The organism is Pseudomonas sp. C5pp (assembly GCF_000814065.1).
GTDB classification, from domain to species: domain Bacteria; phylum Pseudomonadota; class Gammaproteobacteria; order Pseudomonadales; family Pseudomonadaceae; genus Aquipseudomonas; species Aquipseudomonas asiatica.
In genome coordinates this window covers 1-57,671 of record NZ_JWLN01000031.1, presented here as the reverse complement: position 1 = coordinate 57,671, position 57,671 = coordinate 1, and the positions used below count along the sequence as shown (strand labels likewise).

Below are 57,671 nucleotides of genomic sequence, written 5' to 3'. Positions count from 1 at the left end.
CAACAAATCACAGAATTCGCCGAGCCATTGCTGCAACAGCGTCTTGCCGAGCACGGCTTTCACGCGCAGCTGCGCAATAGCCAGCTATTGCGGGTCAAGCGTAGCTGGCACTGGGCCGCCCTGCGCTATCTATCAAGCCATCGACGCGACAACCTGCTGCAGGCCGCGCTGCAGAACTTCGCCAGCGACGAGGTGTTCACTGCTGAAAGTGCCATTGCCCTGGGCGATAACATTCACGTCACGCCGATTCAGATACAAGGCGCCGTCCCTGTTGGCATGCAAGTACCCGTTGCACACTTTCCATTGCAGTCGGAGCACTACCAGGTGGAACGGCTGCCACTCGAACCGGCCGCTTTCGCCACCCTGTGCCGTGACCTGGACCTGGGCAAGGCTTACCAGGCCCACCTGGAACAGCACCTCGCCCAACCCGCCACACGGGGCTTGGCCATCAGGGTGCAGAAAGACCGCCTGCGCCTGGCAGCCGACCTTGCCTATATGCGGCACCTGCTTGATGGCAGCACCCTTGACCAGATCGAACGGCTGTTGCGGGGTGGCACCGTACAGTGCTGGCAACTGGCGCTGTTCGGCACGCCCCTGCACGAGGTCATGCTGATCGATGCCGGTGGTGCGGGGCTGGCGCTGTATCTGCCCGGCCATGACCCGGCCCTGCGCCAATGCAGCAACCTGGACGCGGTACACGACACGCTGGCGACCTTGCTGCTGGAGCCCGATGCCCGCCAAGCCTTCACGGCCTACATCAGGCAGGACCAGCGCACGCACTTTCTCGACCTGTTGCAGCAGAACCTAGACGCCACAGGCAATACTGCCTATGACCGCCCTTGGCAACGCGCAGCGCAAGCGGACCTGCGTCCCACACGCGTGGCTATCACAGCCGAGCCTTTCGGCCATTACCAGGACCTGCACCTGGCCCGCCTCAAGCACGAAGCCAGCCTGCTGGCGGTCCCCACCGCGATGGCCGATGCCAACGCGCGGGCCAGGCGCCTGGATGAGTGGGAAAACCTTGGCCTGGATGCACTGAATATTGCCGCGTTCTTCATTCCAGGTGCAGGCACCCTGATGCTGGCCGTCACGGCCTGCCAACTGCTCGGCGAGGCCTTCGAAGGCTACCAGGCCTGGCATGAAGGCGACCGTCACCTGGCGCTGCGCCACCTGGAGGCGGTCGGCCTGAACCTGGCCCTGATCGGCGGCTTCGTCGCGGCGGGCAAGGTTGTACCCAAGCTGTTCAACAGCCCGTTGATGGAAAGCCTGCAGCAGGTACGCGGCAGCGACGGGCGCTACCGGCTCTGGAATGAAGACCTCACCCCCTACCGCAGTGCCGTGACACTACCGCAAACCCTGCAGCCCAATGCACTTGGCCAGTACCTGTACCAGGGCCGGTATTTCATCCGCATGGACGGCCAGCTCTTCGAACAACGCTTTGACCACAACTTGCAGCAATGGCGGGCCATTCACCCCGACACGCCCGATGCCTGGCAGCCACCGCTGGCGCACAATGCCCAAGGTGCCTGGCGCGGCCAGCATGAACAGCCCGGCCAGTGGCCATTCGCGAAGCTGGCGCGCCGTCTTGGCGAGGCGTATGCCGCGTTCACACCAGAACAGCTGGCCAAGGCAGGGCGCCTCTGCGGCATCGACACCGCGCGCTTGCGCCGGGTGCACCTGGAAGGCCAACCAACGCCCCCGCTGTTGCTCGATAGCCTGCAACGCATGACGGCACAGGCCGAGGTAGAGGCGTTGGCCGACAAAGCCCCGCCAGGCCTGTTCGAGCGGCTCTACAATGGCAGCGCGCCCGCCACCCCGGCAACGCAGAAGCTGCTCGACGCCTATGCGCGACTGTCCCCTGCCTTGGCCAGACGCTTGCTGGCGCCGCTGAGCGAGGCCGAAACGTTCGCCTGGCAAGAGCACAGTCAGTTGCCCACACAGGTTCGCCAGTTGCTGGAGCAGGTGCACAGCGAGCTGCCGCTGGTACGTGCACTGGAAGGTGTGCTTCAGCCAGCCCGGGCCAGCAGCGACAGCGAACGCTTGCTGTTCAGCGCCCTGGATGCCATGCCCGACTGGCCCGCGGACCTGCGCCTGGAGCTGCACGGTGCAAGCCCCATAGGCCCTTTGCTGGAGCATGTCGGCCGCGAACAGGCCGGCACCCTGCGCCGCGTGATCAAATCGGTCGAAGGCTATGAGGTCGACCGGGGCGAGCGCCCTGCACCTGCACCGCTTGATCCAGACCTCTGCCGCGCCATCGAGCAGGCACTGCCGCGCCCGCATCGCGATACGCTGGGCATCACGACGGCCGATGGCAGCTCGCTACGCCAGCGCGTACTGGGTTGGGTCGACCAGCACAGGGAGGCACTCGCCCAACGGCTCTGGGGGCACCGCGCGCTGCTGCGCAAGCCCATGGGCAACTTGCGCGGCGGTCGGCCGCTTGACCCCGAACCGCCTCAGCCGCGCCTGGCAAGCTCCCTGGCCGGGGCTTATCGCCGCTTGTTCCCTGACGCCACCGACTGGGAATTCGAAAACTGGCTAGGCAACGACGAGGACAACCTGTACGTCGATGACATTCGCTCACCCACACAGCGCCTGCATGACCTGCAGCAGCGTCTGGAAACTTTGCGCCGCGACCTGCATGAATGGGCCCGGCCCGATCCGCAGCGCCCTCACCAGCGGCACCTGGCCATCCGCCCCATCCTCAACGCCTGGCGACGGCTGTCGACAATAGCGCTTGAAGGGGGTGGTCGCCTGCACAGCCTGGACCTTTCCGGCCTGGACCTGGACAACCAGGCCTTGGCCAGCCTGGCCTTGCCGGACGACTTCACCCATGTGCAGCACCTGTCGCTCAGCTCCAACCGTTCGCTCAGCCAGTTGCCGGCCGAATTCCACGAACGCTTCCCCAACCTCAATCGCCTGCTGCTGACCGACTGTCGGTTCGACACCGTGCCCCACCTGGGCAGCCCTGAGCAGCTCGCCTGGCTGGACCTGGAAGGCAACCGCATCACCTGGAGTACCCAGGCCCAGCAGGCCCTGGACCGCTACCCCGGGCTCAGCGTGCTGGACCTTTCGGGCAACCCGCTGCTAGAGGCCCCGGACCTGCGCGGGCTGGCCTACCTGAGGACGCTGTTCCTGAACGACTGTGCGCTAAGCGAATTGCCGCAAGGCCTGGACCAGATGATCGAGCCCATCATCCTGGACATTGGCGACAACCAGCTGCTGCGGCTGCCTGACGGTTTCAACGTACCACGGCCAGTCGCAAACGCCCTGCGCCTGGAAAGCGAATGGCTGGGTTCACCAGTGCTTGCGCAGATCGAGGCCTACAACGCGATGCACCAGGTGGACCTGCTGGTGTGCGAAGGCGACTACCTGGAATTCTTCGAACAGACCGGCCCGGCCGAAATGGCCCTGTGGCAGCGATTGCCGCTGCAGTATCGGCGCGACCTCAGGCCCTTGCTTGAACTTGAACCGTTCGTGTCCCGTCCACGGCAAGCCCGTGCAGAGTTCTGGCGGCGCCTGGCCCTGATCGACGCAGACCCGGCCCTGCGCCAGCAATGGTTGACGCACCCACCCTATGACCTGTTCAACCTCCCGCTTTGACAGGAGTACGGATGCCTGCCTGTCCAACAGGCAGGCGCGGGTGGTCATGTTAAGCCAGACTGGTGTTTTTCCGGCGAGCGGTGCATGCTCGCTGCTGAAGCGTTTCACCCAGCTCGAAACCCACCCAGCAATGTGAGGTGCAGTACCCATGGACCGTCTGCTCGATTCACTCTTCCCCAGCGCCGAGAACATCCCGGAAACCTGGCGCCTGGAAGCCCCCCTGGAACAACGCGACTACCTGGTGAACGGTGAGCTCAGGCGGTGGGACGGCCCACTGGCCACAGTGCGCAGCCCGGTCTGGCTCAAGGAAGGCGACGATGAGCACCAGGTGGTGTTGGGCAGCGCTCCACTGCTCGATGCCGACACCGCGCTCACCGCCCTCGATGCTGCCGTGCAGGCGTACGACAAAGGCCGTGGCGCCTGGCCGAACATGCGCGTGGCCGAGCGAATCCAGCATGTCGAAACCTTCCTGGCGCGCATGCGCGAGCAGCGCCAGGCCGTGGTCAAGCTGCTGATGTGGGAAATCGGCAAGAACCTCAAGGACTCGGAAAAGGAATTTGACCGCACCTGCGACTACATCGTCGATACCATCAACGCCCTCAAGGACCTCGACCGCCGTTCCAGCCGCTTCGAGCTGGAACAGGGCACGCTCGGCCAGATCCGCCGAGCACCGCTGGGCGTGGCCCTGTGCATGGGCCCATACAACTACCCGCTGAACGAGACCTTCACCACGCTGATCCCGGCGCTGATCATGGGCAACACCGTGGTGTTCAAGCCGGCCAAGTTCGGCGTGCTGCTGATTCGGCCGTTGCTCGAAGCCTTCCGCGACAGCTTCCCGCCGGGGGTGATCAACGTCATCTACGGCCGTGGCCGGGAAACGGTGAGCGCGCTGATGGCCAGCGGCAAGGTCGATGTGTTCGCCTTCATCGGCACGCACAAGGCCGCCAGCGACCTGAAGAAACTGCACCCGCGCCCGCACCGGTTGCGCGCCGCGCTGGGGCTGGATGCCAAGAACCCGGGCATCGTGCTGCCCCAGGTGGACCTCGACAACGCCGTCGAAGAGGCCGTCACCGGTGCGCTGTCGTTCAATGGCCAACGCTGCACGGCGCTGAAGATCCTGTTCGTGCACGAGGATGTGGTCGATGCGTTCCTCGACAAGTTCCAGCGCAAGCTGGCCGCGCTCAAGCCTGGCATGCCTTGGGAGCCTGGCGTAGCACTGACACCGCTGCCAGAGCACGGCAAGGTCGACTACCTCGACGGCCTGGTCGCTGATGCCACCGCCAAGGGCGCCCGCGTGCTCAACGAACGCGGCGGGCACAGCCGTGGCTCGTTCTTCTACCCCGCCGTGCTGTACCCGGTGAAGAGCGACATGCGCGTGTACCACGAGGAGCAGTTCGGCCCGCTGGTGCCGGTAGTGCCCTACCGCGACCTGCAGACGGTGATCGACTATGTGCTGGACTCCGACTACGGCCAGCAACTGAGCCTGTTCGGCAATGACCCGGCGACCATCGGCAGCCTGGTCGACATCTTTGCCAACCAGGTCGGGCGCATCAACATCAATGCGCAATGTCAGCGCGGCCCCGACACCTACCCGTTCAACGGCCGTAAGAACAGCGCCGAAGGCACCCTGTCGGTACACGACGCCCTGCGAGTGTTCTCTATCCGCACGCTGGTCGCGACGCGCTTCCAGGAGGCCAACAAGGAACTGATCAGCGAGATCATTCGCAACCGGCAGTCGACCTTCCTGACCACCGACTACATCTTCTGACCGCCACGCTTATAGAGAATCGATCTATCACCCCTGTCGATTTTCCATCTGCGCAAACGACTCTAAGCAAAAGGGCGCCAACCGGCGCCCACTTCCAAGGAGAGTCGAACATGACAGCCAAACCCATTCCCGAAGGCCAGCACAGCATTACGCCCTACCTGGCCATCAACGACGCCGCCAAGGCCATCGAGTTCTACAAGAAGGCCTTTGGCGCGGTGGAAATGTTCCGCCTCGATGCCCCTGGCGGCCGCGTTGGCCATGCCGAGTTGAAAATCGGCGATTCGTCGCTGATGCTGGGCGACCCCTGCGACATGGAAGGCGGCCTCACCGCCAGCCAGAAGCTCAGCGGCGCCAGCGTAGGCCTGCACCTGTATGTCGAGGACTGCGACAAGGTCTATGCCCAGGCCCTGACGGCCGGCGCCACCCAGCTGCGTGCGGTGACGGACCAGTTCTACGGCGACCGCAGCGGCACCCTGAAAGACCCATTCGGCAACATCTGGTTCGTTTCCACCCACAAGGAGGACCTGACCCCCGATGAAATTCGCGCCCGTGCTGCGAAGATGTTTACTGGCACTGCGCAGTAAGTTGAAAGCGGCGCCACTTTGCTTGAAGCTTGGGGCTCGTAGCTGGGAGCTGCTTCATGCGAATCATCGACAAAACCGCCGCACAGGTCCGTAGCCTGACCCCTGCAGAAGAGGAGCTGCTGGTCGGCTTTGCCACCGGCAGCCTCACCGGCCCGCGCCTGCTGCAGGCCAACCAGTTGCTGATGAAGGTGCGCAACGCCAACCAGTGGCTGGCCTGCGATTGCCGCAACGATGCCTTGCCGGTGCTGAATGTCACCCTCAACGGCAGCACCGGTACGCTGTTTCTCAAGAACAACCCGGGAACTGCCGAACACGCGCCTGGCTGCCCGTTCACCAAGGACGAGCGCGAAGCGACCGAGCGCGAGAACGACCCCGCGCCACCCGCTGCCTGGCTGCCGCCTGACACACCGTTGCGCCTGATTGGTGATTTCCGCAGCAGCACCACCAGCAGTGGTGGCGACGGCAGCGAACGGCGTGAACAACAGCGCCTGCTGTCACTGTTGCTGACCTGGATCGAGACCAGCGGCCTGAACCTGTATGCCACGCACCTGAAAAAGGACCTGACCGGGCAGTTTGCCGAGTTGCGCAGCGTTGCCAGCCGCTATCCGCTGCTGGAACGGGTGCCCGCAAGCAACTACCTGGAAACCCGCCTGGACATGAAGCACATGATGATGCTCAAGTCCCGCCTGCGTGAAGCCACGGTGTTCGGCAACCACCGCCGCCACGGCCTGCTGCTGGACTGCGTGGACCAGATCAAGGGACGCAAGCTGTTCAATAACCGAAGTGAAGACGGCTTCGACTTCCAGGGGCACCACCTCTACTGGGGCGGCAACCGCACCAGCGGGCCATTGCTGGCGCTGATGCTCTATTCACCGACCAGTGCCGGCAGCCATTACTACGAACTGATCCATGTGGCCAGCGTGCCGGTGCTATCGCGTGCTCATCTGTTCCCGGTTTACCGCGATGAAGAACGCGAGCCGCTCAAGGCTCTGGTGTCGCTGGTCGACTGGATGGCCGGCAAAGGCGTGAAAGTGCAGATGCGCCGGCCGGTGATCGGCGGCCAGGTGATGGACGAACTGGTAATGACCTCGGACCAGGACCGGGTGTTGTCGGTATCGTTGCTGGAGCAGCCCATCGGCCCCGAACCGGATACCGAGAACTTCAAGCGCTACGCCGATTTCAAGAGCCTGGAAACCTTCCGCAAATTCGTCGCCGGCTTCTTCATGCGTGAACGCTGAGCACCCTCTACCGGCACACACAAAACCTTGTAGGAGCGGCCTTGTGTCGCGATGGGCTGCGAAGCAGCCCCGGCCATTCATGCACTAGTGCTGAAACCCAGGGGCCGCTTCGCGGCCCTTTCGCGACACAAGGCCGCTCCTACAGGTACAGCGACAACCTCAAGCCATGCGCCGTCCCTGTGGGAGCGGGCGTGCCCGCGAAGAGGCCCGTACAGGCTGCATGAGGTTTGCGTATCAACCCAGGAACAGCTTGTACGCCGGATTGTCGGTCTCATCCCAGTAACGGTACCCCATCTCATCCAGCGCCAGCGGCAACCCCGCCAACTCATCCACCGGTACTTCCAGCGCCGCAAATACCCGTGCTTCTGCCGCGCCATGGTTGCGGTAATGGAACAAGCTGATATTCCAGCGCTTGCCAAGCCGCTCCAGAAAGCCCAGCAAAGCCCCCGGGCGCTCGGGGAATTCGAAGCGCAGCACCCGCTCGTCAGCCCCGGGCGCGGCATGACCGCCAACGGTATGGCGCACATGCAGCTTGGCCAGTTCGTTGTCGGTCAGGTCCAGCACGCTGTAGCCCTGCTCACGCAGGCTGGCCAGCAACTGCTCACGCGGGTCGTGTAGTGGGTGTGTCTGCACCCCAACGAACAGCCGCGCCTCCTTGCCAGGGTAATAGCGGTAGTTGAACTCGGTGATCTGCCGCTTGCCCAGGGCCTGGCAGAAGGCGCGGAAGCTGCCCGGCTGCTCCGGAATGGTGACAGCGATGATCGCCTCGCGCTGCTCGCCGAGTTCGGCACGCTCCGCCACATGGCGCAGGCGGTCGAAATTGACGTTGGCCCCGGAGTCGATGGCCACCAGGGTCTGCCCCTGCACGCCGTCGCGCGCCACATATTTCTTGATCCCCGCCACGGCCAGGGCGCCTGACGGCTCGGTGATCGAGCGGGTATCGTCGTAGATGTCCTTGATCGCCGCGCACAGCTCGTCGCTGCTCACAGTCACCACTTCATCAACGAAGTGCCGGCACAACTCGAAGCAATGGGCGCCGATCTGCGCTACCGCCACGCCATCTGCGAAGGTGCCGACCTGCGGCAGGATCACCCGCTCACCGGCCGCCATGGCAGCCTGCAGGCAGTTGGAGTCCTCCGGCTCGACGCCGATCACCTTCACCTCCGGGCGCAGGTACTTCACATAAGCGGCAATACCCGCAATCAGACCACCACCGCCCACTGGCACGAAGATGGCGTCCAGCGCACCCGGGCGCTGGCGCAGGATTTCCATGGCCACGGTGCCCTGCCCGGCGATCACATCCGGGTCGTCGAACGGTGGCACGAAGGTGGCGCCTTCGCTGTCGGCCAGTTTCAGCGCATGGGCCAAGGCATGGGGGAAGCTCTCGCCGTGCAGTACTACATGACCACCGCGCGAGCGTACACCCTCCACCTTCAGCGACGGCGTGGTGGTAGGCATGACGATGGTGGCCTTCATGCCCAGGTGCGATGCCGCCAGGGCCACGCCCTGGGCATGGTTGCCCGCAGAAGCGGTGATCACCCCGCGCTCGCGCTGCACGGTACTCAGCCGTGACAGGCGGGTATACGCACCGCGGATCTTGAACGAAAAGGTAGGCTGCAGGTCTTCCCGCTTCAGCAATACCTGGTTGCCCAGGCTGGCAGACAACGCAGGCGCAGCTTGCAAAGGCGTTTCGATGGCCAGGTCGTACACCGGGGCGGCAAGAATGCGCCGCACCTGCTCCGACAGCAGTTGCTGGGGGGTGACGGTAGAACGAGGGCTGACGAAGCTGGTCATCGATGACTCCTTGGCTGTGTTCACGTTGCCCAGGAGTCAGAGAGAAGAAACCCGCCTCCAGGGCGGGTTCGGTGCACGTACGCGCTAGCCCGCCAAACTGATAATGGCGGTAATAATAATGGCGTTGACGTGCTGGAAAGTTTTCATGGGGTAGGAACTTAGCCGGTAGCGCAGCACAAAGTCAACACTTGGCCTGCTGCGCCGAAAGCGGCACATCGAATACCTTGTCGAAGCCCCACTGGAAGACAAACGCATAAACGAAGAAAAACACGAACAACGCCAGGTTGGTCAGCAACGCCGCCCACAGGCTGACATCCAGCCAGTACGCCACCAGCGGCAGCAGGATCAGCACCAGCCCGCCCTCGAAGCCCAGCGCATGCAGCAGGCGCCGCAGGAACGTGCGCTCACGCCTGTGCTGGCGCGCTTCCCAGCGTTCGAACACCCAGTTGTAGGCCATGTTCCAGCTCATCGCGATGCCCGACATCAGCACCGACAGCACGGTCGACTGCGCCATGCCGGCACCGAACGCCAGCTCCAGCGCGGGCGCCACGCAGGCGACGGCGATGGCCTCGTAAAGGATGGCCTGGACGATCTTGCGTGCCTTGCCTTGCATGTTCAGCTCCCTGGGTAAACGACCTGTAAAACTACAAGAAGTGGCCCACAAGAAAAAGCCTGAAATTTGGACAACCCCGCGTTCGGCTGCTTGTATCTATCCAGTACAAACGGCAGCAAGTCGTACAACTTCGTCCAGGGAATCGAACGAGGATAAAGACGATGGCCCACCCCTTCCTGTCGGTGACCGGCAAATGAGCCTGGTATTCATCGACTTCCTCACCTACGTGCTGTTCGGCCTGAAGATCCTCGCGATCATCCTGGCCTCGCTGATGTTCCTGCTGGGTCTGGATGATCTGTTCATCGACCTGTGCTACTGGGGCCGCAAGCTGATCCGGCGCTTTCGCATCTACGACAAGTACGAGAAAGCCGACGAAAAACGCCTGTTCGAGGTACCGGAGAAACCGCTGGCCATCATGGTCCCGGCCTGGAACGAAGTGGGCGTGGTGGGCGAGATGGCGCGCCTGGCTGCCTCGACCATCGACTACGAGAACTACCAGATCTTCGTCGGCACCTACCCCAACGACCCGCAAACCCAGGCCGATGTCGACGCTGTGTGCCTGCACTACCCCAACGTGCACAAGGTGGTCTGCGCCCGCCCCGGCCCCACCAGCAAGGCCGACTGCCTGAACAACATCATCGACGCGCTGCTGCGCTTCCAGCAGGACGCCGGCATCGAGTTTGCCGGTTTCATCCTGCACGACGCCGAAGACGTGATCTCGCCCATGGAGCTGCGCCTGTTCAACTACCTGCTGCCGAACAAGGACATGATCCAGATCCCGGTCTACCCCTACGCACCGGAATGGAAAGGCTTCACCGCCGGCCACTATGTCGATGAGTTCGCCGAAAACCACGGCAAGGACGTGATCGTGCGCGAGGCCCTGACCGGCCAGGTGCCCAGCGCCGGGGTCGGCACCTGCTTCAGCCGCCGCGCCATCAGCGCGCTGCTCGAGGACGGCGACGGCATCGCCTTCGACGTACAGAGCCTCACCGAAGACTACGACATTGGCTTCCGCCTGAAGCAGAAGGGCATGAAGTGCATTTTCGCCCGCTACTCCATCACCGACCCGGCGCTGACCCTGAAGCAGGAATGGCGCCCGGGCATGAGCCGCGAATTTTCCCAGGTGATCTGCGTGCGCGAGCACTTCCCGCGCGACTGGCAGCATGCCATCCGGCAAAAGTCGCGGTGGATCGTCGGCATCGTGTTCCAGGGCACCAGCAACCTCGGCTGGAGTCGCAAGGGCGCGCTCAACTACTTCCTCTGGCGCGACCGCCGCGGCCTGTTCGCCTACCTGCTGAGTTTCCTGGTCAACCTGTTGCTGCTGGTGTTGCTGGCCATGTGGCTGGTCACGGTGATTGCGCCAGAGTCGTGGCGCTTCATGTCGATCCTCAGCGACAGCTGGCTGCTGACCACCTTGCTGTGGCTGAACGGGCTGATGCTGTTCAACCGCTTGTTCCAGCGCGCCTGGTTCGTCACCCGCTTCTATGGCATCGGCGAAGGGCTGCTGTCGGCACCGCGGATGATGTGGAGCAACTTCGTCAACTTCTTCGCCAACCTGCGTGCCCTGCGCCAGGTGATGGAAATGGGTGACTCGCGGCGCGTGGCCTGGGACAAGACCACCCACGAATTCCCCGCCATCGCTGCCCCCGCCCGCACGCCGCTGGGTCAGCGCCTGGTGGCCAAGGGCCTGATCAGCGACGAACAGCTGCAACAGGCGATCACCAGCCCGGTACGCCGGCGCCTGGGCCGCGAGCTGCTGCTGCGCGGCTGGCTGAACAGCGAACAGCTGGTCGCCACCCTGGCCGAGCAGATGGACCTGCCCTGGGCGCCGCTGAACCCGTTCAAGCTCGACCCGCAGCTGATCGCCAAACTGCCACGCAAGCTGGCTACGCACTACGGCGTGCTGCCCGTGGCCGAAGACGGCGACACGCTGGTACTGGCCAGCGAAAGCCCGGTCAGCCAGGTGTCGCTGGGGGTAATCAGCCGCCACCTGAAGCGCCCGGTCAGCGCCCGCCTGGCGCCCCAGGGCCGGGTGACCCTGGGCCTGCGCTACCACTACCCAAGCCCCTGGCAGAAGCCGGAAACCCGCGACATGCTGGCCATTCTCGAGCGCCACCAGGACGACGAAGTGCTGCTGGAACAGGTCAGCCATCACCAGGTAATGCTCGGCGCCCTGCTGCAGGTGCGCGGCATGGTCCCGGTCACTTTGTTCAACCAGGCGCTGATCGACTTCGACCCGGAACACCAGAGCCTCGGCGAGCACCTGATCGCCCGCGGCATCATCACCGAGCAGGTGCTGCAGCAGGCCCTGATCGAACAGGCCAGCGAACAGCAGGCCGCCTTTGACCTGACCCGGGAGGTGGCATGAAGCCGCGCTTTTCCCTCACCTTCACTGGCTTGTTGCTGTGTTCCGCCGCACTGCCCTGCGCCGCTTCGGCGCCGATGACCGACTTTCAGCGGTTCACCAGCTACCCGTTCATGGAGCGCAGCTACCGCGAAGCGAAGAAGGACAACTGGCCCGAGGTCGAACGCCTGACCCGCCACGTGCTAGGCCGGGTGCCGAACAACGACGAAGCCCGTGCGCTGCTGGTGGAGGCCCTGGCTCACCAGCGCCGCTACAAGGAGGCCGAAGCCCTCGCCGAACAGTTGGGCGACAGCCCTGAATACGCCAACGCCCTGCTTGAACTGCGCCTGACCTGGATCGAACAAGACCCGCCGCCGGCCAGCCAGGTGGAACAATGGCTGGCCAACAGCGACGGCACCCACCGGGTGCGCCTGTGGCAGGCCTATAGCCTGAGCCTGGCCAAATTTGGTGGTGCCGCCAAGGCGCTGGACTGGCTCAACCATCTGCCGCCTCAGGGGAACGGCCAAGTGCTGCGCCTGGCCCGGGCCAACTTCGCCGAGCAACTGCGCAACTGGAAGGAAACCATCGAACAGCTGCAGCCGCTGGCCGACCAAGGCCAGTTACCTGCGCAAGACTGGCAGCGCCTGGCCAATGCCTATATCCAGCAGGTGGATGAAAAAGGGCTGAACGCGCTGCTGCCCAGCGCCCCTTCCCCCGAAGCAGCCAACCAGGCCCGCCTGGCCATGGCCAACCGCGCCATCGCCGTCGGCCAGAACCAGCAGGCCCGGTATTGGCTGCAGGCACTGCCCGCCGAGCAGCTGAACCAGCCCGAGCAGCGCCAGCAACTGTGGGAGCTGGCCCGCGCAGGCGACGAGGCGCCGCTGGTGCAGCGCCTGAGCAACGAACTGCAACGCCCCTGCCTGGAAACCGTCGACTGGCTGTCGCGCCGCGACCCGCAGTTGGCGCGCGAGCAGTTCAAGGGCTGCACAGCAAGCACTGACCCCAAGGCCTACGCCGTGCTCAAGCAACGCCTGTACGGCGACCCGCCCCAGCCCCCGCAACCACGTACCGCCGCCGAATGGGAGCAACGCTATCGACAGAGCGGCGATATGGCCGCACTGGAGCAAGCCACCTTCCTGCTGATGCAGCAAGGCCATGACGAACACGCCCGGCAATTGCTGGAGCAGGCCTACGACCGCCACAAAGGCCGCCTTGCACCGTCGCTGCTGCAACGCCTTGGCAACCTGTATGCACGTAACGACGGGCCGCTGGACACCCGCCGCATGCTCGGCCTGGTCCCTCGGGTCGACGCCAGTACCCGGGCCCAGTTGCTCGGCCGCCTTGCCGAGGCAGGCCAGTGCGATGCCGTGCGCCAGGCAGTACCGGCCACCCCGAGCGAACCTGGCCAGTACCGCGCCCTGGGCCGCTGCGCCATGCCCGACCAGCCAGGCGAAGCGGTGGTCTACTACCAGGCCGCCGAGCGCCTGGGCGACAGCGGGAGCCGCCTGCCCCTGGCCTATGCCCTGGAAGCCGCTGGCGACTCCGAAGCGGCCCTGCCCATCTGGCGCACCCAGCCCGACAGCGCCTGGACCGACAACGCCCGCCTCACTGCCGCTCGCGGCGCGTTGAACGCCGACGACGCACAAGCGGCCCGGCGCTATTGGGACGCCGCCGCACACCATAGCGCCGACGATTGGGCCTTGGGTGCCGCCATCGCCCAGCGCCAAGGCGATTACCAGGCGGCGCTGGGCTTCCAGCGCCAGGCCCTGGCACACAACCCGCGGGCCGACCACTACTACGCGGCCTCCAGCACCGCGCAACTGGCTGGCGACAGTGCCCAGAGCAGCGCCTGGCTGGCAGAAGCCGTGCGCCTGGCTCCCGACCAGCCACGCTACCGGGCCGACTACGGTATGCGCCTGGCCGGCTCGACGGACAAGGCCCAGCGCCGCCAGTCGATTTCCTACCTGGAACGCGCCACCCACGACTTCCCCGAGGACTACCGCCTTGGCGAGACGCTGGCCTTGCGCTATGACGAAGCCGAAGACAGCGCTTCGGCGCGGCGCGAACTGCGCCGCATCCTCGCTGTGGAGCAGGACCTGGTCGACGGCGACGACGAATACGGCAGCCTGGAAGCGCGCAAGTACCGCCAGCGCCGCGCCCACGAAAGCCTGTCGCGGCGCGACACCATCACCCTGGCCAGCACCTGGTCGCCGGCCGGTACCTCGACCAACGACAAGTTCCTCGACAATGGCCAGCGCAGCGGCACTTCGCGCCGCGCGCAATCGCAGAACGTGCAACTGGCCATGTGGGACCATGCCCTGGGCGAGGAGCCCAGCCGCAACGGCAGCACCCTGTCGGTGTATGGCCGCGTGCTGTTCGGTGGGCAAAGCCGCACCGACTACGCGCAAAGCATGGGTACCGGTGTCGGCCTGCGCTACAAACCATTCGGCCAGGCCAACCTCAACCTGTATGCCGAGCTGTACCACCAGCGTCAGATCGACGAGGAACACTACCGCGGGCTGAGCCTGGGCCAACTGCTTAGCCCCGCCAAGGTCGGCGGCAACTGGGGCGACCTGCGCCACCACGCCGAATCGAGCAACGACCTGCTGTTGCGGGCCACCGCTTCTTTCCTCGACCAGGGCGACTGGCGCAACGACTGGCGGGTCGATGAAGACGACTGGAACGAACGCTTCCTCTACCTCGACGCCGCCTGGTGGACCCGTGCCGGCGACCACGCCTGGCTGTCGCGCTACCAGCAAGGCCACGCCTGGAAGCTGCCGGGCAGCTCACCGCAAACCATCATGCCCTATGGTTTTATCGAGTTTTCCAGCCAGGACCCGAGCAACGACTGGCGCCAGGACGCTCGGGCCGGTGTGGGCGTGCGCTGGCAGTGGTGGTTCGATGATGACCGCTACAACGCCTACCGCGGTTCGCTGAAAGTGCGTGCCGAGTACCAGCAATCGCTGGGCGGCAATCTATACGAGCGCGCCAATGGCGTGCTGGTCGGTGCGGAGATGACCTTCTGATGCGTACGTTCCTGGCCCTCTGCCTGCTTGCCCTGTGCCTGCCAGCCAGCGCCGACCAGCGCCTGTTCTACCAACCCCTGAACCGCGACGCCAATGTCACCCCCGCCCAGTGGCAGCAACTGTGGCATGCCACCGTGGCCCAGGGCGGCAAAACCCTGATCGTGCAGTGGAGCGCCTATGGCGACAGCGATTTCGGCGGTGCCCGCGGCTGGCTGGCCGACAGCCTGCGCAGCGCGCGTGCCCAGGGCCTGCAACTGGTGCTGGGGCTGTACATGGACCCGGCCTATTACCAGCGCATCGACGAGCTGGACGGTGAAGGCCTGAACAGTTACTGGAAGGCGCAGCTGGGGCGCTCGCTCAGCCAGTATCAGCAACTGCGCCAGGCGTGGCAGTTGCCGGTGGACGGCTGGTACCTGCCCATGGAGCTGGACGACCATCACTTTCGCGAGGCCGAGCGCCGGGATGCCCTGCACAGCCAGTTGCAGGCCTTCAACCGGCAACTGGACAAGCCTTTGCACATCAGCGCTTTCAGCGCTGGCAAACTCTCACCGCGGGTCAATGCCGCATGGCTGGATCAACTGGCCGGGTTGGGCTTGACTGTGTGGTGGCAGGATGGCACCGGGACCGGACGCTTGCCCGCGTTGGTGCGCCAGGGTTACGAGCAGGCCTTGCCGTGCCGGGTTGGCGTGGTGCGCGAGGCGTTCCGCCAGGTGAGCGCGCCAGGCCAGGCGTTTCGGGCTGAGCCTGCCCAGCCGAAGCTGGGCGGCGGGTGCCATGCCGAGGCGGTGTTCGACCTGCGTTACCGGCCATGGGCCCGGGGTGTTCTGCCCACCAATTGAGTCTCCAGGCCTGGCCTCTTCGCGGGTAAACCCGCTCCCACAGGGACAGCACAGATTTCCAACGCTGTGGAAGACCTGTGGGAGCGGGTTTACCCGCGAAGGGGCCAGGCCTGGTAATGCAGTACGCCCAGGAGCCCGCATGTTCAAGACCGTCGAAGCCCACGTTCGCAAACAGGTCGCCCCCGCCGCCCTGCGCGCCGAATTCCGCCAGCACGAATTCGAGGTCATGCGCCCGTTCTGCCTGCTGGTATTCTGCGTCAGCATCCTGATCTGGCTGGTCTTCGACCTGATCGTCAGCTTCCTCGGCGGCCAGGGTTTCACCTGGCTGTCCTATCTGTTCATCACCCTGCTCGGCAGCCTCACCGTGGTACTGCGGTTCACCCGTCGCAGCCATCACTTCGATGTACTCAACCTGCTGTTCATCGCCGCCATCACCCTGGGCATGCGCCTGGTGATCGAAGGCATCCCGGTGGCCCAGCGCCCGGTATGGCTGGTGCTCGGGGTGTCCACCGTGCTGTATGCCGTTTCGGTGCTACCGGTGCGGCGCTGGTCGTTCTTCTGCGCCATGGCCATCACCTGGGTGGTGCTCAACCCTTTCTACCACACCCGTATCGGGCCGGACGAACTCGAAGGCGCCATGCTGATCAGCTACGCGGTGTTCCTCAGCGGCCTGGTCATCTACAGCTACCTGCAGATGCGCAAGGCCAAGCTGCACAATTTCTACCTGTCCAAGGTGCTGCTGGACCAGGCCTATGTCGATGCCCTGACCGAAATCCCCAACCGCCGCTCGTTCATGACCCAGGCCGGCCACCAGCTACGCCTGGCCACGGCCGAGCAGTACCTGGCGATGATCGACATCGACAACTTCAAGCGGGTGAATGACCGTTTTGGCCATGACGTGGGCGATGAAGTACTCAAGCGCGTGGCCCTGCATATCAAGGCGAGCATGACCGGTTACGAGTTTGCCCGACTGGGTGGTGAGGAATTCGCGATCTTTTTCCAGGGGCTGGACCAGCAAGGCGCCGAGCAACGAGTGGCGGCGCTGTGCCAACGAGTACGTGAAGATGTTGGCGAACACCCGGTAACCATCAGCATTGGCCTGGCCCGGGTGGACCAGGGCGACAGCCTGACCACGGCGCTGGTGCGCGCCGACCAGGCGCTGTACGAGGCCAAGCACAGTGGCAAGGACCGGTTTGTGCTGTGGTCTGCCCGGCTGGCAGAAAGTGATTAGCAGGCCCGGCCCTTTCGCGGGTAAACCCGCTCCCACAGGTGCTCCACAGTTTGAATCTGTACGGCCCTTGTAGGAGCGGGTTCACCCGCGAAAGGGCCGGCACAGGCACCCCATCACCCGGCAGGCAAGCGAATCCGGAACTGCGCGCCACCCAGCGCCGACTGCGCCACGGTCAAGGTGCCACCCTGCCCCTCGATCGCCCGTCGGCTGATCGCCAAGCCCAGGCCAAACCCGCCGGTATTGCGGTCACGGCTACGGTCCAGGCGGTAGAACGGCTGGAAAATCCGCTCGCGCTCCTCCACCGGAATACCGATCCCGTCATCCTCCACCGTCACCAGGCAGGCGCCATCGTCTTCCAGGCGCAAGCGCAGCAACAGGCTCTCGTCGCAGTAACGCATGGCATTGCGCACCAGGTTCTGCACCGCCCGTGCCGTCAGCCGTGGGTCCAGCACAAAACGCGGCAAATCCCCCTCGGCCCGCACCTCCCACTGGATACCCCGGCCATCGAGCTCCTCGGCAAAGCCGCCGAGCACGCTGTCGACCAGCTCCAGCAACGAGACCTCGACACGCTCGCGGGCCTGATCGGCGTTGTACAGCCGGCTGTAGGACAACAGCTCCAGCACCAGCTCATCCAGCTCACGCACATGCCCCACCAGCTCCAGCAGGCGCTTGCGGCTGGCCGGCGGCACTTCGTCGAACAGCAGCACCAGGCCGAAGTCCAGCCGGGTCAACGGCGTGCGCAACTCGTGCGACACCGCATTGAGCAGCTCGCGCTGCTGGTTCACGTGGCGTTCCAGGTCACTGGCCATGGTGTCGAACACCCCGGCCAGTTCACCGATGTTGGAGTGCGGCGAGATGTGCGTACGCTCGGCCATCTGCCCCTGGCCCAGGCGCCGGGCGGTTTCCTTGAGGCGCTCCAGGTCGCGCCAGTGCGGCCATACCCACAGCAGCAGGCAACCGAGCATGGCTGCACCGATCAGTACGGTCACGCCCCACGACAGCACGTTGATATCCAGTGGGTCTGGCGGTGAGTGCAGGCGCACCAGCCATTCCTTGTCCAGCGGCGCCAGCACGGTTTCGTAGTAGCCCCATTCGGCGATGCGCACGGCGTACAGGCCGTGCTCCAGGCGCGCCTGCTCGTCCTCGCTCAGGTCGGCCTGGTCCATGCGCAGCAGTTGCAGTTCCAGCGGCGCGAAATCACTGGCCAGCTCTTGCTCCACCGCCGGCCACTGCTCGCGCGGGGCCTGGCGGAACTGGCGCACGATCAGCGCCTGCACACCCTTGGCCTGGTCCAGGTTGTAGGCCATGAAGCGGTCCTGGAACAGGCCGACGATGGTGTCGGGAATGAACAACAGTGCACCGGCATAGGCAACGATGATCACCAGGTACAGCCGCACCAGAATCTTCAGCATGGACGGTCAGCACTCCCACTCGACACGGCTGAACAGGTAGCCCTTGCCCCACACGGTCTTGATCTTGCGCGCTTCGCCGGCGTTATCGTCGAACTTGCGCCGCAGCTTGGAGATGGCCACGTCCACCGAGCGGTCGGTGCCGTTGAACTCGATACCCCGCAGTTGCTGCAGGATGCGGTCGCGGTTCAGCACTTCGCCGGCATTGCGCGCCAGTACCACCAGCAGGTTGTACTCGCCGCTGGACAGCTCCACCTCTTCGCCACGCCAGCTCACGGTGCGCTCGGCCAGGTCGATGCGCAGGCCACCGATCAGGATCAGGTCGTTGTCCAGGCGCGGCTCGTTGACGCTGCTGCGACGCAGCAGGGTACGCACGCGGGCCAGCAGTACACGCGGTTCGCAGGGTTTGGTCACGTAGTCGTCGGCGCCCATTTCCAGGCCCAGGACCTGGTCGTGGCTGTCGTCGCGGGCGGTCAGCATCAGGATCGGCAGGCCCTGCGACTCCTGGCGCAGCAGGCGGCACAGCTGCAGGCCGTCGATGCCCGGCAGCATCAGGTCGAGGATGACCAGGTCGGGCTTTTGCCGGCGGTACTCGTCAAGCACATGATCGCCACGGGCGATCACCTGGACATGGAAGTCGTTGCGTTGCAGGTAGCTGGCGATCAGTTCGGACAGGGCGCTGTCGTCTTCGACCAGGAAAATATTCGGCATAGGTGCTTGGAAGTCTGGGTTGTGGTAGGCCTTGCCGGCCTCTTCGCGGGTAAACCCGCTCCCACAGGGACTGCACAGGTTCCAGATGCTGTGCGGTCCCTGTGGGAGCGGGTTTACCCGCGAAGAGGCCGGTACAGGTACACGCAGAATATAGAACCCTACAGGTCGAGAGGATTGTTCTTCACACTTTTTCACACTCGTCCTACAGGTATTAACAGCCACGCAAGGAACGCCTGCCGTAGCATACCGGCGGTCATCATCGGAAGATCCGTATGTCTACTACCCTCCCCCCACGCTTGCGCCCGTTGGCGCTTCTGGCGTTCCTGAGCCTGTCCCTGGCCGGCTGCGACGACAGCGCCGAACAGGAAGAACAGGCCCCCACCCCGCAAGTGCGGGTGGAAACCCTGCAACTGCAGCCACTGGCCATCAGCAGTGAGCTCAGCGGCCGTATCCTCGCGCCGCGCACCGCCGAAGTGCGAGCACGTGTCGCGGGCGTTGTGCTCAAGCGGGTGTACCGCGAAGGCAGCGACGTCAAGCAGGGCGATGTGCTGTTCCTGATCGACCCGGCACCGTTCAAGGCCGACCACGACAGCGCCCGCGCCACCCTGGCCAAGGCCGAGGCCACCCTGTACCAGGCACGCCTGCAGGAGCAGCGCTACCGCGAGCTGGTCGACGACAAGGCCGTCAGCCGCCAGGAATACGACAACGCCAAGGCCAGCTACCTGCAGGCCGATGCCGCAGTGGCCGAGGCCAAGGCCGCCCTGGAACGCGCCCGCCTCAACCTCGGCTACGCCACCGTGACCGCGCCGATTTCCGGCCGTATCGGCCGCGCCCAGGTCACCGAAGGTGCGCTGGTCGGGCAGAACGAGACCACACCCCTGGCGACCATCCAGCAGCTGGACCCGATCCACGCCGATGTCACCCAGTCGACCCGCGAGCTCAACGCCCTGCGCCGCGCCATGCGTGCCGGCGAGCTGCAGCAGGTGGGCGACGGCCAAGCCCGGGCCACGCTGATCCAGGACGATGGCAGCACCTACCCGTTGCCGGGCAAACTGCTGTTCTCCGACATCAGCGTCGACCCCAGCACCAACCAGATCACCCTGCGCAGTGAGTTCCCCAACCCGGACCTCGACCTGCTGCCCGGCAGCTACGTGCGCGTGCGCCTGGAGCAGGCCGTGCAGCCCAAGGGCCTGAGCGTGCCGCAGCGCGCCATCCTGCGCGACAGCGCTGGCGTGCCCAAGGTGCTGGTGGTCGACCCGCAGGCCCGGGTCAGCGACCGCCAGGTAGTACTGGGCAGCGCCCAGGGCGACCGCTGGATCGTCAGCGAAGGCCTGGCCCCCGGCGAGCGGGTGGTGGTCGAGGGCCTGCAACACGTCAAGGCCGGTGACCAGGTGCAGGTCGACAAAGCATCAGGGGCATCGCCCATCGCACAGCACACTGGCCAGTGAGGGCCTGATTCATGCCGCAATTCTTCATCGACCGCCCGGTATTCGCCTGGGTGGTCGCCCTGTTCATCCTGCTGGCCGGTGCCCTGGCCATCCCACAACTGCCAGTGGCCCAGTACCCCAACGTGGCCCCGCCGCAGGTGGAAATCTACGCCGTGTATCCGGGCGCTTCGGCGGCGACCATGGACGAGAGCGTGGTCAGCCTGATCGAGCAGGAGCTCAACGGCGCCGACAACCTGCTGTACTTCGAGTCGCAAAGCAGCCTGGGCAGCGCCACCATCACCGCCACCTTCGCCCCGGGCACCAACCCGGACCTGGCCCAGGTCGACGTGCAGAACCGCCTGAAGGTGGTCGAGTCGCGCCTGCCGCGCCCGGTAACCCAGCAAGGCCTGCAGGTGGAAAAGGTCTCCACCGGCTTCCTGCTGCTGGCCACCCTCACCTCCGAAGATGGCAAGCTCGACGAAACCGCCCTGTCGGATATCCTTGCGCGCAACGTGATGGACGAAATCCGCCGCCTCAAGGGCGTCGGCAAGGCCCAGCTGTACGGTTCGGAACGCGCCATGCGCATCTGGATCGACCCGCGCAAGCTGATCGGCTTCAACCTCACGCCGAACGACGTGGCCGAGGCCATCGCCGCGCAGAACGCCCAGGTGGCCCCCGGCAGCATTGGTGACCTGCCCACCCGTGGCACTCAGGAAATCACCGCCAACGTGGTGGTCAAGGGCCAGCTGAGCACCCCCGAGGAGTTCGCCGGGATTGTCCTGCGTGCCAACCCGGACGGTTCCACGGTGACCATCGGCGATGTCGCCCGGGTCGAGATCGGTGCCCAGGAATACCAGTACGGCACGCGCCTGAACGGCAAGCCGGCCACCGCCTTCAGCGTGCAGCTGTCGCCGGGCGCCAACGCCATGGAAACCGCCACCCTGGTGCGGGCGAAGATGCAGGACCTGGCGCGCTACTTCCCCGAAGGCGTCAAGTACGACATCCCCTACGACACCTCGCCATTCGTCAAGGTGTCGATCGAGCAAGTCATCAACACCCTGTTCGAAGCCATGCTGCTGGTGTTCGCGGTGATGTTCCTGTTCCTGCAGAACCTGCGCTACACCCTGATCCCGACCCTGGTGGTGCCGGTGGCCCTGATGGGCACCTTCGCCGTGATGTTGGCCATGGGCTTCTCGGTCAACGTGCTGACCCTGTTCGGCATGGTGCTGGCCATCGGCATCCTGGTCGACGATGCCATCGTGGTGGTGGAAAACGTCGAGCGGATCATGGCCGAGGAAGGCCTGCCGCCCAAGGAGGCCACGCGCAAGGCCATGGGCCAGATCAGCGGCGCGATCGTCGGCATTACCCTGGTGCTGGTGGCGGTGTTCCTGCCCATGGCCTTCATGCAAGGCTCGGTGGGGGTGATCTACCAGCAGTTCTCGCTGTCGATGGCAGTGTCGATCCTGTTCTCGGCGTTTCTCGCCCTCAGCCTGACCCCGGCGCTGTGTGCCACCCTGCTCAAGCCGGTGGCCAAGGGCGAGCACCACGAACGCAAGGGCTTCTTCGGCTGGTTCAACCGGCGCTTCGAGGGCATGAGCAACGGTTACCAGCGCTGGGTGGTGCAGGCGCTCAAGCGCAGCGGCCGCTACCTGCTGGTATATGCGTTGCTGCTGGCAGTGCTGGGCTATGGCTTCAGCCAGCTGCCCACGGCGTTCCTGCCCACCGAAGACCAAGGCTACACCATCACCGACATCCAGCTGCCGCCAGGCGCCAGCCGCATGCGCACCGAACAGGTGGCGGCACAGATCGAGGCGCACAACGCCGAAGAGCCCGGCGTGGGTAACACCACCTTGATCCTGGGTTTCAGCTTCTCGGGCAGCGGGCAGAACGCGGCACTGGCCTTCACCACGCTCAAGGACTGGTCCGAGCGCGGTGCCGACGACAGCGCCCAGTCGATCGCCGACCGCGCGACCATGGCCTTTACCCAGCTCAAGGACGCCGTGGCCTATTCCGTGCTGCCACCGCCAATCGACGGCCTTGGCGAGTCGACCGGCTTCGAGTTCCGCCTACAGGACCGCGGCGGCATGGGCCACGCCGAGCTGATGGCCGCCCGCGACGAGCTGCTGGCAAATGCCGGCAAAAGCAAGGTGCTGACCAACGTGCGCGAAGCCTCGCTGGCGGAAAGCCCGCAGGTACAACTGGAAATCGACCGCCGCCAGGCCAACGCCCTGGGCGTATCGTTTGCCGATATCGGTTCGGTGCTGGACGTGGCCGTGGGTTCCAGCTACGTCAACGACTTCCCCAACCAGGGCCGCATGCAGCGGGTGGTGGTGCAGGCCGAAGGCGACCAGCGCAGCCAGGTCGAAGACCTGCTGAAGATCCACGTGCGCAACGACAGCGGCAAGATGGTGCCACTGGGCGCCTTCGTCCAGGCCAGGTGGGTCAGCGGCCCGGTGCAGCTGACCCGCTACAACGGCTACCCGGCGGTGTCGATTTCCGGCGAACCGGCAGCCGGCTACAGTTCGGGCGAAGCCATGGCCGAAATCGAGCGCCTGGTGGCCCAGCTGCCGGCCGGTGCCGGCCTGGAATGGACTGGCCTGTCGCTGCAGGAGCGGCTGTCCGGCAGCCAGGCACCGATGCTGATGGCGCTGTCGTTGCTGGTGGTGTTCCTGTGCCTGGCAGCGCTGTACGAAAGCTGGTCGATCCCCACCGCAGTACTGCTGGTAGTACCGCTGGGCGTGCTCGGTGCGGTGCTGGCGGTGACCCTGCGCGGCATGCCCAACGACGTGTTCTTCAAGGTCGGCCTGATCACGTTGATCGGCCTGTCGGCGAAGAACGCCATCCTGATCATCGAGTTCGCCAAGAGCCTGGTCGACCAGGGCGTCGATGCCGCTGACGCCGCCGTGCAGGCTGCGCGCCTGCGCCTGCGGCCGATCGTGATGACCTCGCTGGCGTTCATCCTCGGCGTGGTGCCGCTGGCCATTGCCAGCGGCGCCAGCTCGGCCAGCCAGAAGGCGATCGGTACCGGGGTGATCGGCGGCATGCTCAGCGCCACCCTGGCCGTGGTGTTCGTGCCGGTGTTCTTCGTGGTGGTGATGCGCCTTGCCGGGCGACGCCAGGCGGGTAATGCCGACACGCAGGCCGTGACCAGCGACAGCTGACTGGACAAGCCCCGCGTGAAATGGGAGGGTTCCCGGCATTGACTGCCCGGAACCCTTTTTCATGCCTGATGCCCTGCCCCCCTGCTCCATCCTCATTCTCGCCGGTGGCCGCGGCCAGCGCATGGGCGGCCGCGACAAGGGCCTGGTCGACTGGCAGGGCGAACCGCTGGTGGCGCATGTGCAGCGGGTGGTACGGCCGCTCAGCGATGACCTGGTGATTTCCTGCAACCGTAACCAGCAGGCCTACCAAGCGTATGCCGACCAGTTGGTGGGCGATGCCGAGGCGGACTACCCCGGGCCGTTGGCGGGGGTGATTGCCGGGCTCAAGGTGGCGCGGCATGAATGGGTAGTGCTGCTGGCCTGTGATGCGCCGCTGGTTGACCGGGGGTTGATCGAGGACCTGCTGCACCTGGCGGTGACCAGTGACAGCGCGGCCATGGTGCGCCAGGGTGGGTACTGGCAGCCGATGTTCAGCGTGCTGCCACGCCGGGTGTTGCCGGTGCTGGAGCAGGCCTGGGCGGCGGGCGAGCGGAGTTTGCAGAAGGCCTTGCTGCGTGAAGCGGTGCAGGGGCTGGAATGTGCCGACGATGATCGCAGGTTGAGCAACTTCAACAGCCCGGAGTTGCTGCAAGGCTGAGGTCATCTGCTGCCTGTACTGGCCTCTTCGCGGGTAAACCCGCTCCCACAGGTATTGTACAGGCCTCAAGGGCGTTGGAGACCTGTGGGGAGCATCTACTGCCTGCACTGGCCTCTTCGCGGGTAAACCCGCTCCCACAGATTCTCCACTGCCCTTGAGGCCTGTGCAGTACCTGTGGGAGCGGGTTTACCCGCGAAGAGGCCAGCACAGGCGACACCTCACCCGGCAGACAGCTCCTCGACACTGATCTCGCGCATGCGGAACTTCTGCACCTTGCCGGTCACCGTCATCGGGAACTCATCGACAAAGCGGAAGTACCGCGGCACCTTGAAGTGCGCGATCCGCGCCTTCGCCCACTCGTGCAGCTCCTCCGCGCTGGCCGTATGCCCCGGGTGCAGCCGCACCCAGGCCACGATCTCTTCACCGTACTTGCTGCACGGCACGCCAATCACCTGCACATCGGCCACCGCCGGGTGGGTGAAGAAGAACTCCTCCAGCTCGCGCGGGTAGATGTTCTCGCCGCCGCGAATGATCATGTCCTTGCTGCGCCCGACAATACGCACATAGCCCTGCTCGTCCATCACCGCCAGGTCGCCGGTGTGCATCCAGCCGTCCTCATCGATGCTTTCGGCCGTGGCCTTGGGGTTGTTCCAGTAGCCCAGCATCACGCTGTAACCCCGCGTGCACAGCTCGCCGATCTCACCACGCAGCAGCGTGTTGCCATCGGCATCGATCACCTTGTTCTCCAGCCGTGGCTGGGTGCGCCCGACGCTGGTCACGCGGCGCTCCAGGTCGTCGCTGGCGCCGGTCTGCAGCGACACCGGGCTGGTTTCGGTCATGCCGTAGGCAATCTGCACCTCGGCCATGTGCATCTCGCCGATAACCCGGCGCATCACTTCGATCGGGCAGGTGGCGCCGGCCATGATCCCGGTGCGCAGGCTGGACAGGTCGAACTCGTCACGCTGCGGGTGGTCCAGTTCGGCAATGAACATGGTCGGCACACCGTACAAGGCAGTGGCCTTTTCTTCCGCCACCGCACGCAGGGTGGCCAATGGGTCGAAGGCGTCGTTGGGGTAGATCAGGGTGCTGCCGTGGGTCATGCAGCCGAGGTTGGCCATGACCATGCCGAAGCAGTGGTACAGCGGCACCGGCACCACCAGCCGGTCATGCTCGGTCAGGCCCAGGCTTTCACCGACCATGTAGCCGTTGTTGAGGATGTTGCTGTGGCTGAGGGTGGCGCCTTTCGGGAAACCGGTGGTGCCCGAGGTGTACTGGATATTGATCGGGTCGTCGCAGCGCAGCTGTGCCTGGCGCTCGGCCAAGGCTTCGCGGCTGACAGCCGCGGCACGGCCCTGCAGTTGGTGCCAGGCGAGAAAGCCCGCCGGTGGCGCGGCGGCCAGGCTGACAACACCGCGCAGTTCGGGGAAGCGTTCGCAGATCAGGGCGCCCGGCTGGCTGCTGGCCAGGCCCGGAACCAGGCCCAGCAACATGGCGTGGTAGTCGGATGTCTTGAACGCGTCGGCGCAGATCACCCAGCGGCAGCCGGACTGGCCGAGGGCGTAGTCCAGTTCGCTGGAGCGGTAGGCCGGGTTGATGTTGACCAGGATCGCGCCCACCTTGGCGCTGGCGAACTGGGTGATGCACCACTCTGCGCAGTTGGGTGCCCAGATGCCGAGGCGGTCACCGGGCTGCACGCCCAGGGCCATCAGCGCACGGGCGTGCTGGTCGACGGCGTCGGCCAGCTGCTGCCAGGTGTAGCGCAGGGCCTGGTGGCGGACGACCAGGGCGTCACGGTCGGGGAAGCGGGCGACGGTGGTGTCGAAGGCGTCGCCGATGCACTGGGTAAGCAGGGGTTTGTCCTGGTTGCCCTGGGAGTAGCTTGGCTGGGGCATGGCGGTCTCTTGTTGTTCTTGTGTTGATTGAGCGGGCCTCTTCGCGGGTAAACCCGCTCCCACAGGGACCGCACCACATTCAGCCCCTGTGGAGATCCTTGTAGGAGCGGGTTTACCCGCGAAGAAAGCAACACCGGTTTAACGGATGAACACCTGCGGCGTGGTGGTGGACATGTCCCCACCCGGCAACTTGATGTTCTTCACTTTCTCCAGCGTATCCGGGTTGAACACCGCCAGGTCGTTGAAGGTGCCGCCCAGGTACAACTTGTCGCCTTTCTTGTCGAAGGCCACGCAGTAGTAAGTGTGGTCCAGATTCGCCGCCTTGATCAGCTTGCGCTGTTTGAGGTCGTACTTGGCCAGGCGGTTGAGCACGCCGTAGATCTGGTTCGGGTCTTTCGGCGAACGCAGCCCGGTGAAGTACAGCTCGGTCAGGTCGGCAAACTCCTGGGTGTGGGTCTTGCCGGTCTTCAGGTCGACGCTCAGGTAGCCATACAGCAGATCGGCGGTGGCCGGGTCCTGCTTGTCATCCTTGAACCTGGCAATGGTGTACAGCATCGAAAACTCGTGGCGCGGGCTCTGGTGCGGCCAGAAGTACAGCACGTCCGGGGCGCTGTAGCCTTTGCGGTTCCAGTTGCGCAGCGGCAAGGCCACCGTGTACTTGCCGGTCTTCACGTCCATCTTGTAGATGTCCGGCCCGGCGACGTACAGGCTGCCATCGTCCGCCGCACGCATCAGGTACACCTGGCGCGGCATCGGGAAGGTGCGCACCGGCTTGGCCTCCAGGCCATCGGCGGTGCTGAACACCTCCAGCCGCGGTGGCTTGACCACGTAGTGGTCGTTCAGGCGCTGGGTCGGGTTGACCGTGGCGTACACTTCCTTGCCGTCCGGGCTGATGGCGAACGAGTACATCGACCGGCCCACCTCACCCGGCACACTGGACAGGTTGGCGTGGAAGGTGTTCTTGCAGGTGTCCAGGTCGATGCCGTAGATGTCGCCGTAGTGGTTGTTGAGCACGTAGGCGGTGCGGTTGTCCGGCGCCATCATCGCGGTGCCGGGGCCGAACTTGTCGGGCATCACGCAGCTCTTGTACACCGTGTCACTGGCCACATCGACCACGTGCAGGTTGTTCGGGTAGTTGGTCACGATCATGTATTCGTGGCCAGCCTTCAGCGCCGGCCCGGTGTCGGCGGCCTGTACCAGCCCGGCACAGGCCGTGGCGGCGATGGTGAGCGCGAGTGACGCGCAGCGTCCAGCTTTCATGCGGTTTCCCCTTGTCATTCTTGTTGGGCCGGTCACTTGTCTTTCGGGAACACGGTGCCGAGGTTGCGCCAGTCTTCCGCCGAGTTGCTCGCCTGGGCGTTCCAGTCCTGGTAGGTGCTCATCATGTCCGGCACCTGGGCCGGCCACCAGCAAGGGTCGGAGCAGCCATACAGGTCGGCCTCCATCGGCTGGCACAGCGAGCTCACGCCACCAAAGGCGTCCACTTCCCAGCCCGGGTCGGTGGTGGCGGTGCAGCCCGCCACTGCGCTCATGGCCATGACTTCTTCGACGCGGTCTTCGGCGGCGGCCTGCTCGAGGATGCGCGCCTTGTTGTTCAGGGGCTTCAAGTGCTTCATGTCAGTGCGCCTTCCGCGGGGTGATGTAGCGATCGATGAAGGCCGGGTTGGCGGCCATGATGCGGCTGTAGACTTCGATGCCGAAGTCGACCCAGTCGCGCATCAGTTCGCAATAGTGGTAGGTCGGGTGCTGCGGGTCGCCATAGCGGGCATAGCTTTCGTGGTAGCAGCCGCCGGAGCACAGGTTGCGGATGCGGCAGCTGTCGCAGCCGGTGTTGCTGCGGTCCAGGCGCTGCGACAGGAAGTCGTTGAGCTGCGCCTGCTTCACGCCCTGGTGCACATTGCCGAAGGTCGGCAGGCTGGAGCCGGTGAAGCGGTGGCACAGGTTCAGCTCGCCCTCATGGTCCACGGCCAGCATCTTCAGCCCGGCGCCGCACGGCAGGGCCTTCTTGTGGCCTTCGTGGATGTCGGTGATCAGCTGGTGCAAGTTGGAGAAACCGATGTTGCGGTGCTCCAGCGCAGCCTCCAGGTAACGCCGGCCCAGCGCCTTCATGTTGGCGAACACCTGAACCAGCTCTTCGCCGGTGAGGTTGAAGTTGGCCATGTCGCCGGAGGTGACCGGGGCAAAGCCGACTTCAGCGAAGCCCAGTTCGTTGAACAGGTGGTTCCAGATGGTCTCGACGTCGGTGATGCCACGGGTCAGCGTGACCCGTGCGCCCACCGGGCGGCTGTGGTAGCGCGACAGCAGCATGTCGACCTTGCGCCGCACCACGTCATAGGTGCCCTGCCCGCCCACGGTGATGCGGTTGCGGTCGTGCACGGTCTTGGGGCCGTCGATGCTGATCGACAGGCCGAAGCGATGGGCATTGAGCCAGTCGACGATCTCTTCGTTGAGCAAGGTGGCATTGGTGGTCATGATGAACTCCACCTGCTTGCCCGCCTCGGCGAAGCGCCGCTCGCAGTAGGCGACCATGTGCTCGATCAGTGGCCGGTTGGACAGCGGCTCGCCACCAAAGAACACCACGCTGTAGCGCTGCTCGTCGGGCGACTCCTTGAGCAGCATCTCCACCGAAGCCTCGGCGGTGGCAGTACTCATCTTCTTGCCCGCGGACGGTTTGTCCAGGTCTTCCTTGTAGCAGTAGGTGCAGCTGAGGTTGCAGCCGGTGTTGACGTTGAGCACCACGGTGTTCAGCGCCGTGCGCTCGACCTGCTTGAGGGCGATTTCCGGGGTCAGCGGCGAGCCGTCGCTGACCAGTTCCAGCGCGATCAGCTCGCGCAGGGTGTCCTGGATATCGCTGCCGGCAAACTGCTGGCCAAGGCGCTGCATCAGCTCCTCGGCCGAGCAGCCTTGCTGGCGCAGGGTGTCGATGATGCCGCCGGTCACCGCGTCGGCGGTGAACAGCGAACTGCTGGGGATATGGAACAGCATGCGGTCGGCGTCGACCTGCACTTCATGCAGGTTGCGTTCGACCAGGTTCAGTAGCGCGCCCATGGCGACCTCCCGATAATCGATCCGTTGGAAAACCGTAAGCCCCCTGCCGTTACGGCAGCGGCGGGTTGTTCCAGCGCTGTACGGTGACGATCATGTGCCCCTCGCCAGTCTGGCCACCGTCGGCCAGGGTGGCGATGACCTTCAGGTTGCCGGCGTTGTTGGTCATCATCTTGCGCTCCGGGTTGGGGCCGGCACCGCCTGGCACGAACACGCCATCGGCCTGCATCTTCCCGGCGAACTTGACGTCTTCGTCCTCGACCGCACGCTCGTTGAACGGCTCGACCTTCCAGCTGGCCGGCAGGTAGCCGATGCGCAGCGGCTGGCCATTGGCGTCCTTGCCCCAGGCTTCGGCCTCGAAGCGGCCCTGCACCTTGGGCACCGAGGCACCGTTTTCGCCGATGCGGGCGATAGAGAACGCCGGCACCACTTTCACTTCCTCGACTTTGTCGTACACCGCCAGGTTGACGCCCTTGAGCGCCCCGATGGCGACTTCGCGCTGGCCTGGTTTGGCATCGGCCGCGGCGCGGGCCTTCACCCGTACCAGGGTCGGGGTCTGCTCCAGCACCTCGGTCACTTCCACGCCAGCGCCCAGGTCCGGTTTGCCGGCCAGGCCGCTGCCGACCAGGGTGATCTCGCTTTCGCCACCGGCCTTGATGAATGCCGGTTGCACCGCCAGCAGGCGCGCCTTGCCCTCCTTCACTGCGGTGAAGTCCAGGCCACGCTCGTCGTGCTCGGCCTCGAACATGCGGCCCTTCATTTCGCCATCCAGCGCGGCGAACACCTGGCGCAGGTTGGCGTCGCCGACCTTGACGTTGCCACGCCATTCATAGCCGTTGTAGAGGATCGCCGAACCGCTGCCATTGAACGGCGTGCCGTCGGCATAAGCGCCCTTGACCTCGACCTTGAAGGTGTCACCCTGGTCAGGCGTGACGCTCATCACCCCGCGCACATCGCCCTTGGCCAGCATGTGGCCGCTGAATGCCCACTGACCCGGCAGCGCATCGGCCTTGGGCCTGGCCTTCTGCCATTCGGCCCACGCCGCGCTTTCCAGCGGGTAGCGCTTGGCCAGGTCGGGCACCACTTGCTGCAGGGCGATCGGCAGCCAGTCGCGGTCACGCGCCTGGGCCTGGTATTCGAGGGACGGCCACTGGCCGAGATGGAAGTTGACGAGGTGCTCCCACTCCTTGGCCGGGCGCCGCTGCAAGGCGACACGGGCACCGGAGTGGCAACGGCCACAGGTTTCGCTGAGCTGGGTGTCGAACTGCTCGACGGTGTTCAGCCGGCGCTCCATGGCATACCGCACGCCATCGGTTTCGCTGGGCGCCAGGCCCTGCTTGTCGGCCAGGTACTTGACCAGGGTGCGGCGGTCGTCGTCGCTTATCTGCAGGCCGTGCATCACCTGCATGCGGGCGATGCTCATCAGCCAGCCTTCCGGCGTCTTACGCTGGTGGCTGATACGGCTGTAGGTGTCGTTGCCTTCGGGGATATGGCACCCCATGCACTTGTTCTGCAACAGGCTCGGGCCCTGCTCGGCCGCCATGGCCTGGGTGCTCAGCAGCGCGGCGGCGACCAGCGCCAGTTTGCCCGCATGCCGCCGGAGTCGAGTCGTCTTCAAGGTCAGACCTCCACGGTTGTTGTTCTTATCGTTTTCGCACGCTTTGGTACAGCAGGTGTGCATGTGACGGTTGCGATACAGGAACTGTGCCAGGTGCTGTAAAAGTGTTTTAAATCAAGCCATTGAGGACAATTACCGGATAATGGCAATGCAAGGACAGCTTCTTTGAGCGTCCCATTCCGCGACTGAGTGTTTCACCTTGAGACACTGGGCCTGCTGCGCAGGCCTTGTGTCGCGAAAGGGCCGCACAGCGGCCCCCGCTTTTACTGTTTCACCACCGTCTCACACCGTCTCAATGTGCAACAGCGCAGCCCTGCAATCCCAACCTTGCACCAGGACAAAACCCAACCCGTTCAACGGCTTGCGGCCATCTACCGACCTTGGCACGCCCATTGCGCCTATGCCTGTCACATCCAATGACAAGAGGCACCGTCCCATGCTTTCCGAACTGCCCATCCTGCCCGCCACCCGCGCCTTTCTCGAACGCAAGCTGAAGATGCGCATCGGCGCCGACTGGCAGGACGCCGCCAGCGGTCGAACCCTGTCGTTCCGCAACCCGGCCACTGGCGAGGTACTGGGTGAAGTGCCCGCCGCCGAGGCCGAAGATGTCGACCGCGCCGTGCGCGCCGCTCGCCAGGCCTTCGATGATTCGCCGTGGAGCCGCCTGCGCCCACGCGAACGGCAGAACCTGCTGTGGCGCCTGGCCGACCTGATGGAGCGCGACGCCCGCCAGCTGGCCGAACTGGAATGCCTGAACAACGGCAAGAGCGCCGCCGTTGCCCAGGTGATGGACGTGCAACTGGCCATCGACTTCCTGCGCTACATGGCCGGCTGGGCCACCAAGATCGAGGGTAGCACCGTCGAAGCCTCGATGCCGTTGATGCCCAACGACCAGTTCCATGGTTTCGTGCGGCGCGAGGCAGTGGGCGTGGTCGGCGCCATCGTCGCCTGGAACTTCCCGTTGCTGCTGGCCTGCTGGAAGCTCGGCCCGGCCCTGGCTACCGGTTGCACCGTCGTGCTCAAGCCCGCAGACGAAACACCGCTGAGCGTGCTCAAGCTGGCTGAACTGGTGGACGAAGCCGGCTACCCGGCGGGCGTGTTAAACGTGGTCACCGGCACCGGCCTGAACGCCGGCGCCGCACTCAGCCGCCACCCCGGCGTGGACAAGCTGACCTTCACCGGCTCCACCGAGGTCGGCAAGCTGATCGGCAAGGCAGCCATGGACAACATGACCCGCGTCACCCTGGAACTCGGCGGCAAGTCGCCGACCATCGTCATGCCCGACGCCAACCTGCAGGAAGCCGCCGCCGGCGCGGCCACGGCGATCTTCTTCAACCAGGGCCAGGTGTGCTGCGCCGGGTCCCGCCTGTACGTGCACCGCAAGCACTTCGACAACGTGGTGGCCGACATCGCCGGCATCGCCAACGGCATGAAGCTGGGCAGCGGCCTGGACCCTGCGGTGCAGATGGGCCCGCTGATCTCGGCCAAGCAGCAGGACCGCGTCACCGGCTACATCGAGCTTGGCCGCGAGCTGGGCGCGACCATCGCCTGTGGTGGCGAAGGCTTCGGGCCTGGCTACTTCGTCAAGCCGACAGTGATCGTCGATGTCGATCAGCACCACCGCCTGGTGCAGGAAGAGATCTTCGGGCCGGTGCTGGTGGCGATGCCGTTCGATGACATCGACGAAGTGATCGGCATGGCCAACGACAACCCCTATGGCCTGGGTGCGAGCATCTGGTCCAACGACCTGGCCGCCGTGCACCGGATGATCCCGCGCATCAAGTCGGGGTCGGTGTGGGTCAACTGCCACAGCGCCCTCGACCCTGCCTTGCCGTTTGGCGGCTACAAGATGTCCGGCGTCGGCCGTGAGATGGGGGCGGCTGCCATCGAGCACTACACCGAGCTGAAATCGGTGTTGATCAAGCTCTGATCATTTTCCTGTACCGGCCCTTTCGCGGGTAAACCCGCTCCTACAGGATCATCACAGGCCTGAACACTGTGGGGTCCTTGTGGGAGCGGGTTCACCCGCGAAGAGGCCGGCACAGGCAACCCGAAAACAACAACAAAAACATGGAGCACACCATGAGGCACAAACTCGCCTGCACATTGGCCCTGCTGTTCGCCGCCCCCATCACCCAGGCCTACGAGCTGTACAACCACGACGGCACCACCCTCAACGCCGACCTCGAAGCCCTGTTCGGCGCCTTCCACAGCGACGAAAGCTTCAACCTGGCCGGCAACCGCAAGCCCGGCAGCACCGCCTGGCAGGAAGGCTACGTCAAGTATGGCCTCAGCGGCAGCCAGGCCCTGGCCGACAGCGGTGCGCTCTACGGCGCCTTCAACCTGCTCAGTTCCGCCACCTGGGGCGACGGCGATGCCGCCGGCCTGACCCTGGGTGACGAGCGCCGCACCGCCATCGAAGACCTGTACCTGGGCTGGCGCTCGGCCAACCTGTTCCCGGCCCTGGGCGAAGACGGCGTGGACATTTCCGGCGGCCGCCAGGTGGTGACCCTGGGCGACGGCTTCCTGATCCAGGGCGACCCGGTGAACCTGGGCAAGGTCGACCTGGGCGCCAACTTCGACCGCGGCGGCGCCTACTACCTGGCCGCACGCAAGGCCTTCGACCGCACCGCCGTGCTGCGCCTTGGCGGCAAGCAAGGCTGGCGCAGCGACCTGATGTGGCTGAAGTCCGACAACCACTACCAGGCCGACACCTCGCTGGCGGTGGCCAACCTGGAGCACGTCGCCGAAGCCGGCACCGTCGGCCTGAGCTGGATCCGCGGCCTCGACGTGGACCAGCGCTACGCGCAGATCATGGGCCTGGAACACCGCGACGGCATGGACACCGCCAGCCTGCGCGGGCGTGGCAGCCTGGGGGTGAAAGACCTGGAGCTGGCCGCCGAGTACGTGACCCAGGACAAAACCGGCGGGCGGGAGAACGCCTGGTACCTGGAAGGCAACTGGACCTTCTCCGAACTGCCCTGGTCCCCCACCGCCACCTACCGCTACAGCCGCTTTTCCGAAGACTTCGACCCGCTGTTCTATGGCCTGAGCCGTGGCTATGGCACCTGGTTCCAGGGTGAGGTAGCGGCGAACTATGCCGGGCCGTTCAACAGCAACAGCCAGGTGCACCACGTGGCACTGAAGGGCAAGCCACGGGACAACCTGACCGTCGGCGCGCTGTACTTCGACTTCGATACGCTGGACACCGACCAGGGCAACCTGGGCGGGCGGGAGCTGGACCTGTATGTGGAATGGATGGTAAACGACCACCTGCTGATCAGCCCGCTGGTAGGGTTCTACAAGCCGGAGCGCAGCGCGGCCAATGGCGGGACGCAGCTGGGTGGGCGGGATACCGGGACCTATATGCAGCTGATCGTCGGGACTTTCTTCTGATTCGAAATCCTGGGGCTGCTGCGCAGCCCATCGCGACACAAGGCCGCTCCCACAGGTACAGCGCTGCCATCAAGGTTTGTGCAGACCTGTGGGAGCGGCCTTGTGTCGCGAAAGGGCTGCAAAGCGGCCCCGGCAATCTCAAGCCAAGCCCTGCTCCAACAACCACCGCCGCACCATCATCTGCTGCTCCCCTGGCAGGCCTGACAACACTGCCTCGAGAGGTCGGCCGCTACGCAGCCCCCGCACCACCGGCGCCAGCTCCACCCCCTGCAAATGCCACACCCCCAACGGCTGATCCGCCGTCACCACCACCTCGGCCTCATCCACCAGCCCGTCACGCAACACCGGCCGCCGCTCGACCCTCACCGCGCTCCAGTCCGCCGCCACGTGCAATGCCTGCATGTCCGGCCACCCCTGCCGCCGCGCCCAGAACGGCTGCCCCACCCGCCCCTGTTCTTGCCCATAGAAATCCCGCCCGATCCGGGCAAAACGCAAAAACAGCTGTTCGATCCGCTGCTGGTGAAACTGCCGCGCCAACCAGGCCCGCTCCGGCCTGCGCAGCAAGGTATTGATCACCACCGGCGCCTGCAGCGCCGAAGACAGCGACTGGAAGATCCCGTTACCCGATAGCGGGTCAACGGCCATCGCAGCATCGCCCACGCGTATCCAGTCCTGCCCGACGCACTCACCGGCCAGAATCGCGGTGCTGCTGCGCGCATGCACCTCTGCCGGCGCCAAGGCCCTGGCATCGAACAGCTCGGCCACCAGCACGCTGCCGGCTCGCCGCGCCGCACAGTAATCCGCCAAGCCGGCCTTGCCCGGCAGCCCTGCGGCGTCCAGGGTGACTTGCCAGTAGCAGCGGCCGTCTTCCAGGCGCGCCATCCACGCCCAGCCATCCGCCAGGCTCTCCACCGCCGACGCGGGCGCCCCGGGGGCGGCCTGCCAGACATTCAGCAAGCTGACTGTCTCCGGCCCGCGCAGGCGGTCGGCGGCCAACGGGGCCTGACGGCCTCGGGCTTCGACAAGGAAATCGGCCTGCAGTACCTGCCCGTCGTCCAGGCGAATACCATGAACGACTTCGCGAACCACCTCACGCACCCGCCCCTCGACCACGCTCACACCCGCACGCTGAAGGTCGTCGCGCAGCGCCCGGTCAAACCTTTGCCGATCCAGCAGAAACTCCTGGTTCAGGTGCAGTTGCTGGCCGTTCCAGTGCACTTGCCGAGTCGCCGGCATCGCCGCCTGGCGCAACGCCCCGCCAAGGCCGGCGTGGCGCAGACCGTCCAGCACCCGCTGCGAAACCCCTTCGACCGCCGCGAACCGGCGCCACTCGGACACCACCGTCACCGCATAACCCAGACGCCGCAGGCCAATGGCCGTGGCCGCACCCGCAGGGCCTGCCCCCAACACCACAATGCGCGGTTCAGCCATGGCCGGCACCTCGTCGCTCGGGGCCCGCAAACGCCGCGTGGTGGCGCAACCAGTCATGAACCTGCTGCTGGCCCATGCCCGGCTCGTCACGCAGCAACGCAGCGATCCTGCCACTCAGGGCCGCACAGCCCAGGCTCGCGCCTGCCCTGCCGCCCGCCCCCACATAACCGCCAAAGTCCGCCTGCCGGGTACCCAGCCAGGACCACTGGCCAGGCGCACAGCGGGCGTCGCCTGTGACCCGTATCACCCCGGGGTAGCTGGCCGGATACACTGGCCCGCCCTGGGCCGGGCTGGAGGCGCACAACAGCACACCCGCAGCCAAAGCCTCGGCGCAGGCCTGGTGCAGCACAGGCCGGTCCTGCTGCAGGCCAAGGCTGAGGTTGACCAGCGTAACCCCCGCCTCCACCAGCCACAGCAGCGCGGCCGCCACCTGCAAGGCACTGGTGCTGGCCTGGGCGCCGAAAACCTGGGCCAGCAGCACGGGCACCGGCCCGGCCTCCCGCTGCAAGCCGGCGAGCACCGCGCTACCGTGCCCAAGCTGGTCGGGCAGCATGTCACCTTCGCGCAACTGGCCGTCCTCCAGCCAGAAGCGGCGCGCGCCCAGCAAGGCGCTGGCCTGCTCCGGCGTGCAACCACTGTCGATCACGCCAACACGCACGTCAGTGCCCATGCCTGATCACCTCCTCGGGCAGCACCTGCAACTGGCCAGCGTGCAGTTGCAGGTGCAGGTCGGCATCGGCCAGGGTCGAAGCACGGTGGCTGATCAGGATGCGCGTGCGGCCGGCGAACAACTGGTCGATGGCCGCGATCACTTCGCGCTCGGTGGCTTCGTCCACCGCCGAGGTGGCCTCGTCCAGTACCAGGATCGCCGGCGCCTGCAGCACCGCGCGGGCGATGGCTATGCGCTGTTTCTGCCCGCCGGACAACTGCTGGCCACGCTCACCCAGCAGGCCGTCCAGGCCCAGCGGCAGGCTGTCGACCAGGCTGTCCAGCCGCGCCAGGCGCACCACCCGTTCCAGTTCCTCACGGCTGGCCTCGGGCACGCCGTAGGCCAGGTTTTGTGCAAGGGTGCCGCGGAACAGCACGATATCCTGGCTGACCACCGCAATACGCCGGCGCAGCGCGGCCAGGTCCAGCTCGCGCAGGTCGGTGCCGTCCAGCAGGATGCGCCCGGCGTCCGGGTCGTAGAAGCGCTGCAGCAGGTCGATCAGGGTCGACTTGCCCACCCCCGAGGCACCGCTGATGGCCACCTTCAGGCCACCCGGCACGCACACCTGCACGTCGTTCAGCACCGCGCCCTGGCGCCCTTCATGAGCAAAGCTCACCCCCTCGAGGCGCAATTCGCCCGGGCCGTCGGGCATCGGCTGCGGGTTGGCTGCCGGGCGCACGGCCACGGCCTCCTGCTTCAGTTCCATCACCCGCCCCAGGCTCACCGCCATGCGCTGCACCGCCACGTACAGGCCCAGCAGGCTCTGCACCGGCCCTACCGCCATGCCCATGTAGGTGGAAAAGGCGATCAGCGCACCTAGTTGCCAAGTACCCTGAATCACCCACCAGCCGCCGACCAGGAACGCGCAGGCGCGGCACCAGGAGGTCAGCGTGCCGGGGATGGCCTGGGTGAAGAATTCGGTCACCTGCACCTTGAGCAACTGGCGCATGTAGCCCTGCCCCAGCTGGTCCAGGCGCCCCGCCTCGCGGCCTTGCTGGCCGGCGGCCTGGATGAACTTCATCGCCGGCAGGGTTTCGACCAGGAACGACGACACATCCGCCGAGCGTTCGCGCAGGTTGCGTACTTCGCGCTCCACCTTGCGCCGCATCCAGCGCAGCCACAGCACTTCTATCGGTACCAGCAGCGCCAGCAGCAGCGACAGTTGCCACGACAGCATCAGCATCAACACCACCGCGCCCACCAGGCCGATCACCGCCGACACCGCCGAAAACAGCGAATCCACGGCAAAGCGCTGGATTTCCGCCACATCGCCATCCAGCCGCGAAAGGATGTCGCCGATGCGCCGCCGCCCGTAGAACGTCGGCGACAGCTGCTGCAGGTGGCGGTAAAGGTCATCGCGCAGCGCAAACAGGATGCGCCCCGACAAGCGCGTGTGCAGGTAGCGGTTGACCCCGGCCAGCACGGTACCCAGCAGGCCCGCGCCGATCATGATCGCGGCCATGTGCCAGAGGGTCTGGTAGTCCTTGGCCAGCAGCCCCTCGTCGATCAGCGTCTTGACCAGCCAGGGTTGCGCCAGCGCCAGCAACGAGGCGCCCAGCGACAAACCGAGCAACAGGCCGATGGCGCGTCGATGGGGGCGCACGAAACCATACAGCCAGGCCAACGCCTGGCGCATGAGTACAGGGTCGCTGGACTCCACCAGCCGGGCGAACAGGCCGCCCACGTCAGCCGCGCAACTGTTTGAGCTTGCGGTACAGCGTCGCCCGGCTGATACCCAGCGCCTCGGCCGCCGCGGACACGTTGCCCTGATGGCGCGCCAAGGCGCCACGGATCAGCTCCAGCTCGTTGTCCTTGAGGCTGCCGGAAGGCGCGGTGCCGCTGGCCAGTTCGTCCAGCAGGCAGTCGGTGAGGTGGTCCAGGGTCAGCACCTGCTCGCCGTCCTCGCGCATGGCCAGCGCGGTGCGCACGACCATTTCCAGCTGGCGGATGTTGCCCGGCCAGTCGAAGCCTTCGAGCAACGCGGTCAGGGCCGGGTCCAAGGTCACGCCCCGGGCATCGGACTTGTCCAGCAGCCCCTGGATGATCGCCGCCAGGTCATCGCGCTCGCGCAGTGCCGGCAGGCGCAGCGACACGCCGTTGACCCGGTAGTAAAGGTCTTCGCGGAAGTGCTGCTCCTGCACCAGGCGCTTGAGGTCGCGGTGCGTGGCACAGATCAATGCCACGTCGATCTCCTGCTCGTCGCCCGCCCCCAGCGGTGCCACGCGCCGTTCCTGCAGTACCCGCAACAAGCGCGCCTGCAGCGCTAGCGGCATGTCGCCGATTTCGTCGAGGAACAGCGTGCCGCCGTGGGCCTGCATCAGCCGGCCGACCATGCCGCCCCGGCGCGAGCCGGTGAACGCACCTTCACGGTAGCCGAACAGTTCGGACTCGATCAGCCCTTCGGGGATGGCCGCGCAGTTGACGGCCACGAACGGTTTGTCGGCACGCGGGCTGGCCTGGTGCAGGGCCCGGGCGACGACTTCCTTGCCGGTACCGGTCTCGCCCAGCAACAGCACCGGCAGGCCATTGCCCAGCCCCTGGCGGGCCATGCGCAGGTTGCGCGCCAGGCGCGGGTCGCCACCGGCCAGGGCGTCGAGGGCGGGTGACTGCTTGCCCGGCGCCGGCTTGCTCACCGGCGTGCTGCCGTTGACCCGGCCATGGCGCGGCAGCTGCAGGGCGCGGAAGTAGAACTCGCCCTTGGCCGTCTGCACATTGCTCACCCCGCCCTGCCACAGGCGGGCGATGAAGGCCGGTGACCGTTCACCCAGCAGGTCACTGCTGTGCCGGCCCAACAGCTCATGGCGCGGCACCTGCAACAGCTGGCAGGCACTGTCGTTGGCAGCCAGCACTTCACCGTCCAGGCTCAGCGCCAGCAAGCCATGCCAGGCGCTGTTGAGGTATTGCGGGCGGCTATGGAAGGCCAGCACCAATTGCTCCGGGTGGCACAGGCCGAACATGCGGCTTTCGATGTTGCCGGCCGCCAGCATCAGCGTCGACAGGCTGTCCTGTGGTTGCGCCATCACCCCTTCACGGGTGATGTCGAGCACGCCGATCACCTCGCCGCGCGGGTCGCGCAGAGGTACCGAAGTGCAGGAGAACGGGCTGAGGCGGTCGAGGTAATGTTCGCCGCAGTTGATCAGCGTCGGCCGGCCTTCCACCACTGCCGTGCCGATGGCGTTGGTGCCACGCAGTGATTCGCTCCAGCAACTACCCGGGTGTAGGTCGCGCAGGCCCTCGCGCTGCAGCACGTGCTTTTGCCCTTCGATGGCCAGCACGTTGGCCTGGGCGTCGCCGAGGATGACGATGCCGGCCTTGCCCTGACGCGCGACCAGGTAGTCCAGTTCCGGGGTAACGGCGTCGACCAGCAGGCGGTTGCGCTCCAGCAGCATGCGCAGGTCGTGGCCCTGCTCCAGGCCCAGGCCGACCTGCTCGCCCTGCAGGCAATCCAGGCCATGGCCAAGGCTACGCCGCCAGGAGGCATCGATCTCGTCGCGCAGCATGCCCAGTGGCAGCTCGCCTTCGCTGGCCAGCTTCAGGCGGGCCTGGCGGGATTCGTGCAGCGGGTCGTGGGCGTTTGTTATTAGTTGTCGCGCCATTTTCTACTCCGGCTGTGCCCCGCTAGGCGGCGGGGAACGGGCTTGGGAATTTTCCGCAGTGTGCGGGAGAAATCCCTGGCCGTCATCAGGCTGAGGCAGAAGGTGGCATATGGTGACGTTTACGTAAAGGGACATGCAGGAGCACCGCCTTGCTCAAGATCTGCAAGCTTGCGCAAGCTTTGTGGGAGCGGGTTCCTAGAGGTCGATCACGGCTGCCGCTTGATTTCAACAAAGCCCAGGTGCCCGCCAGACACCTGGCACCGGCCCATTCGCGGGTAAACCCGCTCCCACAGGGACGGCGTCGCACTTGAGATCACGCGGTACTTGTGGGAGCGGGCATGCCCGCGAACACCGGCAAAGCCGGTGCCATCCACCACGTCGTCTGCTTCGCGGGCGCGCCCGCTCCCACAGGTACTGCGCTGGCTTCGAGTTGACGCTGTAACTGTGGGAGCGGGTTCACCCGCGAAGAGGCCCTCGAGGTCAATCACGGCTGCCGCTTGAGTCCAACAAAGCCCAACCGCCAGTCAGACACCTGGCACCGTCTTCCGCCCAACCAGTTGCTGTCTCTCCACCCCATCCAGCAACGCCTCCACCACCGCCTTGGCCGAATCCAGCCCATGGTCATTGCTCAACAACAGATCACGACAGGTTCCCTTGGCCAGATCCAGTGCCTTGAGATTGGTCGCAAAAGCGCCTTTGAGCAGCGTGGACAGATGCACCAGCGCATCTTCGTAGTCCACCCCAGAACGCACGGCAAACAATGGCGGATGGCTGCATTCGCACGTGGAGAAACTGGAGGACGCCGTGGTGGCGCGTACGGGAGGATCGGTTAAGCCTTTTGTCATTGTGTCGCTCCTTGATTCACTGGAGCCGCCACAAATCGCTACCAAACGAGATGGTGACGGCTGTACGCAGGTTGGTAGACCGGGAATCAAGGAAACCGGCGCGCACGGAGGCGCCCTACGCACAGCCGCCATAAAACGAAACAGCCGGGCACAAAAAAGCGCCAACTGTATCGCATAGCGGGCGCTTGTGCGCCTTGATTGATCGCGGGCTACCAAACCCGGCTGCTGGACTTACAGCAGCGGGCAAAGACTACCGGTGTCGGGGAAGCGTTTCAAGCGAAGGGAATGTGCAGTAACACTTCCGGACGGCGTCGCACTTGAGATCACGCGATACCTGTGGGAGCGGGCATGCCCGCGAACACCGGCAAAGCCGGTGCCATCCACCGCGTCGTCTGCTTCGCGGGCGCGCCCGCTCCCACAGGGACGGCGCGGGCTTCGAGTTGGTGCTGAACCTGTGGGAGCGGGTTCACCCGCGAAGAGGCCTTCGTAGCCAATCACGGCTGCTGATTCTGGCTCAGGTACTTGTCCACCGTAGCCTGCCCTTCCCCCGCATCCCCCGCCACCTGCCACAGCCGCCGTTCGATCCTCTGCGCCAGCAAGTGCCCCACCGCCGCCTCGATCCCCGGCAGCCCGCACAGCTGCGCCGGTTCGTTGGTGGTGTACCCCACCTCGGCCTCGAGCAGCTTTTGAACTCGATGAACTTGAACACCCCGGCACTGCACCCGACCGAATAGATAGTCTTGCTGGTCACCACGTTGGCCGGCACCTGCCCGGTGCGCACGTCCACCGCGCGCAGATTCACGGTCACCTGGTCGACGCGGTACTGGGCTCGTGCGCCGCAGCGAGATATCGGTGGCGAGTTAGCCATGATCAAAGTCGTATCAACAGTTTCTGGGCGCCAAAACCAGTTCAGCGATAAAAATGCGCATTCGGACTTTTTTCATAATATGAATCCCTACGAACGAGCGGGCCTCTTACCTCTGCACGAACAACTATTTTATCAAATGCACCCGGGCGAATTACCATACTTTCATTCCCGGGATCTATATAATCAAAATCAATGCCCTTTCTTAATTCGTTTATATTTTTTGAATACACTCCAAAGACATGTCCGCGGCGACGATTTGAGGGGATTTCCGCATACCCTGAGGCGACATTATAATTTTGTGATATGTAAAATCCTGCCCCACACCTGTCGTGCCCCCCTATTTGACTCGTGACTCCTGCCTCCAAGCTACCGGCATAGATTTCATTACTGCCGTGATACCCTACGAGCATATGACCTTCTGGTATATTCTTACGGGATACTCTCCCAAGAGGCACGATCGTTCCGAGCACCTTTCGCCCCCTTTCCATAAACCCATGAACGCCTGTGGCATTTCTCGCATATATCCCGTACAACCTCCCAAAAAATCCTCGCACTGAGAAATGCCCACTTGAATCTTCCGAATTTATAGGGTCCCCTAGGCAATACGCATATGAATTTAAACCACCAAGCATAAACGGACTCATGCTATCAGGAGTATTGAAACGCATCAAAACCGGACTAAACTCTCGATAGCCATTACCCAACGGATAATTTCGCGTAATTTGATCTGGTCGCTCGCCATTGAAGCCAAGCGCCACAAGAATTTCCGAACAAAACCCATAAGGTGAATAGTTCAAGGCCTGCCGTACACGTTCGGTATTGACCACCGTTCGATGCTGATCCACTGCTAGCAATGTGTTAACGCATGCATCCCCTTTTCGCTGCTGCTGAGCTAATAATTGATCCGCATTCTGCATGAGGGAAGTATACAACAAGCCTTGCACTTCATTAACCATACGTTCTTTACAGTAGAACCTGTAAATCCTATGAGCCTTCCGCTCAACTGAGTGAACTTCGGAACCTGATGAAAGGCCGTCAAAACTGTTTGCCGAAATGAGCGCCATTATTGGATTCCGCTGAATTTGTGCGTTATTTGAATATCACAAACAAGACTAAATCCACCACTAGCAAAAATACCAGGTTGCATGCTGACGCCTCGATTGCCGACAGCACGCACAGCTGCGCCGGTTCGTTGGTGGTGTACCCCACCTCGGCCTCGAGCAGCTTCTTGAACTCGATGAACTTGAACACCCCCGCACTGCGCCCAACCGATCAGCATGCTTGCTGCACCCTGGGTGACGCTGGTGGAGAACGAGCTGGCCGGGGTCGGCTTGTATTGCCCGGTCTGGTCGCGGAAGCCGTACATCTCTTGGGCTGAGGCAAGTTGATCAGGATAGGAGATCGAGTCGCGCGGGAGAATTGGCTGAGCGGCATTTAGTAGTGTATGGATTGGGGTAAGGCTGGGTTATATTCCATAAAATTAGCGCAATCCTTGTGTGGCTTGCCGGCGATCACCAATGCAGCCACTGCCATCCATCGCGTCCGCTGCTTCGCGGGCTAGCCCCCCACAAGGATCGCACCAAACCTGAAACCAGCCCATAGTCATTGCTCATCATCAGATCGCTATATATCCCCTCAGCAAGCACCGATATAACGAGCCGCATTGCTCATACCTTAATTATTACAAGACACCAACTTCAGCACTTGAGCTCAAAAAACCTCAACCCAATCGCATGGATCAATCTAAAGTATAGACCGAGGCCCACGATACGAATTTCTACGAACAAGAGTACCTCCTATTTCCTTCCGCACAATTACTTTATCAAATGCCGACTCACGAATCACATAGCCCTCCCTGACAGAACGAGCACCATGACCGATATCAACCAATTGCTCACCCGCAAGCAACCCTTTAAAGCCTAATACGAAAACTCCAAATACATGCCCACCGCTACCGCGCGCATATGAACTAGCGACATCATAAGCCTGTGAAAAATAAAAACCCGCCCCATACTCGTTCGCACCATGGTATTGAAGCCTAACCCCCGCTTCCAATGATTCCGCATGCGCCAATTTGCCACCATGAAATCCGACAAAATCGAAACCATCTGGCACGCTGCTTGGATTTGGATAAGACTGTACTTGTGCTGCGGGTTTCTTCTGCACATGTGTCCGAACGACCTCGGATGACCCAAGAGAGAAATACTTCCCGCTTCCTTTACAGACTTGATTCAAACCTAATCCCGCAGAAATTCTTTTACCCATCCGCGAAAACAACTTTCTTATAGGTCCATGCCCGCTTGGATCTTGTAAATTTATCGGATCGCATAAACAGTAAGCATATGAATTCACTCCCCCGCGCCGGAACGGACTCATACTGTCAGGAGAAATACAACGCATCAAAACGGGGTCAAACCCGCGATAGCCATTGCCAAGTAGATAGCGGCACGTGATCGGATCTGGGTGTTCGCCGTTGAAACCCAGCGAAACCGTTTGGCGAGGGCGATAGCCATACGGCGTATAGGCGAAGGTCTGCAGCGACGTCTGCTGCCTGTTTACATCTAACCTGACTGAGCTATTACTTATCATTGACATGCTCCTTTTTTAATCAAAGAACAGTTACAATAAAATTTAAATATTCACAAAATACGTTGACACGACCTCGCGAACCCCCTGCATTTACCAGACCATTAAAAGGGTGCCTCATTCGACTTAGCAAGCACTACCGCCCTGCTGTCTTTACCAGATCGGACAGCAATCAAACTATAAGCGACCTCCCTGATCACAATTTCGCCATACTTCCGTTCCATAGGGAAACTATCACGCACCCTAAAGGAGTAATCCCGCCCTAACTTAAGGCGACTAAAGTTTTCAGTATAAACTCCATATACCTCAGGCTCATACCCTTTCTTCTTAAGGTCCTGAGCATATTCCAATGGCCTCTTCTTATCAGGAGCCAGATAGAAGCCCTTACCAAAACGCTGTGCATAACTCGACCCTTGAAAACGCGCATTTAATCCAGACTTCAGACTGGGACCATGTGCCTTGGTGCTTCCATGATATCCTATCAGATCCCAATTATTGGGGACCCCCTCGGTAGGCAAAGCAGTAGTCAGTGATCGCATGGAGCCATAGATTGGCTTTGACGAGTCGAAATAAACTTCCTTGCTTACACTAACGACAGCCTTAACTAACCTCCCCGCGCCATTCGCACGCGATAAAGCGCCGTGTATCCTTGAATGCCCATCTGGATCTCTGAAATTTATTGGGTCGCCAATGCAATAGCCATACGAATTAAGCCCCCCTGATCTGAACGGGCTCATGCTGTCTGGGGAATTGAAGCGCATCAAGACAGGATTGAACCCTCGATAGCCATTACCCATTAGATAATGCCTAGTTATTGGATCTGCTCTCTCCCCACTGAACGCGAGCAATTGTGAATATCCCGAGCGATACCCATAAGGTGTATAGCCTAGAGCCGGCCACAGCTGTCGCTGACATTCATTCAGACCATTGGTATTTTGGCGAAGCATTGGGATGCGCCATAAGATCTGTCGATAGCGCGAGCCTTTCATAATCCATCTAAAACTCACCACTGGCATAAATGCCAGTTTTCATGCTGTTAAATTCATGCTGACCCTTTTCCATTGCTATACCCAACGTAGGCGGAACAGAGGGTCCCTGTGGGAGTGGGCATGCCCGCGAAGAGGCCCTCGTAGCCAATCACGGCTGCTGATTCTGGCTCAGGTACTTGTCCACCGTAGCCTGCCCTTCCCCCGCATCCCCCGCCACCTGCCACAGCCGCCGTTCGATCCCCTGCGCCAGCAAGTGCCCCACCGCTGCCTCGATCGCCGACAGCACGCACAGCTGCGCCGGTTCGTTGGTGGTGTACCCCACCTCGGCCTCGAGCAGCTTCTTGAACTCGATGAACTTGAACACCCCCGCACTGCGCCCAACCGAATAGATGGTCTTGCTGGTCATCACGTTGGCCAGCACCTGCCCGGTGCGCACGTCCACCGCGCGCAGGTTCACGGTCACCTGGTCGACGCGGTACTCGCGAGAGATGTCTATGCCCAGGTAGCGGGCACCTTCGCCGCCGCTGCGCACGTTGGTGTCGTAGGCGATGATGCCGCCCTCCAGCATCAGGTTGGCGGCCTGCAGCGGTGGCAGCTCGCCCATGATGTTTTCCGGTACATCAGGCTTTTTCTGCGAAGCACGGATGATCTTGCGCTCAGTCAGCAGGTTCTGCAGGCCTTCACGCTCCAGCACCACGAACCAGCCGCTGGCGTTCAGGGCGTCCATCAGCATGCTTGCCGCGCCCTGGGTGACGCTGGTGGAGAACGAGCTGGCCGGGGTCGGCTTGTACTGCCCGGTCTGGTCGCGGAAGCCATATACCACCGCCATCAACCGGCCCTTGGGCCGTGGCATGTTGATCAGGTCGTAGTAGGTCGAGGCACGTGGGGTCAGGGTCGGGGTTTCCGAGTCCTGTTCGGCGGGCATCGGTTCGCGCAGGCCACAACCGTGCAGTCCCAGGGCGGTGAGGATCAGCAGCGTGCTCAGCAGACGTTTCATGGTGTTCTCTCCCCAACAAATAGCCTTGCCCCTTCAAGGGTTCAGGCCGCTGACCTCAATGATCGAAATTTCTCCTGTGGCACGATCGGTGACCTTGATGCTCAAGGCCCCGGAATCGTCGATGACGTCGATGAGAAACGCATCGGTCGCCATGCTGCCGGTGTTGCCGTTACTGATGTTGTCCAGCAACTGCGACAACATCCGCGACTCCAGCTGGTTGCTGAAGCGCTCCAGGGCCGTGGTGCCGGCAAAGGCCGAGGAGCGGTCCTTGAGGTCGGGGTCGTCGTAGTCGTTCTGCGCCTGCGCATTGTTCAGCAACCAGGTGCCATTGAGCGGGTTGCCGCCAAAGGCCGGGTTGACCGGGGTGTACACCAGCTCGGTGGCCTGGGCGGCACACGCGCTGGCCAACAGGCAGGCGGCGATGCAACGGGGTATGTGGTGCTTCATAGCTCGTCCCTCTCCAGATCGGTGGTGTCCTGCAGCAGGCGTTGCAACTTGCGTTGGATGATTTGCTGCTTGACCAGGTCGGCTGCTGCAACGGCCTCGTCCTTGAGCTCGGTGGTGTTCGGCGGCAGGAAGCGGCGGTACACCACCTCACGCTCGAACTCCACGGTGACCAGGCTGCCCCAGCGGGCATCCGGGCGTTCGCGCACTACCAGGTTGAAATCCAGCCGGCTGGTGGCGCGCAGGCGGTCGGCGAAGTAGTAGTAAAAGTCGTGGCCGATGTGCGAGATGGTGTTGTCGACGATGAAGCCTTGCATCTCGTCTTCGTCCCCGGCCCTGGCCGAGGTGGCCAGCACTACCACCAGCAGCAGGCCCAGGCACAACGCGGCCAGGCGGCTCATGGCGTGTCTCCCGGGCCGGCATGGGTCTGCACGCCACCGGCACTTTCGGTAAAGGCCTGTTCGGCGACGAACTGCCAGTCGCTGTAATGTTCCAGCCCGTCGAAACCGCTCCATTCGGCGCTGAAGCCACTGCGCTTGAACGGGGTGGCGTCCGAGCGGCTGTGCACGCCGGTGATGCGGCCATCGATCGAGCGCAGCAGGCCCCAATCGTCGCTGTTGGTGATGGGGTCGAGGTACAGCCGGCGAATGTGCCGCCTGGCCTGCGGGAAGCGGTTGTCCTGCAGCAGGTCGGCCAGTTCCTGCGGGTACTGGGCCAACCCCGGCGAGGCGCGGTAGTAGCTGCGCAGGGCCTGGGCATACTGGCTGCCTACCCACAACAGCTGGCGTTCGCGGTCACGCTGGGCAGCACTGGCCCAGAGCGTGCCGGTGGCGGCCAGGGCCACGCTGCTGACCGCAATCAGCAGCAACACGCCCAGGTAGGTGAAGCCGGCGTCGGCCTTACCATTCCGCGAACAGGCTGCCATCGCGCGCCCTCCCTGTGGCACCGCTCTTGATATCGGCCACGCCACCGGCCACGCCTTCAGGCGGTGGCACCAGCTGCCAGGCATCGCTGCGCTCGGTGATCGGGTCTATCGGGGTGTTACGCAGGTAGCGCTGCTCCACCAACTGCTCCAGCGAGTCCGGGTAGTGGCCGGTGTCGCCGTAGTAGTGGTCCAGCGCCTCGCGCAGCACCGCCAGGCTCTGGCGCAGGGTGGCTTCGCGGGAGCTTTCCAGGCTGTTGAAGTAGCGTGGCATGGCGATGGTCATCAGCGTGGCGATGATCGCCAGTACCACCAGCAGTTCGATCAGGGTGAAGCCTTTGCTGCGTTTCATGGCTGTCACCATTGCCCGTAGGGGATGTTGTTCAGGCCTTTGCCGCGGGCCTTGGAATACACGTCGAACACGTCTTCGCCTTCGCGCGGGTTGTCGGGGCTGCTGTTATAGGCGCGCAGCCCCCACCCGCCTTCGTCCTCAACCTTGGCCGCCACCAGCGGGTCGTGCGGGATGCGCCGCAGGAAGTAGAACTTGGCGCCCTTGGCACTGCGCACATCGCGCACCCCGTCGACCAGCACCTGCAGGTTCGGCGGGTAGCCACTGGCGTCCAGGCGCTTCTCGATGTAGCCGGCATCGAACGCGCGCTTGTAGGCGTCGATGGCGTCGCGAATCTGGTACAGCGCCTCGCGCAGCTGCTGTTCCTTGCCGCGGCGCACCACGGTTTCGGTCAGCGGCGCGGCCATGCTGGCAAGCAGCCCGAGCAGTGCCAGGGTCAGCACCACCTCGATCAGGCTGAAGCCCTGCATGCGGCGCTGCGCGATCATGGCCGCGGGCTCCCTTTGGGTGGGACGATCGCCATCTGGCTTTCCACCACCGGGGCATCGGTGGCCGGGGCATTGCCAGGCACATCCGCTGGCGGCAACGGCGCCATCTGCCGCACCTGCATGGCCGACTCGGTGCCGGTGGCGAACTCCATGTCCGACGGGCTCTGGTACGGCAGGTTGCGCACGATGCGCGGGGTGATCGCCAGCACCAGCTCCGACTTGCTCATGTCGTCCTTGTTGCTGCCGAACAGCCGGCCCAGGCCAGGGATGTCGCCAAGGCCAGGGATCTTGTTGCCGCTGGCGTTATGATCGTTGCGCACCAGGCCGGCCAGCACCTGGGTTTCGCCATCGTGCAGGCGCAGGGTGGTCTGGGCGTTGCGGGTGTCGACCTGGACCGGAATGGTGCCCTGGCGGGTGGCTTCCAGCGGGGTGGCGTTACTCACCTCCAGGGCTACCTTGATCGCCACTTCGTTGTTCAGGTGCACGGTGGGCTGCACCTCAAGCTTCAGGCCCACGTCCAGGTAGGTGACGCTTTCGGTGATCACCGGGCCCTGGGTGGACGGCACCGAAGTGGCGCTGATGATCGGCACCCGCTGGCCGATGTGGATGCGCGCCTGCTCACGGTTGCTGACGCGGATCACCGGGCTGGCCAGGGTGTTGATGTCCTTGTCCTGGGCGTTGATCTTGGCCTGCGGCGCCGGCGCGATGCTGATGCGGCTGGAGTCGATGCCCTTGAGCTGGTCGAGCACGCTTACCGGCTGGCCGTCGGAGCTCAGCACGCCGAAGGTGTTGGGCCATTGCAGGCCGAGGTCGAGGATGCGCGAAGTGGCCACTTCCATCACCTCCACTTCCAGCACCACCTCGGGGTTGGACTGGTCCTGCGACTGCAGCAGCTTTTCGGCCATGCGCACGGCATCGGGGGTGTCGCGCATGGTCAGGGTGTTGAGGCGTTCATCGACGAACACGTCGCGGGTCTTGAGCATGGTCTTGACCATGTTCAGCGCGGTGTTGGAGTCGATGCTGGTCAGGTAGAAAGTCCGCATGACCAGTTCCTGGTAGTCCTTGGTCTTCTGCGGCGAGTCGGGGTAGATCATCAGGGTGTTTTCGTTGACGATCTTCTGCCGCAGCTGGTTCTGCTCCAGCAGCAGCGCCACGGCGTCCTCGATGCGCAATTCGCGCACGAAGATGGTGGCCTTCATGTCCGGGCGCATGTCCTTGTCGAAGATGAAGTTGATGCCGGCAACCTGGGACAGCACCTCGAAGATGGTCTTCAGGTTGGCATCGCGAAACTCCAGGGTCACCGGCCGCTCCAGCTTGCTGCGCAGCTGCGGGAACGGTTGCGCGGTGCGCGCCTGCACGTTCTCGATGTCGCTGCGCAGGGCAATGCCCTTCTGGTTCTGCGGGTCCAGGCGTAGCACTTCGCGCATGTAGCGCTCGGCACCGAACAGGTCGCCCTGGCGCAGCGCCGCCTGGCCCAGCGCCACGCGCTCGTCGAGGGTGCGGATCAGCTCCAGCTGGCGGATGCCTTCCTGGGCGCGGCGGTTGTTCGGCTCCAGGGTCAGCACCCGGCCATAGCCCATGCGGGCGCTGGCGAAGTCGTGGCGGATGCGGTCGGCGTCGGCCTGGGTCAGCAGCGCCTCGACCGCGGCCTGGCGGCTGTGGGCCAGGGCGATGTTCAGCTCGGTGTCACGTGGGTCTTCGCGCAGGGCTTCTTCCAGGCTGGCGATGCCGGCTTCGTACTGGCCCTCCTTCATCAGCTGTTCGCTGTCCTTGCGTACCGCACTGGAGCCGCAGCCGGCAATGGCCACGCACAGCGCCACAAGCAGGAATGGAGCCGGTTTGCACAGCTTTGACGACTTCATGGTGCGCTCCCTACAGACAAAGTCTGCGACTGATGCAAAGGCAGGTAGACCAGGTGCAGCTCGCTGGCCGATACCCGCTCGAGGCGGTAGGTGTCTTCGATCACGTCGCCCTGGCGCACGACGTAGAGTTTTTCGCCGCTCTGCAGGAAGATCTGCAGGTCGTCGCGGTCGCCGATGCGGCCAATGAACTGGAATGGCAGGGCCGGGGCAGTCGGGGCTGCGGCTACGGCGGGTGCGGTGACCACGGGTTGTTCGGTGACGGTGGCCAGGGCCTGGGGTTTGGTCCATTGCTGGGTTGGGAAGAGATCTCTTGAGGCTTGTTCCGGCCCTTTCGCGGGTAAACCCGCTCCCACAGGGACCGTGGATACCGCCGATTTTGTGGGAGTGGGTTTGCCCGCGAAGGGGGCAACACTGTCTTCCTCGCCGAACCAATGGCCCGGGGCCCAGGCCAGCGCCGCACTCACGCCGAGGAAGCCAACCCAGATGACAGCACGTTGTGTGTTCATCATGACCTCGACAGGTAAAGGGTCATGCGCAGGCGGGCGTTGAGCTCGCTGTCGCCAATGCGTTTGCGTTGCAGCTCCAGGTCTTCCAGCACCAGGGTCGGCAACTGCTTGATCAGGCCCTTGAGAAAACCGCGAATCTGCGGGTAGCTGCCGCGTACCGGCAGCACGATCTGGTAGCGCGCCAGTTGCGTCTTGGGGTCGATGCCCAAGGCATATTCGCCACGCGCCAGGCTGATATGCTCGGCGCTGGCCAGGTGGTACAGGCGCTCGATCAGCTCACTGGCCCGGGGCTGCCCCGGCAGTTGCTGGCGCAGGCTGTCGAGGGCCTGCTGCTCGGGCTTGATGGCAATCTTCAGCTCGCCACGCCTGACCCGCTCGACCTGCACGCTGGCGTCCGCTTCGGTGGCGCGCAGTTCGCGCAGGTTCTGCCATTGCGGCAACACCCCGGCGCACAGCACGCCCACGGCCAGCAGGCCCACCGCAACCGCAGCCAGGCCGACCGGGCCGACGCGACGCAGGCGCTCCTGGAGGATCAGGCTGTTCAGCGATTCACGGGCGCGCATGGCCGGTCTCCCAGGTAGCGGTGAGAGTGAAGCGCACCGGGTGTTCGGGCTGCGCGGCCAGCACTTCGTGGTTGAGCAACGACACATCGCTGAGCTCGGCACTGGCCTCCAGGCGCTGGTGGTACTGCAGCATCGCTTCCAGGTTGCGCGCCTCGGCGGTGATGCGCAGCTGGCCTTTGCGCGCGTCGGGGGCCAGGCTGAGCAGCGCCACGTCGTCCTGGGGCTGCGCTTCGAGCATGGCGAACAGCTGCTGCCAAGGCCGTTGCAGTTGCTGCGAGACGCTTTGCATCTGCGCCAGGCGCTCGGCCTGTTCGCGGCTGGCGGCGCTGCTCAGCGGCGCGACAGTGGCCGGGCGACGGCCCAGTTGCTGCTCCAGGCTGTGCACGCTGGCCTCCCGTTCGACCTGCTCGGCCTGCAAGCTTTGTTGCAGCAGCACCAGGCCGGCAACGGTGGCGCTCGCCACGGCCAGCAGCGACCAGGCCAACGGGCTGCTGCGCCGGGGCTGGAATTCCAGGTCGAGGCGGCGCATGTCAGGCCACCGCCCGCCACATGGCGCACAGTGGGTCGGCATCGCTGGCTGGCTGGCACAGCTGCACCGCCGCCAGTTGCGGCACGTCACCCCGACCCGGGGCATGCAGGTAGACCCGTGGCAGGTGCTCGCCGTACAGCTCGCAGGTGCGCTCGATCAGTGCTTGCAGGGCCTGGTCACTGTCGGCACAACCTTGCGTCAGCACTTGCTGCCAGGCCCCGCCGGCAGCCAGCAGCAGCACGCTGCGGCGCGGTTCGGCCAGGACGAACAGGAAGTCGCCCTGCCCCAGCTGCGCCGAGCAGCGGTTGTAGGCGGCCATCAGGTACGGCTGTACCGAGCGCAGGCTCAGGTGGCTCTCCCGGCCCAGCGCCTGCAACCGCTGCAGCAGGGCTTCGGGCAACGCCGTGGCGATGCGCGCGGCACCGGCCGGCTCGGGCGACAGCACGATGCGCCAGTCGTCCAGCGGCTGCCCGTAGAGGTTTTCGAAACAGGCCCGGGCGTAAGCGTCCAGCTCGCGCGGGTGGCTGATGGCATCACTCCAGGGCACCAGGCAGAAGCGGCTGTACCGGGCCGACAGCAGTACCCGCAACTGGGCACCGCGCACGGCATGCTCGGCCAGCAGCGTGGCCAGGGCGTCGACGGCGGCCTCCCAGGCCGGTTGGGCGGCATCGCAGGTAAAGTCGCGGCTGCCCAGCCATTGGTGGTGATTGGCGTGCCAGCTACCCAGGCCCACACCTTCGGCACCGAGTACGGCACTGTATCTGTAAGCGCCACGATCAGATGAATGTGACACGGTTGATCTCCTCGAGTGTGGTACGGCCATCCCGGACCAGGTCCAGGGCCGAGGCCCGCAGCAGGCGCAGGCCACGCTGGCAGGCGAGGTTCTTGATTTGCGACAGAGGGCGACGCTCGACGATCATCTGCCGCAGGTCGTCGTCCAGGTGCAGCAGTTCGGCGATGGCGCTGCGGCCGCGGTAGCCACTGCCACGGCACTGGCCGCAGCCCTGGGCGCGGACGAACTTCCAGCCGGCCACGCCCTCGCGGGTCAGGCCCGCGCCGTACAGGGTGTCGTCGTCGACTTCGCACGGCGTGGCGCAGTGCGGGCAGGCCAGGCGGATCAGGCGCTGGGCCAGCACCGCATTGAGCGCGGAGACGAAGCTGTAGGGGTCGACCTGCATCTGGCTGAAACGGCCGATCACATCGAACACGTTGTTGGCGTGGATGGTGGTGAACACCAGGTGGCCGGTGAGCGCCGACTGCACGGCGATCTGCGCGGTGTCCGGATCGCGGATTTCACCGACCAGGATCTTGTCCGGGTCGTGGCGCAGGATTGAGCGCAGGCCGCGGGCGAACGTCAGGCCCTTCTTTTCGTTGACCGGGATCTGCAACACGCCAGGCAGCTGGTATTCGACCGGGTCCTCGATGGTGATGATCTTGTCCACGCCGTGGTTGATCTCGCTGATCATGGCGTACAGGGTGGTGGTCTTGCCGCTGCCGGTGGGGCCGGTGACCAGGATCATGCCGTAGGGTTCGGCGGCCAGGCGGCGCAGGGCGCGCAGGGTTTCCTCGGCAAAGCCCAGGGCCTGCAGCTGCACGCCGCTGACCCGGTCGGACAGGTCCTGCTTGTCGAGCACCCGCAGCACGGCGTCTTCGCCGAAGATGCTGGGCATGATCGATACCCGGAAGTCGATTTGCCGGTCGCCCACGGCAACCTTGAAACGGCCGTCCTGGGGCACGCGTTTTTCGCCGATGTCCAGCTCGGCCATCACCTTGATGCGCGAGATCACCTGGTCGGCAAAGGCGCTGCCGCTGGCCTTGCCGGCGCCGTTGAGCACGCCGTCGATGCGGTACTTGATGGTCAGGCCCTGGCCGGTCATGCCCAGGTGGATGTCGCTGGCGTGCAGCTTGAGGGCGTCGTACAGGGTGGAGTTGACCAGCTTGACCACGCGGCTCTGGTCTTCGCTGATGCTGGCCAGCGACAGGCGCTGCAGCGGGTCGCTTTCGCTGCTGGTTTCGGCGTCGTGGTCAAGGGCGTCCACGGCGTGGAAGCTTTCTTCGTGGCGGGCCAGGAAGGTGGCGAGGTCCGCGGCGTGGGCCAGGTACAGCGGTGCGCCTTGCAGCACATCGTCGATCCAGGCCAGGCGGGCGTGGTCGAAGGGGTCGGCGAACACGCCCAGCAGTTGGCCACCCTGCTCGATCAGCACGAATTCACGCTTCAGGCACATCGCCAGGCTGACCTTGTCGAAGCGTGGGGTGCTGGCCAGCAGGGTGTGGCTGTCCAGCACCGGGTAATGCAGGGTCAGGCCCAGGCGCTGGGTGAAGGTGTCGGGGGTGTCGCAGGCCAGCTGTTCCAGGCGGGTGAGCAGGCGTTCGTCGCTGGTTTGCAGGCGGGCCTGGGCCAGCAGGTCGCGGGGGTAGGCAGAATATGCTTTTACCTGTGCCGGCCCTTTCGCGGGTAAACCCGCTCCCACAGGATTGCCGATTTCTTCAGGATTGCAGTGCCCCTGTGGGAGCGGGTTTACCCGCGAAGAGGCCGGTGCAGGCGGTAGAGCGTCCTGGGTTACATCGAATGCTTCTGGCATGGCCTGCGACTCCGCTCAGGGGCGCGTCGCAGGCTGGCTCGGCCAGGGGTGCGGGCGCCGCTATTCCCCTGTGAGCAGTTGATCGTCGTCGGGCCCCGGGGGCTTGACGCCGTTGCGGCGGCGGTCGGCCAAGACCCAGCTTCCATCGTACAACTGCAGGGGGAACGATTCGTTCCTGTTCTGGCGTCGTTCGACAAACCCTTCAGCCGGGGTGTCCGTGGCCCTGCGCCGGCGCTCGATGCCCATCAGGTCGAAGACTGCACGGGCCAGTTCCACCAACGGGAACGGCTTGAACAGGACATGGCTCACACCCAGTTCGGCGGCCCGCTCACGCACCTCGACGGTGGGGTGGGCGGTAATCAGCACGAAGTGGCACTGCCTGTTCCTGCGTACGGTCTCCAGAACCTGAAAACCCTCCATGTCGGGCAAGCGGTAATCCAGCACGATCACTTGCGGTGCCAGGCTTGCAGCCTGCTCGATACCACTGGCACCGTCGTGGGCAACATGAACTTCCAGGCCTTGCGCCTGCAGGTACGCTTGCAGGTTCTGCGCAAGAGTCTGTTCGTCATCGACTACCAATACTCTGTTCACCAAGGTCGACTCCCAAGAACTGCCCGGTAACCCGGTCTGCGAAGTGCGCCCCTGTACAGGCTTGAGCAGGCTTCGTGCCAGGCGTGAAAAATCATGCTGCACCACTGTAGGTCATTGATTTGCCAAGGGTACCGATCAAAATCCATAACGCGGGGGGCAGGCGCAACGGCCCGGTTCCCCACATGCGGGGAAACTGATGGCACACTGCCAGATCGTTATTCCCCATGATTGGGGAAACGCCATCAGTCACCTCAGTCGGCAATCTCCACGATAGCGGACGCACGCAAACGTTGGCGCACGGACTGGCGCGCCTGCGCCTCCCGCTGCCCGATGAGCGTGGCCCTGGCTTGAACCAGTCCCTGTTCGCGTATGACCGAAGGTTCGTCATTTTGTTTCTGCACTCCTTGCAGGGTTTCCAGGCTGGCATCGTAGAATGCCTCCACTTCGGCCTGGCTGGGCGCGGCGACAGCGCTGAGCTGGGCATACACCTGCTGCGCGGCTAGCTCGCGCCGGGTGTACTCATTGTACTGTGCCCTATCGAAGCCCGCTTCCGCCAGCCGCCGTTCAAAGATTGCCGGGCTGCCAAGCGCGGCCTCGACCTCGCCCACATGCGCCGACACCTGCTCGTCGCTGATGGCTATGCCGCGGCGCTGGGCCTCCTGCCACAACAGCTCCTTGTCGATCAGTTCATTCAGTGCCTGGTCGCGCAGGCGCTGGTACAGGTTCGGGTTGCGGATGCTGGCCACCGCGCGGCCCTGGGCATCCAGATATTCGCTGAAATAGCGCTCCAGGCGCATCGTCTCGATCTCCACACCATTGACCCGCGCCGCCGGCATATCGGCCCAGCTTGCCTTGGCCAACACCTGCAACAGGCACAACAACAGAACGCGCATGGCAACCTCCGCTCAAGGGCTGTCCGGCAGTGGCCGGTACGGGGTGACCGCGGTGAAGCGCGGCCCGGGCAGGGCCAACGCCACCACATGGGCACCGGCCATGCCCTGGCGGCGACCGGGGCCGAAGCCCAGGGCCGGGGTCAGGCCGGTGGGCACATCATGCAGGCCTTCCAGCGCGGCAATCAGCTGCTCGCGGCTGGTGTCGCGGCCTGTCTGCTTCAACGCTTCACTCAGCAGGCGCAGCGCGCACAGGGTGTTGACCTGCAACGACGCCTGGCGAGGGTCGAGGCCCTGACGCTGCTGCAGGCCGGCCAGAATCGCCTGGCCCTGTTCGGTCCAGTCCCCAGGCACGTAGGGATAAGCCAGGAACACCCGTTGCGACCAAAACTCGGGCAAGCGCGCCACGGCGCCGGTCACCTGGCTGGAGGCGGCAAACAGGTACGGCTGGCGGCCGGCTGACTGCAGCGCCGAAGCCAGTTCGGCAAAGGCCTGGGCACGGCCGAGGAAGACAATGCCCTGCCCGTCCACGGCCTGGCCAGCAAAGGCCTGGGCCGCAGGTGGTGACCAGCCCTGCTGCTGAAGGCGTTCGCGCACCTGTTCGGCCAACGCCGCTTGTTCATTGTCGGCATACACCACACGCAGGTCGTTGGCAGCCAGCCCCAGCGCCGCGCGGGCGTGGCCGGCCAGGCTCAGCAATTGCGCGGGCAAGCCGGGCAACGGGTCGAAAATCTGTGGGCTGCCGCCGCTGCGTGGGGTACTGCCGATCAGCGGTACATTGTGGGGCGCCAGCAAGGTTGCCAGGCGCTGGTCGAGCATGGGTGTCAATGGCGCGATCAGGGCGAACACCTGCTCCTGCTCCAGCAACTGCTTCAGCGCCCGTTCGGCGCTGGCCGGGTCGGATCCCGGGTCGAGCACCACCAGCTCCAGGCGTCGCCCGTGGATGCCACCCTGCTGGTTGAGTTGCGTCAGGCCGTCTTCCAGCACCGCACGCACCACCTGCCCGGCCTCGGTCAGCGGGCCGGATGCCGGCAGCAAGGTCCCCAGGCGCAGCACGCCCTCCTCCACGCCGGGGTCGCGCTCCTGGGCCAGGCGCTTGAGGTAGGCCGTGAGGTTGCGCTGGTCGGCCAAGGTGAGTTCGAAGCGCGGCATGGCCGGGTCCAGGCGATTGCCTGCCGGGTCGACGCCGTGCTGAATCGCCCGGGCCAGGCTGCTGTCGGTGTAAGCCGGATAGCGGCGGCCGTTGACCTCGCGTTCGCCCTGGCCTTGCGCCAGACGCTGCCAGTCGAGGCTGGGCGGGCGTACGCCCCCTTCGGCACGGCCGCGGCCATCGTTGCCGTGGCAGCTGGCACAGGGCAGCACGCTGGCCGGGACCATCATGTCGCTGGCGCCGACACGGGCTTGCAGCTGTGCGTCGCTGCTGGAGACGCCCTGGCGGTAGAGGTGTTTGCCGGCTTGTTCATGTTCGGTCAGGTCCAGGGCGAGTGCACCGCTGCATATGGCAATACCTAATGCGAATGCCAGATAGCGCAGCACTGCCTCAATACAGACGCGAATCCCTGTAGGAGCGGCCTTGTGTCGCGATCGGCGG

At 64.5% G+C, this 57,671-nt stretch carries 45 protein-coding genes and 2 pseudogenes (1 of these 47 running past the window's edge); 13 read left to right on the top strand and 34 right to left on the bottom strand.

Going from position 1 to position 57,671, the window contains the following annotated elements; genetic code table 11:
- From RR51_RS22210 to RR51_RS22195, 4 genes are all read left to right on the top strand, one after another.
- A protein-coding gene (locus tag RR51_RS22210) for a dermonecrotic toxin domain-containing protein (protein ID WP_039614696.1) crosses the window boundary here: on the top strand, window positions 1-3,600 show its 3' portion. Its footprint begins 228 nt before the window's first position; the window shows 3,600 of its 3,828 coding nt (coding positions 229-3,828); its start codon lies off the left edge, out of view; it ends in the stop codon at window positions 3,598-3,600.
- Window positions 3,601-3,748: 148 nt separating this feature from the next.
- Window positions 3,749-5,368, top strand: a complete 1,620-nt coding sequence (locus RR51_RS22205) for an NADP-dependent glyceraldehyde-3-phosphate dehydrogenase (protein WP_039614695.1) — start codon at window positions 3,749-3,751, stop codon at window positions 5,366-5,368.
- Between the two features lie 110 nt (window positions 5,369-5,478).
- Window positions 5,479-5,952, top strand: coding sequence for a VOC family protein (locus tag RR51_RS22200; protein WP_039614694.1), 474 nt, complete (start codon window positions 5,479-5,481; stop codon window positions 5,950-5,952).
- 56 nt (window positions 5,953-6,008) lie between these two features.
- Window positions 6,009-7,190: a hypothetical protein gene (locus RR51_RS22195; protein ID WP_039614693.1), complete on the top strand. Its 1,182-nt coding sequence runs from the start codon at window positions 6,009-6,011 to the stop codon at window positions 7,188-7,190.
- 234 nt (window positions 7,191-7,424) lie between these two features.
- Here RR51_RS22195 and ilvA read toward each other — a convergent pair whose 3' ends face one another.
- Together ilvA and RR51_RS22185 are read right to left on the bottom strand one after the other, a co-directional pair.
- Complete coding sequence (gene ilvA / locus RR51_RS22190; protein ID WP_082044740.1) at window positions 7,425-8,984, bottom strand: threonine ammonia-lyase, biosynthetic; 1,560 nt, start codon at window positions 8,982-8,984, stop codon at window positions 7,425-7,427.
- Between the two features lie 181 nt (window positions 8,985-9,165).
- A complete protein-coding gene (locus RR51_RS22185) occupies window positions 9,166-9,597 on the bottom strand; it encodes a PACE efflux transporter (RefSeq protein ID WP_003259966.1) in 432 nt (143 codons plus the stop codon).
- 193 nt (window positions 9,598-9,790) lie between these two features.
- On the opposite strand from RR51_RS22185, the gene nfrB reads away from it, so the two are divergent.
- From nfrB to RR51_RS22165, 4 genes are all read left to right on the top strand, one after another.
- Complete coding sequence (gene nfrB / locus RR51_RS22180; protein WP_013972834.1) at window positions 9,791-11,965, top strand: cyclic di-3',5'-guanylate-activated glycosyltransferase NfrB; 2,175 nt, start codon at window positions 9,791-9,793, stop codon at window positions 11,963-11,965.
- Window positions 11,962-14,967 carry a phage receptor gene (locus RR51_RS22175; RefSeq protein WP_039614692.1) on the top strand — a complete coding sequence of 1,002 codons (3,006 nt, stop codon included), beginning with the start codon at window positions 11,962-11,964 and terminating at the stop codon, window positions 14,965-14,967. Before nfrB ends, RR51_RS22175 begins: the two co-directional genes overlap by 4 nt.
- Window positions 14,967-15,806, top strand: coding sequence for a DUF4434 family protein (locus tag RR51_RS22170; protein WP_039614691.1), 840 nt, complete (start codon window positions 14,967-14,969; stop codon window positions 15,804-15,806). Before RR51_RS22175 ends, RR51_RS22170 begins: the two co-directional genes overlap by 1 nt.
- A 139-nt stretch (window positions 15,807-15,945) precedes the next feature.
- The gene (locus RR51_RS22165) at window positions 15,946-17,037 is read left to right on the top strand and encodes a GGDEF domain-containing protein (protein WP_039614690.1); all 1,092 of its coding nucleotides are present in this window, start codon (window positions 15,946-15,948) and stop codon (window positions 17,035-17,037) included.
- Between the two features lie 113 nt (window positions 17,038-17,150).
- On the opposite strand, the gene RR51_RS22160 is transcribed toward RR51_RS22165, so the two are convergent.
- Together RR51_RS22160 and RR51_RS22155 are read right to left on the bottom strand one after the other, a co-directional pair.
- On the bottom strand, window positions 17,151-18,449 hold the full coding sequence (locus RR51_RS22160; RefSeq protein ID WP_039614689.1) for an ATP-binding protein: 1,299 nt from the start codon (window positions 18,447-18,449) through the stop codon (window positions 17,151-17,153).
- 6 nt (window positions 18,450-18,455) lie between these two features.
- Window positions 18,456-19,157, bottom strand: a complete 702-nt coding sequence (locus RR51_RS22155) for a response regulator transcription factor (protein WP_003259958.1) — start codon at window positions 19,155-19,157, stop codon at window positions 18,456-18,458.
- Window positions 19,158-19,429: 272 nt separating this feature from the next.
- Here RR51_RS22155 and RR51_RS22150 point away from each other — a divergent pair, with 272 nt between their 5' ends.
- From RR51_RS22150 to mobA, 3 genes are all read left to right on the top strand, one after another.
- A complete protein-coding gene (locus RR51_RS22150) occupies window positions 19,430-20,605 on the top strand; it encodes an efflux RND transporter periplasmic adaptor subunit (protein WP_039614688.1) in 1,176 nt (391 codons plus the stop codon).
- Window positions 20,606-20,616: 11 nt separating this feature from the next.
- Window positions 20,617-23,745: an efflux RND transporter permease subunit gene (locus RR51_RS22145; RefSeq protein ID WP_015270564.1), complete on the top strand. Its 3,129-nt coding sequence runs from the start codon at window positions 20,617-20,619 to the stop codon at window positions 23,743-23,745.
- 61 nt (window positions 23,746-23,806) lie between these two features.
- Entirely contained in the window at window positions 23,807-24,382 is a 576-nt protein-coding gene (gene mobA, locus RR51_RS22140) for a molybdenum cofactor guanylyltransferase MobA (RefSeq protein WP_039614687.1), read from the top strand.
- 218 nt (window positions 24,383-24,600) lie between these two features.
- Here the strand turns inward: mobA and RR51_RS22135 are convergent, their stop codons facing one another.
- The 5 genes from RR51_RS22135 to peaA all read right to left on the bottom strand — a co-directional run bounded on the left by RR51_RS22135 (window position 24,601) and on the right by peaA (window position 30,937).
- Window positions 24,601-26,274 carry a fatty acid CoA ligase family protein gene (locus tag RR51_RS22135; RefSeq protein ID WP_039614686.1) on the bottom strand — a complete coding sequence of 558 codons (1,674 nt, stop codon included), beginning with the start codon at window positions 26,272-26,274 and terminating at the stop codon, window positions 24,601-24,603.
- A gap of 138 nt (window positions 26,275-26,412) precedes the next feature.
- On the bottom strand, window positions 26,413-27,534 hold the full coding sequence (peaD, locus tag RR51_RS22130) for a quinohemoprotein amine dehydrogenase subunit beta (protein ID WP_015270567.1): 1,122 nt from the start codon (window positions 27,532-27,534) through the stop codon (window positions 26,413-26,415).
- Window positions 27,535-27,566: 32 nt separating this feature from the next.
- A complete protein-coding gene (qhpC, locus tag RR51_RS22125) occupies window positions 27,567-27,890 on the bottom strand; it encodes a quinohemoprotein amine dehydrogenase subunit gamma (RefSeq protein WP_004375838.1) in 324 nt (107 codons plus the stop codon).
- A gap of 1 nt (window position 27,891) precedes the next feature.
- Entirely contained in the window at window positions 27,892-29,322 is a 1,431-nt protein-coding gene (peaB, locus tag RR51_RS22120) for a quinohemoprotein amine dehydrogenase maturation protein (protein ID WP_039614685.1), read from the bottom strand.
- A gap of 49 nt (window positions 29,323-29,371) precedes the next feature.
- Window positions 29,372-30,937, bottom strand: a complete 1,566-nt coding sequence (peaA, locus tag RR51_RS22115; protein ID WP_031325501.1) for a quinohemoprotein amine dehydrogenase subunit alpha — start codon at window positions 30,935-30,937, stop codon at window positions 29,372-29,374.
- Window positions 30,938-31,373: 436 nt separating this feature from the next.
- On the opposite strand from peaA, the gene RR51_RS22110 reads away from it, so the two are divergent.
- Complete coding sequence (locus tag RR51_RS22110) at window positions 31,374-32,867, top strand: aldehyde dehydrogenase family protein (protein WP_039614684.1); 1,494 nt, start codon at window positions 31,374-31,376, stop codon at window positions 32,865-32,867.
- Between the two features lie 152 nt (window positions 32,868-33,019).
- Window positions 33,020-34,333, top strand: coding sequence for a hypothetical protein (locus tag RR51_RS22105; RefSeq protein WP_039614683.1), 1,314 nt, complete (start codon window positions 33,020-33,022; stop codon window positions 34,331-34,333).
- Window positions 34,334-34,471: 138 nt separating this feature from the next.
- On the opposite strand, the gene qhpG is transcribed toward RR51_RS22105, so the two are convergent.
- From qhpG to RR51_RS21990, 25 genes and pseudogenes are all read right to left on the bottom strand, one after another.
- On the bottom strand, window positions 34,472-35,764 hold the full coding sequence (gene qhpG, locus RR51_RS22100) for a flavin-dependent monooxygenase QhpG (protein WP_039614682.1): 1,293 nt from the start codon (window positions 35,762-35,764) through the stop codon (window positions 34,472-34,474).
- Window positions 35,757-36,434, bottom strand: a complete 678-nt coding sequence (qhpE, locus tag RR51_RS22095; protein ID WP_039614681.1) for a subtilisin-like serine protease QhpE — start codon at window positions 36,432-36,434, stop codon at window positions 35,757-35,759. Before qhpE ends, qhpG begins: the two co-directional genes overlap by 8 nt.
- Window positions 36,424-38,157: an ABC transporter ATP-binding protein gene (locus RR51_RS22090; RefSeq protein WP_039614680.1), complete on the bottom strand. Its 1,734-nt coding sequence runs from the start codon at window positions 38,155-38,157 to the stop codon at window positions 36,424-36,426. Before RR51_RS22090 ends, qhpE begins: the two co-directional genes overlap by 11 nt.
- Window position 38,158: 1 nt before the next feature.
- Window positions 38,159-40,069: a sigma-54-dependent Fis family transcriptional regulator gene (locus RR51_RS22085; RefSeq protein WP_039614679.1), complete on the bottom strand. Its 1,911-nt coding sequence runs from the start codon at window positions 40,067-40,069 to the stop codon at window positions 38,159-38,161.
- A gap of 524 nt (window positions 40,070-40,593) precedes the next feature.
- Window positions 40,594-40,830 (bottom strand): hypothetical protein, encoded by a 237-nt coding sequence (locus RR51_RS22080; protein ID WP_039614712.1) that lies wholly within the window; start codon window positions 40,828-40,830, stop codon window positions 40,594-40,596.
- A gap of 578 nt (window positions 40,831-41,408) precedes the next feature.
- A pseudogene (locus RR51_RS22075) lies at window positions 41,409-41,740 on the bottom strand (CsgG/HfaB family protein); the annotation flags it as partial.
- An 83-nt stretch (window positions 41,741-41,823) separates the two neighbouring features.
- Window positions 41,824-42,846: an RHS repeat-associated core domain-containing protein gene (locus tag RR51_RS29620; protein ID WP_082044739.1), complete on the bottom strand. Its 1,023-nt coding sequence runs from the start codon at window positions 42,844-42,846 to the stop codon at window positions 41,824-41,826.
- A gap of 70 nt (window positions 42,847-42,916) precedes the next feature.
- Window positions 42,917-43,148 (bottom strand): annotated as a pseudogene (locus RR51_RS29615) (CsgG/HfaB family protein); the annotation flags it as partial.
- A 377-nt stretch (window positions 43,149-43,525) separates the two neighbouring features.
- Window positions 43,526-44,371, bottom strand: coding sequence for an RHS repeat-associated core domain-containing protein (locus RR51_RS29610; RefSeq protein ID WP_236693292.1), 846 nt, complete (start codon window positions 44,369-44,371; stop codon window positions 43,526-43,528).
- A 101-nt stretch (window positions 44,372-44,472) separates the two neighbouring features.
- Window positions 44,473-45,315, bottom strand: a complete 843-nt coding sequence (locus RR51_RS32020) for an RHS repeat-associated core domain-containing protein (protein ID WP_442961534.1) — start codon at window positions 45,313-45,315, stop codon at window positions 44,473-44,475.
- A gap of 190 nt (window positions 45,316-45,505) precedes the next feature.
- Entirely contained in the window at window positions 45,506-46,354 is an 849-nt protein-coding gene (locus tag RR51_RS22060) for a CsgG/HfaB family protein (protein WP_015270587.1), read from the bottom strand.
- Between the two features lie 33 nt (window positions 46,355-46,387).
- Entirely contained in the window at window positions 46,388-46,801 is a 414-nt protein-coding gene (locus tag RR51_RS22055) for a curli assembly protein CsgF (RefSeq protein ID WP_013972854.1), read from the bottom strand.
- On the bottom strand, window positions 46,798-47,199 hold the full coding sequence (gene csgE, locus RR51_RS22050; protein WP_039614676.1) for a curli production assembly/transport protein CsgE: 402 nt from the start codon (window positions 47,197-47,199) through the stop codon (window positions 46,798-46,800). Before csgE ends, RR51_RS22055 begins: the two co-directional genes overlap by 4 nt.
- Complete coding sequence (locus tag RR51_RS22045) at window positions 47,196-47,723, bottom strand: type II secretion system protein (RefSeq protein WP_039614675.1); 528 nt, start codon at window positions 47,721-47,723, stop codon at window positions 47,196-47,198. The genes csgE and RR51_RS22045 overlap by 4 nt, the downstream gene beginning before the upstream one ends.
- Entirely contained in the window at window positions 47,698-48,072 is a 375-nt protein-coding gene (locus RR51_RS22040) for a type II secretion system protein (protein WP_024087221.1), read from the bottom strand. The genes RR51_RS22045 and RR51_RS22040 overlap by 26 nt, the downstream gene beginning before the upstream one ends.
- A 5-nt stretch (window positions 48,073-48,077) precedes the next feature.
- Window positions 48,078-48,557, bottom strand: coding sequence for a type II secretion system protein (locus RR51_RS22035; RefSeq protein WP_039614674.1), 480 nt, complete (start codon window positions 48,555-48,557; stop codon window positions 48,078-48,080).
- On the bottom strand, window positions 48,554-50,419 hold the full coding sequence (locus RR51_RS22030) for a secretin N-terminal domain-containing protein (protein ID WP_039614673.1): 1,866 nt from the start codon (window positions 50,417-50,419) through the stop codon (window positions 48,554-48,556). The genes RR51_RS22035 and RR51_RS22030 overlap by 4 nt, the downstream gene beginning before the upstream one ends.
- On the bottom strand, window positions 50,416-50,925 hold the full coding sequence (locus RR51_RS22025; protein ID WP_024087222.1) for a hypothetical protein: 510 nt from the start codon (window positions 50,923-50,925) through the stop codon (window positions 50,416-50,418). The genes RR51_RS22030 and RR51_RS22025 overlap by 4 nt, the downstream gene beginning before the upstream one ends.
- Window positions 50,925-51,488, bottom strand: a complete 564-nt coding sequence (pilO, locus tag RR51_RS22020) for a type 4a pilus biogenesis protein PilO (protein ID WP_039614672.1) — start codon at window positions 51,486-51,488, stop codon at window positions 50,925-50,927. The genes RR51_RS22025 and pilO overlap by 1 nt, the downstream gene beginning before the upstream one ends.
- Window positions 51,475-52,017 (bottom strand): PilN domain-containing protein, encoded by a 543-nt coding sequence (locus tag RR51_RS22015; protein WP_039614671.1) that lies wholly within the window; start codon window positions 52,015-52,017, stop codon window positions 51,475-51,477. The genes pilO and RR51_RS22015 overlap by 14 nt, the downstream gene beginning before the upstream one ends.
- Before the next feature lies 1 nt (window position 52,018).
- Window positions 52,019-52,810 carry a hypothetical protein gene (locus RR51_RS22010; protein ID WP_024087223.1) on the bottom strand — a complete coding sequence of 264 codons (792 nt, stop codon included), beginning with the start codon at window positions 52,808-52,810 and terminating at the stop codon, window positions 52,019-52,021.
- Window positions 52,794-54,599: a GspE/PulE family protein gene (locus RR51_RS22005; protein WP_236693291.1), complete on the bottom strand. Its 1,806-nt coding sequence runs from the start codon at window positions 54,597-54,599 to the stop codon at window positions 52,794-52,796. The genes RR51_RS22010 and RR51_RS22005 overlap by 17 nt, the downstream gene beginning before the upstream one ends.
- 60 nt (window positions 54,600-54,659) lie before the next feature.
- The gene (locus RR51_RS22000) at window positions 54,660-55,193 is read right to left on the bottom strand and encodes a response regulator (protein ID WP_039614711.1); all 534 of its coding nucleotides are present in this window, start codon (window positions 55,191-55,193) and stop codon (window positions 54,660-54,662) included.
- Between the two features lie 248 nt (window positions 55,194-55,441).
- On the bottom strand, window positions 55,442-56,083 hold the full coding sequence (locus RR51_RS21995) for a SurA N-terminal domain-containing protein (protein ID WP_013972866.1): 642 nt from the start codon (window positions 56,081-56,083) through the stop codon (window positions 55,442-55,444).
- 12 nt (window positions 56,084-56,095) lie between these two features.
- Window positions 56,096-57,616: an ABC transporter substrate-binding protein gene (locus RR51_RS21990; RefSeq protein WP_442961535.1), complete on the bottom strand. Its 1,521-nt coding sequence runs from the start codon at window positions 57,614-57,616 to the stop codon at window positions 56,096-56,098.
- Window positions 57,617-57,671: the final 55 nt, after the last annotated feature.

What these genes read in the sequence shown, in the direction of transcription:
- RR51_RS22110 (WP_039614684.1), top strand. Translation starts at nt 31,374, where the DNA reads ATGCTTTCCGAACTGCCCATCCTGCCCGCCACCCGCGCCTTTCTCGAA.
- RR51_RS22170 (WP_039614691.1), top strand. Translation starts at nt 14,967, where the DNA reads ATGCGTACGTTCCTGGCCCTCTGCCTGCTTGCCCTGTGCCTGCCAGCC.
- RR51_RS22015 (WP_039614671.1), bottom strand. Translation starts at nt 52,017, where the DNA reads ATGCGCCGCCTCGACCTGGAATTCCAGCCCCGGCGCAGCAGCCCGTTG.
- RR51_RS22155 (WP_003259958.1), bottom strand. Translation starts at nt 19,157, where the DNA reads ATGCCGAATATTTTCCTGGTCGAAGACGACAGCGCCCTGTCCGAACTG.
- peaD (WP_015270567.1), bottom strand. Translation starts at nt 27,534, where the DNA reads ATGAAAGCTGGACGCTGCGCGTCACTCGCGCTCACCATCGCCGCCACG.
- RR51_RS22175 (WP_039614692.1), top strand. Translation starts at nt 11,962, where the DNA reads ATGAAGCCGCGCTTTTCCCTCACCTTCACTGGCTTGTTGCTGTGTTCC.
- RR51_RS22195 (WP_039614693.1), top strand. Translation starts at nt 6,009, where the DNA reads ATGCGAATCATCGACAAAACCGCCGCACAGGTCCGTAGCCTGACCCCT.
- RR51_RS22150 (WP_039614688.1), top strand. Translation starts at nt 19,430, where the DNA reads ATGTCTACTACCCTCCCCCCACGCTTGCGCCCGTTGGCGCTTCTGGCG.
- RR51_RS22005 (WP_236693291.1), bottom strand. Translation starts at nt 54,599, where the DNA reads ATGCCAGAAGCATTCGATGTAACCCAGGACGCTCTACCGCCTGCACCG.
- RR51_RS29620 (WP_082044739.1), bottom strand. Translation starts at nt 42,846, where the DNA reads ATGGCGCTCATTTCGGCAAACAGTTTTGACGGCCTTTCATCAGGTTCC.
- RR51_RS22085 (WP_039614679.1), bottom strand. Translation starts at nt 40,069, where the DNA reads ATGGCGCGACAACTAATAACAAACGCCCACGACCCGCTGCACGAATCC.
- ilvA (WP_082044740.1), bottom strand. Translation starts at nt 8,984, where the DNA reads ATGACCAGCTTCGTCAGCCCTCGTTCTACCGTCACCCCCCAGCAACTG.
- csgE (WP_039614676.1), bottom strand. Translation starts at nt 47,199, where the DNA reads ATGAGCCGCCTGGCCGCGTTGTGCCTGGGCCTGCTGCTGGTGGTAGTG.
- RR51_RS22200 (WP_039614694.1), top strand. Translation starts at nt 5,479, where the DNA reads ATGACAGCCAAACCCATTCCCGAAGGCCAGCACAGCATTACGCCCTAC.
- qhpG (WP_039614682.1), bottom strand. Translation starts at nt 35,764, where the DNA reads ATGGCTGAACCGCGCATTGTGGTGTTGGGGGCAGGCCCTGCGGGTGCG.
- RR51_RS22045 (WP_039614675.1), bottom strand. Translation starts at nt 47,723, where the DNA reads ATGGCAGCCTGTTCGCGGAATGGTAAGGCCGACGCCGGCTTCACCTAC.
- peaB (WP_039614685.1), bottom strand. Translation starts at nt 29,322, where the DNA reads ATGGGCGCGCTACTGAACCTGGTCGAACGCAACCTGCATGAAGTGCAG.
- qhpC (WP_004375838.1), bottom strand. Translation starts at nt 27,890, where the DNA reads ATGAAGCACTTGAAGCCCCTGAACAACAAGGCGCGCATCCTCGAGCAG.
- RR51_RS22040 (WP_024087221.1), bottom strand. Translation starts at nt 48,072, where the DNA reads ATGAAACGCAGCAAAGGCTTCACCCTGATCGAACTGCTGGTGGTACTG.
- RR51_RS22165 (WP_039614690.1), top strand. Translation starts at nt 15,946, where the DNA reads ATGTTCAAGACCGTCGAAGCCCACGTTCGCAAACAGGTCGCCCCCGCC.
- RR51_RS21995 (WP_013972866.1), bottom strand. Translation starts at nt 56,083, where the DNA reads ATGCGCGTTCTGTTGTTGTGCCTGTTGCAGGTGTTGGCCAAGGCAAGC.
- mobA (WP_039614687.1), top strand. Translation starts at nt 23,807, where the DNA reads ATGCCTGATGCCCTGCCCCCCTGCTCCATCCTCATTCTCGCCGGTGGC.
- RR51_RS22060 (WP_015270587.1), bottom strand. Translation starts at nt 46,354, where the DNA reads ATGAAACGTCTGCTGAGCACGCTGCTGATCCTCACCGCCCTGGGACTG.
- RR51_RS22205 (WP_039614695.1), top strand. Translation starts at nt 3,749, where the DNA reads ATGGACCGTCTGCTCGATTCACTCTTCCCCAGCGCCGAGAACATCCCG.
- RR51_RS22145 (WP_015270564.1), top strand. Translation starts at nt 20,617, where the DNA reads ATGCCGCAATTCTTCATCGACCGCCCGGTATTCGCCTGGGTGGTCGCC.
- RR51_RS22160 (WP_039614689.1), bottom strand. Translation starts at nt 18,449, where the DNA reads ATGCTGAAGATTCTGGTGCGGCTGTACCTGGTGATCATCGTTGCCTAT.
- RR51_RS22105 (WP_039614683.1), top strand. Translation starts at nt 33,020, where the DNA reads ATGAGGCACAAACTCGCCTGCACATTGGCCCTGCTGTTCGCCGCCCCC.
- RR51_RS22035 (WP_039614674.1), bottom strand. Translation starts at nt 48,557, where the DNA reads ATGATCGCGCAGCGCCGCATGCAGGGCTTCAGCCTGATCGAGGTGGTG.
- RR51_RS32020 (WP_442961534.1), bottom strand. Translation starts at nt 45,315, where the DNA reads ATGCTTCGCCAAAATACCAATGGTCTGAATGAATGTCAGCGACAGCTG.
- qhpE (WP_039614681.1), bottom strand. Translation starts at nt 36,434, where the DNA reads ATGGGCACTGACGTGCGTGTTGGCGTGATCGACAGTGGTTGCACGCCG.
- RR51_RS22185 (WP_003259966.1), bottom strand. Translation starts at nt 9,597, where the DNA reads ATGCAAGGCAAGGCACGCAAGATCGTCCAGGCCATCCTTTACGAGGCC.
- pilO (WP_039614672.1), bottom strand. Translation starts at nt 51,488, where the DNA reads ATGCGCGCCCGTGAATCGCTGAACAGCCTGATCCTCCAGGAGCGCCTG.
- RR51_RS22025 (WP_024087222.1), bottom strand. Translation starts at nt 50,925, where the DNA reads ATGAACACACAACGTGCTGTCATCTGGGTTGGCTTCCTCGGCGTGAGT.
- RR51_RS22135 (WP_039614686.1), bottom strand. Translation starts at nt 26,274, where the DNA reads ATGCCCCAGCCAAGCTACTCCCAGGGCAACCAGGACAAACCCCTGCTT.
- nfrB (WP_013972834.1), top strand. Translation starts at nt 9,791, where the DNA reads ATGAGCCTGGTATTCATCGACTTCCTCACCTACGTGCTGTTCGGCCTG.
- RR51_RS22030 (WP_039614673.1), bottom strand. Translation starts at nt 50,419, where the DNA reads ATGAAGTCGTCAAAGCTGTGCAAACCGGCTCCATTCCTGCTTGTGGCG.
- RR51_RS22055 (WP_013972854.1), bottom strand. Translation starts at nt 46,801, where the DNA reads ATGAAGCACCACATACCCCGTTGCATCGCCGCCTGCCTGTTGGCCAGC.
- RR51_RS29610 (WP_236693292.1), bottom strand. Translation starts at nt 44,371, where the DNA reads ATGATAAGTAATAGCTCAGTCAGGTTAGATGTAAACAGGCAGCAGACG.